Source organism: Lysobacter sp. H23M47 (assembly GCF_015209765.1).
GTDB classification, from domain to species: domain Bacteria; phylum Pseudomonadota; class Gammaproteobacteria; order Xanthomonadales; family Xanthomonadaceae; genus Novilysobacter; species Novilysobacter avium.
Genome location: NZ_CP063658.1, coordinates 2,395,996 through 2,453,666 on the forward strand (window position 1 = coordinate 2,395,996; position 57,671 = coordinate 2,453,666).

The 57,671-nt window shown below is 66.6% G+C and carries 50 protein-coding genes and 1 riboswitch (1 of these 51 running past the window's edge); of the genes, 29 read left to right on the plus strand and 21 right to left on the minus strand.

All coding sequences use genetic code 11. The features are described 5' to 3' along the window. Positions 1–6,448: the 5' portion of an Ig-like domain-containing protein gene (locus INQ43_RS10845; protein ID WP_194036459.1), read on the minus strand. The gene continues 4,166 nt to the left of window position 1, outside the view; only the first 6,448 of its 10,614 coding nucleotides appear in the window; its start codon is at positions 6,446–6,448; the stop codon falls past the left edge of the window. A gap of 283 nt (positions 6,449–6,731) precedes the next feature. Further along, complete coding sequence (locus INQ43_RS10850) at positions 6,732–7,445, minus strand: response regulator transcription factor (protein WP_228062500.1); 714 nt, start codon at positions 7,443–7,445, stop codon at positions 6,732–6,734. Between the two features lie 135 nt (positions 7,446–7,580). On the opposite strand from INQ43_RS10850, the gene hemN reads away from it, so the two are divergent. From hemN to INQ43_RS10885, 7 genes are all read left to right on the plus strand, one after another. Then, complete coding sequence (gene hemN, locus INQ43_RS10855) at positions 7,581–8,972, plus strand: oxygen-independent coproporphyrinogen III oxidase (protein WP_194036461.1); 1,392 nt, start codon at positions 7,581–7,583, stop codon at positions 8,970–8,972. A 58-nt stretch (positions 8,973–9,030) separates the two neighbouring features. After that, complete coding sequence (locus tag INQ43_RS10860) at positions 9,031–9,744, plus strand: helix-turn-helix domain-containing protein (protein ID WP_194037667.1); 714 nt, start codon at positions 9,031–9,033, stop codon at positions 9,742–9,744. Between the two features lie 300 nt (positions 9,745–10,044). Then, entirely contained in the window at positions 10,045–12,342 is a 2,298-nt protein-coding gene (locus INQ43_RS10865) for a nitric-oxide reductase large subunit (protein WP_228062501.1), read from the plus strand. 152 nt (positions 12,343–12,494) lie between these two features. Next, the gene (locus tag INQ43_RS10870; protein WP_194034273.1) at positions 12,495–13,727 is read left to right on the plus strand and encodes an NnrS family protein; all 1,233 of its coding nucleotides are present in this window, start codon (positions 12,495–12,497) and stop codon (positions 13,725–13,727) included. 19 nt (positions 13,728–13,746) lie between these two features. Beyond that, positions 13,747–14,148, plus strand: a complete 402-nt coding sequence (locus tag INQ43_RS10875; protein WP_194034274.1) for a SirB2 family protein — start codon at positions 13,747–13,749, stop codon at positions 14,146–14,148. Then, the gene (locus INQ43_RS10880; protein WP_228062502.1) at positions 14,132–16,147 is read left to right on the plus strand and encodes a pyridoxal-dependent decarboxylase; all 2,016 of its coding nucleotides are present in this window, start codon (positions 14,132–14,134) and stop codon (positions 16,145–16,147) included. The genes INQ43_RS10875 and INQ43_RS10880 overlap by 17 nt, the downstream gene beginning before the upstream one ends. Then, positions 16,144–17,295, plus strand: coding sequence for a PLP-dependent cysteine synthase family protein (locus INQ43_RS10885; RefSeq protein ID WP_305058209.1), 1,152 nt, complete (start codon positions 16,144–16,146; stop codon positions 17,293–17,295). Before INQ43_RS10880 ends, INQ43_RS10885 begins: the two co-directional genes overlap by 4 nt. 70 nt (positions 17,296–17,365) lie before the next feature. Here INQ43_RS10885 and INQ43_RS10890 read toward each other — a convergent pair whose 3' ends face one another. Genes INQ43_RS10890 through fabA form a run of 3 tightly spaced genes read right to left on the minus strand, consistent with a single transcriptional unit; the run spans position 17,366 to position 19,757 of the window. Further along, entirely contained in the window at positions 17,366–17,971 is a 606-nt protein-coding gene (locus tag INQ43_RS10890) for a DnrO protein (protein WP_194036462.1), read from the minus strand. 32 nt (positions 17,972–18,003) lie between these two features. Continuing rightward, entirely contained in the window at positions 18,004–19,200 is a 1,197-nt protein-coding gene (gene fabB / locus INQ43_RS10895) for a beta-ketoacyl-ACP synthase I (RefSeq protein WP_255518465.1), read from the minus strand. Between the two features lie 41 nt (positions 19,201–19,241). Next, positions 19,242–19,757: a 3-hydroxyacyl-[acyl-carrier-protein] dehydratase FabA gene (gene fabA / locus INQ43_RS10900; RefSeq protein ID WP_193984540.1), complete on the minus strand. Its 516-nt coding sequence runs from the start codon at positions 19,755–19,757 to the stop codon at positions 19,242–19,244. Positions 19,758–20,097: 340 nt separating this feature from the next. Here fabA and nirK point away from each other — a divergent pair, with 340 nt between their 5' ends. From nirK to INQ43_RS10965, 13 genes are all read left to right on the plus strand, one after another. Continuing rightward, the gene (gene nirK, locus INQ43_RS10905) at positions 20,098–21,621 is read left to right on the plus strand and encodes a copper-containing nitrite reductase (RefSeq protein WP_194036464.1); all 1,524 of its coding nucleotides are present in this window, start codon (positions 20,098–20,100) and stop codon (positions 21,619–21,621) included. Position 21,622: 1 nt separating this feature from the next. Further along, entirely contained in the window at positions 21,623–22,399 is a 777-nt protein-coding gene (locus INQ43_RS10910; RefSeq protein ID WP_228062503.1) for a formylglycine-generating enzyme family protein, read from the plus strand. Further along, positions 22,396–22,998: an SCO family protein gene (locus INQ43_RS10915; RefSeq protein ID WP_194036465.1), complete on the plus strand. Its 603-nt coding sequence runs from the start codon at positions 22,396–22,398 to the stop codon at positions 22,996–22,998. Before INQ43_RS10910 ends, INQ43_RS10915 begins: the two co-directional genes overlap by 4 nt. 498 nt (positions 22,999–23,496) lie before the next feature. Next, a complete protein-coding gene (gene ccoN / locus INQ43_RS10920; protein WP_043958081.1) occupies positions 23,497–24,876 on the plus strand; it encodes a cytochrome-c oxidase, cbb3-type subunit I in 1,380 nt (459 codons plus the stop codon). A 10-nt stretch (positions 24,877–24,886) separates the two neighbouring features. Beyond that, positions 24,887–25,501 carry a cytochrome-c oxidase, cbb3-type subunit II gene (ccoO, locus tag INQ43_RS10925; RefSeq protein WP_194034279.1) on the plus strand — a complete coding sequence of 205 codons (615 nt, stop codon included), beginning with the start codon at positions 24,887–24,889 and terminating at the stop codon, positions 25,499–25,501. Between the two features lie 3 nt (positions 25,502–25,504). Beyond that, complete coding sequence (locus tag INQ43_RS10930) at positions 25,505–25,678, plus strand: cbb3-type cytochrome c oxidase subunit 3 (protein ID WP_084227624.1); 174 nt, start codon at positions 25,505–25,507, stop codon at positions 25,676–25,678. Beyond that, positions 25,675–26,604, plus strand: a complete 930-nt coding sequence (gene ccoP / locus INQ43_RS10935) for a cytochrome-c oxidase, cbb3-type subunit III (RefSeq protein ID WP_194036466.1) — start codon at positions 25,675–25,677, stop codon at positions 26,602–26,604. Before INQ43_RS10930 ends, ccoP begins: the two co-directional genes overlap by 4 nt. A 23-nt stretch (positions 26,605–26,627) precedes the next feature. Next, on the plus strand, positions 26,628–26,900 hold the full coding sequence (locus INQ43_RS10940; RefSeq protein ID WP_194035872.1) for a hypothetical protein: 273 nt from the start codon (positions 26,628–26,630) through the stop codon (positions 26,898–26,900). A 22-nt stretch (positions 26,901–26,922) separates the two neighbouring features. Continuing rightward, the gene (locus tag INQ43_RS10945; protein ID WP_194034281.1) at positions 26,923–28,488 is read left to right on the plus strand and encodes a 4Fe-4S dicluster domain-containing protein; all 1,566 of its coding nucleotides are present in this window, start codon (positions 26,923–26,925) and stop codon (positions 28,486–28,488) included. Then, positions 28,485–29,030 carry a FixH family protein gene (locus INQ43_RS10950; RefSeq protein WP_194036467.1) on the plus strand — a complete coding sequence of 182 codons (546 nt, stop codon included), beginning with the start codon at positions 28,485–28,487 and terminating at the stop codon, positions 29,028–29,030. The genes INQ43_RS10945 and INQ43_RS10950 overlap by 4 nt, the downstream gene beginning before the upstream one ends. Before the next feature lie 21 nt (positions 29,031–29,051). After that, a complete protein-coding gene (locus tag INQ43_RS10955; protein ID WP_194036468.1) occupies positions 29,052–31,505 on the plus strand; it encodes a heavy metal translocating P-type ATPase in 2,454 nt (817 codons plus the stop codon). Next, positions 31,502–31,774 carry a cbb3-type cytochrome oxidase assembly protein CcoS gene (gene ccoS, locus INQ43_RS10960; RefSeq protein ID WP_194036469.1) on the plus strand — a complete coding sequence of 91 codons (273 nt, stop codon included), beginning with the start codon at positions 31,502–31,504 and terminating at the stop codon, positions 31,772–31,774. The genes INQ43_RS10955 and ccoS overlap by 4 nt, the downstream gene beginning before the upstream one ends. Positions 31,775–31,776: 2 nt before the next feature. Further along, positions 31,777–32,505, plus strand: coding sequence for a sulfite exporter TauE/SafE family protein (locus INQ43_RS10965; RefSeq protein WP_194036470.1), 729 nt, complete (start codon positions 31,777–31,779; stop codon positions 32,503–32,505). A 55-nt stretch (positions 32,506–32,560) separates the two neighbouring features. Here the strand turns inward: INQ43_RS10965 and INQ43_RS10970 are convergent, their stop codons facing one another. After that, entirely contained in the window at positions 32,561–33,337 is a 777-nt protein-coding gene (locus INQ43_RS10970) for a helix-turn-helix domain-containing protein (protein WP_194036471.1), read from the minus strand. A gap of 104 nt (positions 33,338–33,441) precedes the next feature. On the opposite strand from INQ43_RS10970, the gene queD reads away from it, so the two are divergent. The 7 genes from queD to INQ43_RS11005 all read left to right on the plus strand — a co-directional run bounded on the left by queD (position 33,442) and on the right by INQ43_RS11005 (position 39,712). Next, positions 33,442–33,795 (plus strand): 6-carboxytetrahydropterin synthase QueD, encoded by a 354-nt coding sequence (gene queD, locus INQ43_RS10975; protein WP_194036472.1) that lies wholly within the window; start codon positions 33,442–33,444, stop codon positions 33,793–33,795. Positions 33,796–33,938: 143 nt separating this feature from the next. Then, positions 33,939–34,376, plus strand: a complete 438-nt coding sequence (locus INQ43_RS10980; protein WP_194036473.1) for a phasin family protein — start codon at positions 33,939–33,941, stop codon at positions 34,374–34,376. Positions 34,377–34,461: 85 nt separating this feature from the next. Then, entirely contained in the window at positions 34,462–34,944 is a 483-nt protein-coding gene (locus INQ43_RS10985) for a GAF domain-containing protein (RefSeq protein WP_194036474.1), read from the plus strand. Continuing rightward, positions 34,941–35,294, plus strand: coding sequence for a TfoX/Sxy family protein (locus tag INQ43_RS10990; protein WP_228062504.1), 354 nt, complete (start codon positions 34,941–34,943; stop codon positions 35,292–35,294). The genes INQ43_RS10985 and INQ43_RS10990 overlap by 4 nt, the downstream gene beginning before the upstream one ends. Before the next feature lie 18 nt (positions 35,295–35,312). Beyond that, positions 35,313–35,558: riboswitch (cobalamin riboswitch) on the plus strand. 131 nt (positions 35,559–35,689) lie between these two features. Beyond that, on the plus strand, positions 35,690–37,573 hold the full coding sequence (gene btuB, locus INQ43_RS10995) for a TonB-dependent vitamin B12 receptor (protein ID WP_194036475.1): 1,884 nt from the start codon (positions 35,690–35,692) through the stop codon (positions 37,571–37,573). A gap of 241 nt (positions 37,574–37,814) precedes the next feature. Continuing rightward, positions 37,815–38,240, plus strand: a complete 426-nt coding sequence (locus INQ43_RS11000; RefSeq protein WP_194036476.1) for a hypothetical protein — start codon at positions 37,815–37,817, stop codon at positions 38,238–38,240. A 2-nt stretch (positions 38,241–38,242) separates the two neighbouring features. Continuing rightward, a complete protein-coding gene (locus tag INQ43_RS11005) occupies positions 38,243–39,712 on the plus strand; it encodes an ATPase domain-containing protein (RefSeq protein ID WP_194036477.1) in 1,470 nt (489 codons plus the stop codon). Between the two features lie 28 nt (positions 39,713–39,740). Here INQ43_RS11005 and INQ43_RS11010 read toward each other — a convergent pair whose 3' ends face one another. From INQ43_RS11010 to glmU, 3 genes are all read right to left on the minus strand, one after another. Beyond that, positions 39,741–40,493 carry a TerC family protein gene (locus INQ43_RS11010; RefSeq protein ID WP_194036478.1) on the minus strand — a complete coding sequence of 251 codons (753 nt, stop codon included), beginning with the start codon at positions 40,491–40,493 and terminating at the stop codon, positions 39,741–39,743. 242 nt (positions 40,494–40,735) lie between these two features. After that, positions 40,736–42,565 (minus strand): glutamine--fructose-6-phosphate transaminase (isomerizing), encoded by a 1,830-nt coding sequence (gene glmS, locus INQ43_RS11015; protein WP_194036479.1) that lies wholly within the window; start codon positions 42,563–42,565, stop codon positions 40,736–40,738. A 161-nt stretch (positions 42,566–42,726) separates the two neighbouring features. After that, positions 42,727–44,100, minus strand: coding sequence for a bifunctional UDP-N-acetylglucosamine diphosphorylase/glucosamine-1-phosphate N-acetyltransferase GlmU (gene glmU / locus INQ43_RS11020; protein ID WP_194036480.1), 1,374 nt, complete (start codon positions 44,098–44,100; stop codon positions 42,727–42,729). 339 nt (positions 44,101–44,439) lie between these two features. Here glmU and INQ43_RS11025 point away from each other — a divergent pair, with 339 nt between their 5' ends. Further along, complete coding sequence (locus INQ43_RS11025) at positions 44,440–44,823, plus strand: GtrA family protein (protein WP_194036481.1); 384 nt, start codon at positions 44,440–44,442, stop codon at positions 44,821–44,823. A gap of 94 nt (positions 44,824–44,917) precedes the next feature. Here INQ43_RS11025 and INQ43_RS11030 read toward each other — a convergent pair whose 3' ends face one another. The 12 genes from INQ43_RS11030 to INQ43_RS11085 form a co-directional block, all read right to left on the minus strand. Beyond that, positions 44,918–45,343 carry a F0F1 ATP synthase subunit epsilon gene (locus INQ43_RS11030; RefSeq protein WP_194034296.1) on the minus strand — a complete coding sequence of 142 codons (426 nt, stop codon included), beginning with the start codon at positions 45,341–45,343 and terminating at the stop codon, positions 44,918–44,920. 23 nt (positions 45,344–45,366) lie between these two features. Then, the gene (gene atpD / locus INQ43_RS11035; RefSeq protein WP_194036482.1) at positions 45,367–46,776 is read right to left on the minus strand and encodes a F0F1 ATP synthase subunit beta; all 1,410 of its coding nucleotides are present in this window, start codon (positions 46,774–46,776) and stop codon (positions 45,367–45,369) included. Between the two features lie 96 nt (positions 46,777–46,872). After that, positions 46,873–47,736, minus strand: coding sequence for a F0F1 ATP synthase subunit gamma (gene atpG / locus INQ43_RS11040; protein WP_193984606.1), 864 nt, complete (start codon positions 47,734–47,736; stop codon positions 46,873–46,875). 13 nt (positions 47,737–47,749) lie between these two features. Beyond that, positions 47,750–49,297: a F0F1 ATP synthase subunit alpha gene (gene atpA, locus INQ43_RS11045; protein WP_194034299.1), complete on the minus strand. Its 1,548-nt coding sequence runs from the start codon at positions 49,295–49,297 to the stop codon at positions 47,750–47,752. 66 nt (positions 49,298–49,363) lie between these two features. Next, positions 49,364–49,891 (minus strand): F0F1 ATP synthase subunit delta, encoded by a 528-nt coding sequence (locus INQ43_RS11050; RefSeq protein WP_194036483.1) that lies wholly within the window; start codon positions 49,889–49,891, stop codon positions 49,364–49,366. A gap of 28 nt (positions 49,892–49,919) precedes the next feature. Beyond that, positions 49,920–50,390: a F0F1 ATP synthase subunit B gene (locus INQ43_RS11055; protein ID WP_043957968.1), complete on the minus strand. Its 471-nt coding sequence runs from the start codon at positions 50,388–50,390 to the stop codon at positions 49,920–49,922. Positions 50,391–50,472: 82 nt separating this feature from the next. Continuing rightward, positions 50,473–50,742, minus strand: coding sequence for a F0F1 ATP synthase subunit C (atpE, locus tag INQ43_RS11060; protein WP_193984612.1), 270 nt, complete (start codon positions 50,740–50,742; stop codon positions 50,473–50,475). 84 nt (positions 50,743–50,826) lie between these two features. Continuing rightward, positions 50,827–51,657, minus strand: a complete 831-nt coding sequence (gene atpB, locus INQ43_RS11065) for a F0F1 ATP synthase subunit A (protein WP_194034303.1) — start codon at positions 51,655–51,657, stop codon at positions 50,827–50,829. Continuing rightward, on the minus strand, positions 51,650–52,141 hold the full coding sequence (locus tag INQ43_RS11070; protein ID WP_194036484.1) for a hypothetical protein: 492 nt from the start codon (positions 52,139–52,141) through the stop codon (positions 51,650–51,652). The genes atpB and INQ43_RS11070 overlap by 8 nt, the downstream gene beginning before the upstream one ends. Positions 52,142–52,323: 182 nt before the next feature. Then, complete coding sequence (lpdA, locus tag INQ43_RS11075) at positions 52,324–54,279, minus strand: dihydrolipoyl dehydrogenase (RefSeq protein ID WP_194036485.1); 1,956 nt, start codon at positions 54,277–54,279, stop codon at positions 52,324–52,326. A 108-nt stretch (positions 54,280–54,387) separates the two neighbouring features. Continuing rightward, positions 54,388–55,029 carry a hypothetical protein gene (locus tag INQ43_RS11080; RefSeq protein ID WP_194036486.1) on the minus strand — a complete coding sequence of 214 codons (642 nt, stop codon included), beginning with the start codon at positions 55,027–55,029 and terminating at the stop codon, positions 54,388–54,390. Continuing rightward, positions 55,029–56,519 (minus strand): dihydrolipoyllysine-residue acetyltransferase, encoded by a 1,491-nt coding sequence (locus tag INQ43_RS11085; protein WP_194036487.1) that lies wholly within the window; start codon positions 56,517–56,519, stop codon positions 55,029–55,031. The genes INQ43_RS11080 and INQ43_RS11085 overlap by 1 nt, the downstream gene beginning before the upstream one ends. A 446-nt stretch (positions 56,520–56,965) precedes the next feature. Here INQ43_RS11085 and INQ43_RS11090 point away from each other — a divergent pair, with 446 nt between their 5' ends. Beyond that, positions 56,966–57,616, plus strand: coding sequence for an OmpW family outer membrane protein (locus INQ43_RS11090; protein ID WP_194036488.1), 651 nt, complete (start codon positions 56,966–56,968; stop codon positions 57,614–57,616). The last annotated feature ends 55 nt before the right edge of the window (positions 57,617–57,671 follow it).

Below are 57,671 nucleotides of genomic sequence, written 5' to 3' on the forward strand. Positions count from 1 at the left end.
GGGCGACGGCCAGCAGCGGATCGGTCACAACCAGGTCGTCGATCGTCACGTTGCCGGTGTTGGTCACCAGGAAGCTGTAGCTGATCGTGTCGCCCACGGCGTTGCCGTTGGCGCTGCCCGTCTTCAACAGGCTCAGCGACGCAGCGGGGGTGATGGGGGTGGTGACCGTCGACGGGGGGCTGTCGATCGGGTCATCGCCCGGGGTCTTGCCGCCGGCGGTGGCGGTGTTGACCACCTCACCGGCATCCACATCGGCCTGGGTCAGGGTGTAATCGGCGGTGCAGGTCGTGCTTGCACCCGGAGCCAGCGTCGTCACCGGGCAGGTGATCGCACCGGCCAGCAGCGGATCGGTCACGACCAGGTCCGTGATCGTGACGTTGCCGGTGTTGGTCACCAGGAAGCTGTAGGTAATGGTCTCGCCCACGGCGTTGCCGTTGGCCACACCAGTCTTCACCAGTGCCAGCGACGCGGCCGGGGTGATGGGGGTGGTGACCGTGGAGGGCGGGCTGTCGATCGGGTCGTCGCCCGGGGTCTTGCCACCGGCGGTCGCGGTGTTCTCGACCTCACCGGCATCGACATCGGCCTGGGTCAGGGTGTAATCGGCCGTGCAGGTCGTGCTCGCACCCGGAGCCAGCGTCGTCACCGGACAGGTGATCGGACCGGGCAGCAGCGGGTCGGTCACGACCAGGTCGTCGATTGTTACGTTGCCGGTGTTGGTCACCTCAAAGCTGTAGGTAATGGTCTCGCCCACGGCGTTGCCGTTGGCCACACCAGTCTTCACCAGTGCCAGCGACGCGGCCGGGGTGATGGGGGTGGTGACCGTCGACGGGGGGCTGTCGATCGGGTCATCGCCCGGGGTCTTGCCGCCGGCGGTGGCGGTGTTGACCACCTCACCGGCATCCACATCGGCCTGGGTCAGGGTGTAATCGGCGGTGCAGGTCGTGCTTGCACCCGGAGCCAGCGTCGTCACCGGGCAGGTGATCGCACCGGCCAGCAGCGGATCGGTCACGACCAGGTCCGTGATCGTGACGTTGCCGGTGTTGGTCACCAGGAAGCTGTAGGTAATGGTCTCGCCCACGGCGTTGCCGTTGGCAGAGCCGGTCTTCACCAGGCTCAGCGACGCGGCCGGGGTGATCGGGATGGTGACCGTGGAGGGCGGGCTATCGATCGGGTCATCGCCCGGGGTCTTGCCACCGGCGGTCGCGGTGTTGACCACCTCACCGGCATCCACATCGGCCTGGGTCAGGGTGTAATCGGCGGTGCAGGTCGTGCTTGCACCCGGAGCCAGCGTGGTCACCGGGCAGTTGATCGGACCGGCAAGCAGCGGATCGGTCACGACCAGATCGTCGATCGTCACGTTGCCGGTGTTGGTGACCAGGAAGCTGTAGGCAATCGTGTCGCCCACGGCGTTGCCGTTGGCCACACCAGTCTTCACCAGTGCCAGCGACGCGGCCGGGGTGATGGGGGTGGTGACCGTCGACGGGGGGCTGTCGATCGGGTCATCGCCCGGGGTCTTGCCGCCGGCGGTGGCGGTGTTGACCACCTCACCGGCATCCACATCGGCCTGGGTCAGGGTGTAATCGGCGGTGCAGGTCGTGCTTGCACCCGGAGCCAGCGTCGTCACCGGGCAGGTGATCGCACCGGCCAGCAGCGGATCGGTCACGACCAGGTCCGTGATCGTGACGTTGCCGGTGTTGGTCACCAGGAAGCTGTAGGTAATGGTCTCGCCCACGGCGTTGCCGTTGGCCACACCAGTCTTCACCAGTGCCAGCGACGCGGCCGGGGTGATGGGGGTGGTGACCGTGGAGGGCGGGCTGTCGATCGGGTCGTCGCCCGGGGTCTTGCCACCGGCGGTCGCGGTGTTCTCGACCTCACCGGCATCGACATCGGCCTGGGTCAGGGTGTAATCGGCCGTGCAGGTCGTGCTCGCACCCGGAGCCAGCGTCGTCACCGGACAGGTGATCGGACCGGGCAGCAGCGGGTCGGTCACGACCAGGTCGTCGATTGTTACGTTGCCGGTGTTGGTCACCTCAAAGCTGTAGGTAATGGTCTCGCCCACGGCGTTGCCGTTGGCCACACCAGTCTTCACCAGTGCCAGCGACGCGGCCGGGGTGATCGGGGTGGTGACCGTGGAGGGCGGGCTGTCGATCGGGTCATCGCCCGGGGTCTTGCCGCCAGCGGTCGCGGTGTTCTCGACCTCACCGGCATCCACATCGGCCTGGGTCAGGGTGTAATCGGCGGTGCAGGTCGTGCTCGCACCCGGGGCCAGCGTCGTCACCGGGCAGTTGATCGGACCGGCAAGCAGCGGATCGGTCACGACCAGATCGTCGATCGTCACGTTGCCGGTGTTGGTCACCAGGAAGCTGTAGGTAATGGTCTCGCCCACGGCGTTGCCGTTGGCAGAGCCGGTCTTCACCAGGCTCAGCGACGCGGCCGGGGTGATCGGGATGGTGACCGTGGAGGGCGGGCTATCGATCGGGTCATCGCCCGGGGTCTTGCCACCGGCGGTCGCGGTGTTGACCACCTCACCGGCATCCACATCGGCCTGGGTCAGGGTGTAATCGGCGGTGCAGGTCGTGCTTGCACCCGGAGCCAGCGTGGTCACCGGGCAGTTGATCGGACCGGCAAGCAGCGGATCGGTCACGACCAGATCGTCGATCGTCACGTTGCCGGTGTTGGTGACCAGGAAGCTGTAGGTAATGGTCTCGCCCACGGCGTTGCCGTTGGCAGAGCCGGTCTTCACCAGCGACAGCGACGGGACGCCAACAATCGGCGTGGTCGTGGTCGACGGCGGGCTGTCGATCGGGTCATCGGCCGGGGTCTTGCCGCCGGCAGTGGCGGTATTGATCACCTCGCCGGCATCGATATCGGCCTGGGTCAGGGTGTAATCGGCCGTGCAGGTCGTGCTTGCACCCGGGGCCAGCGTGGTCACCGGGCAGTTGATCGGACCGGCCAGCAGCGGATCGGTCACGACCAGGTCCGTGATCGTGACGTTGCCGGTGTTGGTCACCAGGAAGCTGTACGCAATCGTGTCGCCCACGGCGTTGCCGTTGGCGCTGCCGGTCTTCACCAGGCTCAGCGACGGGACGCCAACAATCGGCGTGGTCGTGGTCGACGGCGGGCTGTCGATCGGGTCATCGCCCGGGGTCTTGCCGCCGGTGGTCGCGGTGTTCTCGACCTCACCGGCATCCACATCGGCCTGGGTCAGGGTGTAATCGGCGGTGCAGGTCGTGCTTGCACCCGGGGCCAGCGTGGTCACCGGGCAGTTGATCGGACCGGCAAGCAGCGGATCGGTCACGACCAGATCGTCGATCGTCACGTTGCCGGTGTTGGTCACCTCAAAGCTGTAGGTAATGGTCTCGCCCACGGCGTTGCCGTTGGCAGAGCCGGTCTTCACCAGGCTCAGCGACGCGGCCGGGGTGATCGGGGTGGTGACCGTCGAAGGGGGGCTATCGATCGGGTCATCGCCCGGGGTCTTGCCGCCGGCGGTGGCGGTGTTGACCACCTCACCGGCATCCACATCAGCCTGGGTCAAGGTGTAGTCGGCCGTGCAGGTCGTGCTTGCACCCGGAGCCAGCGTCGTCACCGGGCAGGTGATCGCACCGGCCAGCAGCGGATCGGTCACGACCAGGTCCGTGATCGTGACGTTGCCGGTGTTGGTCACCAGGAAGCTGTACGCAATCGTGTCGCCCACGGCGTTGCCGTTGGCGCTACCGGTCTTCACCAGACTGAGCGACGCAGCCGGGGTGATGGGGGTGGTGACGGTCGACGGCGGGCTGTCGATCGGGTCATCGGCCGGGGTCTTGCCGCCGGCAGTGGCGGTATTGATCACCTCGCCGGCATCCACATCGGCCTGGGTCAAGGTGTAATCGGCCGTACAGGTGGTGCTTGCACCCGGGGCCAGCGTGGTCACCGGGCAGGTGATCGGACCGGCAAGCAGCGGATCGGTCACGACCAGATCGTCAATCGTCACGTTGCCGGTGTTGGTCACTAGGAAGCTGTAGCTGATCGTGTCGCCCACGGCGTTGCCGTTGGCCACACCAGTCTTCACCAGGCTCAGCGACGCGGCCGGGGTGATGGGGGTGGTGACCGTCGACGGGGGGCTGTCGATCGGGTCATCGCCCGGGGTCTTGCCGCCGGCGGTCGCGGTGTTGACCACCTCACCGGCATCCACATCGGCCTGGGTCAGGGTGTAATCGGCGTTGCAGGTGGTGCTTGCACCCGGGGCCAGCGTGGTCACCGGGCAGTTGATCGGACCGGCAAGCAGCGGATCGGTCACGACCAGATCGTCGATCGTCACGTTGCCGGTGTTGGTCACCAGGAAGCTGTAGCTGATCGTCTCGCCCACGACGTTGCCGTTGGCAGAGCCGATCTTCACCAGTTCCAGTTCGCCGGCGCCGGTTACAACAGTTGGATCCTCGGGATTACAACGACCCTCGACTGGGCAGGCCGGGTCGCCGCCACCGCTTACGCTGGCAGCATTCACGACGCTGGGAAGCGCCGATTCACCCACCGAGACCGTCAAGGTGATCGGCGGCGCGGGATCGCCCGCAGCAATGATGCTGGCCGTGGTGCAGGTCACCATCTGCCCAGCAGCCGAGCAGGACCAGTCCGTGCCGGTGCCGGAAACAAAACCCAAACCGGCCGGCAGCGTGTCTACGACCGTGATAGCACCACTGGTCGGGCCGTCGCCATTGTTGGTCAGTTGGAGGGTGTAGGCGCCGTTCGTACCGACACTGAAGTTGCCGGTGTGCGATTTGGTGAGGGTCAGCTGCGGTAGCTTGGGCTGGATCGTTGTGGGTGCGCTGGCGCAACTGGTGGTGGTGATATTGCACAGCGCCCCGGGAGCCGACGGGGGGTTGCCACTACCGCCAGGATTGGTGGCGGCGTAGTTGGTAATGGAACCCGCCGATTCAGGAGCGGTCACCGTCAGGGTAAATGCGCGCGACGCGTTCGAAGCAATCGCGCCCCCGGCCAGGGTGCAAGTAAGCAGTGCACCCGGGGCACTGGGGAAGGTGCCGCAGGACGCACCCGACGCGGACGTCGCAATGACGCCAGGCGGAAGCTGATCACGAACCACCACATTGTTCGAGGTGGCTGTTGCACTGTTGTTGACGACGGTAAGCGTGTAATCAAAGCTTTCGCCGGCAACGGCCGTCGCAGGACCGGTTTTGTCCACCCGCACGTTGGTCTGGGTGTTTGTCCAGCTGCTGGTGTTGTTGGCCGGGTTGAGATCGCTGACGGTGATGCTGGCCGTGTTCGTGATGCTGGCGACGTTCGCCGGCGTCGCTGTGACGGTGTAGGTCAGATAGGACCCTGAGGTCGGCGCGGTGCCCGGGTTGCCTGCCGATGCGTTGACCGGCAGCGCGCCGGTGACCACCGAATAGGCATTGCCGACATTGCTTGCTGGTGGCCCGCAGACCGCAGATCCGCTGGCCGCACAGCTCCAGCTGATATTGCTGAGACTGGCCGGCAAGGTGTCACTGAACATCACCTCGGTCGTTGCCACCGGACCGTAGTTCCACACCTTGATCGAGTAATTGAACGGCGTGTTGGCGACGTAGGTGTCGGGACCGGTCTTCTCGATGCCCAGATCGGTCGGGATGTTGGCGCAGTTGGCGTAAGAGGCGGGATCCTGCGGATCCATCAGCTGCGTGGCCGGGATGATCTGGGTGACGTTTCCGGGCGTGGTCCAGCGCAGGCGCAGGTGGTTGTTTCCGCCCTGGTTGTTCCAATAGACGCGAGCCACGTAGCAGGAGTTCGCTTGCGTTATCTGGAAATTGCCCGGCAGGTTGGCGTAGGTCGTGTCGTTGGCCGTCCAGGATCCCAAGTCGCCGACCGGAACGTTGTAGTTGAAACTACGGTAGTTGGCTGCGTTGCCCGCGCTGAAGGTCGTCGAGAACCCGACCCGCACTTCGTCGTCATGCGCGACTGAGAATCTGTAGGTGCCGGGCGTCGGGAAACGGATGACCGCATAGGCCACGCGCCCCTGGATCCAGCGACGGCACGAGTCCGTGCTGGTGTTTCCCGGACGACACAACTGATCAGCGCTATTGGGCCAATCGAAAGTCGCTGAAGTACCGCTGGAGGCGATGTTCGCCGGAGTGGCGCCGGCGAATTCGACCAGGTTCTGCAGCTGCTGCGGCGATTCGTTCGGCGTGCCGTTCGGCAGGTCGTTGACATAGAACGGAACCTGTGGATTCGCAGGCACGTTTCCGTTGCCGCGATAGTCGTCGTAGCGCACGGTCGCCAAAGCGCTGGCCGAGAAGAGAACCAGGAACAGCGCGAAAAGCGACAGCGCCCAGGACCTGCGGGCGTTGTCACCAGCGATGCCGGAAACCGTCACGGTGCCGGTGTTCGCCAAAGGTACCGATCCCGCCAACGTCGACGCCGACGCCGACGCCGATACCTTGACCGCCGCCGCTCTCCCGAAAAGTTCTTGCCCCATCACGCTCTCATCCTGATTCGTCATTATCTGGCGCACACAGGCACGCCGGATCCGGTGAGCTGATGAGCCCGCCGGACAACTGGTCAACTAGGGTGATGGCCGTCGCGGACACGACGGTCGATCCTTCAAAACGCCGCAGAACGCGACGTCAGCCCCCCGGTTCGGGGAGGATTGTAGTGACACCTGTCACAGAAAACACTTGCTATTCTTCACAAAAAACAAACCGCTGTGATGCAGCGCAATATTGAGATATCTGAGGAAATAAAAACGCGAAATCCGCGCCTCAGGAGGCTAAAACGTACCCCACGCCGCGAATCGTATGGATCGGCAGCTCCTGTCCCGGGGCGGCTGCGCTGGCTTTGCGCCGCAGCCGGAAGATCAACATCTCCAAGCGCTCCTCCTCGAAGTCGCTGACCTTCTCGACCAGCCGGGCCAGTATCCGCTTGCGCGGCACCACCTCCCCGGCGGTGTCCAGCAGCAATGCCAGCAACTCGCGCTCGGCGACCGACAATTTCACCATTGCGCCGTTTGGCGGGAGCACGCGCCACCGGTCCAGATCGAACGTCCAGCCATCGGCGCGCTGCTTCTGACCAGGCACGTGAACATCCACAGGGTTGCCCTCCACCCGTCGTCCGATACTGCGCAGCGTTGCCACGAGCACGGCCACATCTACCGGTTTGGCGAGATAGGCGTCCGCGCCGCCCTCAAGACCGCGGACCTTGTCGTCGGCTGACGCACGTCCGGTCAGCAGGACCAGCCCCGCCCGGGTCAGACTGCGCAGGTGTCGGACGATGCTGAATCCGTCTTCGTCCGGCAAGCCGACGTCGAGCACGAAAAACGCAAATTCCCGCGTCAGCATGCTGCGGTACATTTCGAGCGCACTGCCCGCCGCGGCGACGTTGAAACCGGCCTCGCGCAGCGCCGGGACAAGAATTTCATCGCGAAGTTCGCGGTCGTCCTCGACCACCATTACCCAGGCCCCGTCACCCCGCTCCATCGATCCTCCGATCCTGTTAGGCAGCTCCCGCGTTCCACCTTAAGCCATTGGCTGCATGCATCCTGGGAACGCCGACACAGATCCATTTGATCCCGATCAAGGCGGACGGCCAGGGCGGTGGATAGCCTGAGCGTCATGTCCAGCCCCCTCCAATTCGACGCTTCGCTGCTCAAGCGCTACGACCGGCCCGGCCCGCGGTACACCTCGTACCCGACGGCACCGCAATTCTCTGGCGAGTTCGGCGAGGAAGCACTGCGCGACGCCATCCTGGCGAGCAATGGCGACCCGATCCCGCGGCGGCTGTCGCTGTATGTGCACGTGCCATTCTGCATGAGCCCGTGCTTCTACTGCGGCTGCAACCGGATCATCACCCGCGACCTGGCGCGCGGGGAGACCTACCTGGTGCGCCTGTACCGCGAAATCGCGATGACGGCGGCGATGTTCGACCGCGACCGCGAGGTCATCCAGCTGCACTTCGGCGGCGGCACGCCGAACTTCCTCTCCCCGGCGCAGCTGGGCGAGGTGGTGGACTCGCTGCGCAGCCATTTCCATTTTTCCGACTCGCCCAAGCGCGACCTCTCGATCGAGCTGGACCCGCGGTTCGTCAAGCCCGCCGACATCGCCGAACTGGCCGCGATCGGCTTCAACCGCGCGAGTCTGGGCGTGCAGGACTTCGACCCGGCCGTGCAGCAGGCCGTCAACCGGATCCAGTCGGTCGAGGAGACCGTCGCGATCATCGATGCCTGTCGTCAGAGCGGCATGCGCTCGGTCAACGTGGATTTGATCTACGGCCTGCCCAAGCAGTCGCTGGAAGGCTTCTCCAAGACCCTCGACACGGTCATCAAAGTGCGTCCGGACCGGCTGGCGGTGTACAGCTACGCCCACCTGCCCGACCTGTTCAAGGCCCAGGGCCAGATCAACGCCCAGGACCTGCCTTCGCCGGAGGTCAAGCTGGGGCTGCTGCAGCTGGCCATCGAGAAGCTCACCGATGCCGGCTATTCCTATGTCGGCATGGACCATTTCGCGCTGCCCGAGGATGACCTGGCGACCGCGCAGGACCGCGGCGGGCTGCACCGCAACTTCATGGGCTACACCACCCATTCCGATACCGACCTGATTGGGCTGGGCGTCAGCGCCATCAGCCATATCGGCGACAGCTTCAGCCAGAACCCGCGTGACCTGCCGAGCTGGCAGATTGCCTTGGACGAGGGCCGGCTGCCGGTGTTCCGCGGCATGCGCCTGAGCGAGGACGACCAGCTGCGCGCCGACGTTATCCAACGCCTGATGTGCCAGGGCGAAATCCCGATCGACGCGCTGGAACGGCGCTACCTGATCGACTTCCACGACTACTTCGCCGACGCGATCGCCCAGCTGCAGCCACTGGTCGCCGACGGGCTGGTCAAGGTGGAGCCGTCCCGCATCACCGCAACGTCGCGCGGACGCCTGTTGCTGCGTAACATAGCGATGTGCTTCGACCACTACCTGACCCGACCGACCGCCTCGCCCCGCTTCTCCCGCGCCATCTAGACGCGGCGTGGAGGCGCGCGTGAGCCCGACCGCGTTCCCGCGGCAGGACGCGACCACGATGGCGGACGACGGCGATGAGCTGACGTTCTGCTCGACCTGCGCGTTCTCCCAGGCCTGCCTGGCCGAGGGCATGGACAAGCGCTCGCTGATGGACCTGCACGTGCTCGTCGAGCACGTCGGTCCGTTCCACGCCGGCGAGCACATCTTCCGCGAAGGCGACCCCTTCGAGGCGATCGCCGCGGTCCGCGCCGGCACGGTCAAGACCTACATGATCGACCGCGACGGCCGCGAGCACGTGCTGGGTTTCCACCTGCCCGGCGAGGTCATCGGCCTGGACGCGATCGACGGCGAGACCTACCCCTGCAACGCGGTCGCGCTGGATACGGCGATGCTGTGCCGGTTCTCGTTCCCCAAGATCGCGGTGCTGGCGACCAAACTGCCGGGTCTGCAGCGCCACCTGTTCCGGCTGCTCAGCCGCGACATCGGCCGCGCCGCGCTGCTCGCCGGCGACTGGTCGGCCGACCAGCGCATGGCCGCCTTCCTGATCGGCCTGTCCCGACGGCTGGCGGCACGCGGCTTCTCCGCCAACCGCTTCCAGCTGACGATGGCGCGCACCGACATTGCCAATTACCTGCGCCTGGCGCCGGAGACGGTGAGCCGGGTGCTGCGCCGCTTCCAGAAAGACGGTTTGCTGCTGGTCGACCGCCGTGAAGTGGAACTGCTTGACCGCGACCAGCTGGCCGCCCTCGCCGATCCCGTTCTGCACCGTTGACGCACCGCTTCCACGCGTGCGCTTCCCCAGGTGATTAACGCACGCCGGTCGCACTATGCGGCCGGCGGGGTTGCGCATGCCCGAAGCACCCGGCACCGTTGGTGGCGGGAGCGAGGGTTTCGCCATAGCCCTTACGCCTGGTCCTAGCGCGATTTATCCCGGCTCGACAGTCTGCCTGCAGCGGCTTACGGAGACCTGATGGAAGCGTCCATGGTCCCGCGGGTTGGGTGCTTGATCCAGGTCAACGAGACCTGAACCCCGACTGGCCAATATGGCGGCCATTATCCGGGAGAAGCATTGATGGAACCAAAAAGCGTGCAGATAACGAGGCGACTATGGCTGGGCCTGGGGGCCCTGCTCATCGTCAGTTTCGGCATCATGTTGTGGATCGGCAAGGACCTGTATCAGACCGCGCCGCCGATGCCCGAGCAGGTGGTCACCGAAAGTGGCGAGGTGCTCTACACCAGGGCTGACATCGAGGCCGGACGACGCGTCTGGCAGGAGATGGGTGGCCAGCAGAGCGGCTCGATCTGGGGCCACGGTGCGCTCGTCGCTCCCGACTGGTCGGCTGAGTGGCTGCACAAGGAAGTCGTGGCGATGCTCGACATCCGCTCGCGGATCGAGTTCGGCATGCCCTACGAGCAGCTCAACGAGAGCGAGCAGGCCAAGCTGCACGCGGAGATCAAGCCCGAGATCCGGGCCAACACCTACGATCCCCAGACCGGCTCCATCGTGGTCAGCGACGAGCGCGCGCAGGCGATCTCGCAGGTCGCCGCCCACTACATGAGCGTGTTCTCCAACGATCCGGCCACGCAGGAACTGCGCGAGGCCTATGCGATCCGCGAGAACCCGGTGCCCGATGAGAACAGCCGCCGCCTGATGACCGGCTTCTTCTTCTGGGCCTCGTGGGCGACCGCCACCAACCGTCCCGACGACGTCAAGTCCTACACCAACAATTTCCCGCACGAACCGCTGGTAGGCAACACGCCGACCGCCAGCAGCTTCATGTGGTCGATGTTCTCGATCCTGTTCATGATCGCCGGCATCGGTTTGCTGTCGTGGCACTACGCCGCGTATCACGGCAAGGAAAAGCCGCTGGCACCACCCGCCCAGGATCCGGCGCGGGCGATCGTCGTGACCCCGTCCATGCGTGCCACCGCCAAGTACTTCTGGTTGGTGATGGCCCTGTTCCTGGTGCAGATCCTGATGGGCGCGACCACCGCGCACTACCAGGTCGAGGGCCAGGAGGCCTACGGGTTCGCCCTCTCCGAGTGGCTGCCGTATGCGGTTACCCGCAGCTGGCACACGCAGCTGGCGATCCTGTGGATTGCGACCGCGTGGCTGGCCACCGGCCTGTACCTGGGGCCGGCGATTTCCGGGCATGAGCCGAAATACCAGAAATTCGGCGTCAACTTCCTCTTCATCAGCCTGATCATCATTGTCGTGGGCGCGTTTGCCGGCCAGTGGATGGCGGTGATGGGCAAGCTGGGCAAGATCCCGAACTTCTGGTTTGGCCACCAGGGCTGGGAATACGTCGACATCGGCCGTTTCTGGCAGATCTACCTGTTCATCGGACTGATGCTGTGGCTGACCCTCGTCGGTCGCGCCCTGTGGCCGGCGATGCGGGCCAAGAACCAGACCTCCTCGATCGCGGGCCTGTTGTTCCTGTCCACCGTCGCCATCGGCATCCTGTATGCCGCCGGCCTGATGTGGAAGGAAAACACCCACATCTCGATCGTCACCTACTGGAAGTTCTGGATCGTCCACCTCTGGGTGGAGGGCTTCTTCGAGGTGTTCGCCGTCGCGGTGATCAGCTTCATCTTCGTCAAGCTCGGCCTGGTGCGCGGGCGCTCGGCGACGATCAACGTGCTGTTCGCGACCATCGTGTTCATGGCCGGCGGCGTGCTGGGCATGTTCCACCACCTGTACTTCGCCGGCGTCACCACCGGGGTGATCGCGCTGGGCGCGAGCATTTCCGCGCTGGAAGTGGTGCCACTGGCCTTGATCGGCCTGGAGGCGCACGAGACCTGGAAGAGCAGCCGCGCCACGCCATGGATGCAGCAGTACAAGTGGCCGATCATGTTCTTCCTGGCGGTGAGCTTCTGGAACCTGATCGGTGCGGGCCTGCTGGGCTTCCTGATCAACACCCCGCTGGCGCTGTTCTACATGCAGGGCACCAACCTGACCGCCGCCCACGGCCATACCGCGCTGTTTGGCGTGTACGGCATGCTCGGCATCGGCCTGATGCTGTACTGCCTGCGTGGCCTCAAGCCGGACCTGGTCTGGCGCGAGGGACTGCTGCGCAGCGGCTTCTGGGCGCTCAACATCGGCCTGCTGCTGATGATGACGCTGACCCTGCTGCCGATGGGCGTTCTGCAGCTGGAAGCCAACCTGGAGAACGGTTACTGGTACGCACGTTCGGCCGAGTTCATGACCCGTCCGATCATCGATGTGCTGGTCTGGCTGCGGGTACCGGGCGATACGATCTTCGCCGCCGGTGCCTTCATGATTGCGCTGTTCGTGCTCTCGCTGTGGCTGGGGCCAAGGCGGGCGCGCAAAACGGTCAGCGGTCGACTGGAGACCGAGTCGAGCCTCTGACCGGCCCGACTGCTGACAATGGAAGGGGCGGCGCAAGCCGCCTTTTTCATGCGCGCGGTTTCGTGCGCGTGCTTGTATCTGCGCGCTCATGCACGCGGCCCGGCTGACCCAGGTCAATAACGCCAGCACCCATCAAAGGCACACTGACGCCCATGGACAATCATCCCGAACCCAGGCCCGCTGCGCTCTCGCCGGGCCGACTTGCCATCGCACCGCACCGCCTGATGTTCTTCATCGGCTCGATGAACCTGCTGATCGCCATGGCGTGGTGGGCAGCATGGCTGGTGGGGACCCGCTGGCCCGCTGTGGCCATACCCCATGCCCAGCTGCACACCGGGTGGGTGCACGCCTTCGTGATGCAGTACCAGGTGCTGCCGAGCTTCTTCTTCGGCTTCCTGCTGACCACCTTCCCGAAATGGCTGGGCCTGCCGGACATCGACCGCTGGCGCTACGTGCCGGTCGGGTTGGGGATCTTTGGCGGCCAGATCGCGACCCTGCTGGGTGCGCTGGGCTGGGAGGCCGGAATCATCGTCGGGGTCCTGATGACCGCCGCGGGCTGGCTCGCCGGCCTGACGGTGATGGCGCCGCTGCTGTGGCGCGAGAGCGGCACCACCTGGCATGCGCGTTCGTGCTTCGCCGCGCTGTGCCTGGGCTTCCTCGGCGTGCTGGCGTGGGGTGCCTACGTCCTGGGCGCCTCGCCGGTCTGGGTTTTCGCCAGCATCAAGATCGGCAGCTTCGGGCTGCTGCTGCCGGTGTATTTCACCGTGGCCCACCGGATGTTCCCGTTCTTCGCCAGCCGGGTCGTGCCCGGTTACCAGCCGTGGCGGCCGATGTGGCTGCTGGCCGCGGCCTGGCCGCTGTTTATCGGCCACCTGCTGCTGGAGCTGTTTCATTTCTACGGCTGGCTGTGGCTGGTCGACCTGCCCCTGCTGGCGTTGACCGCGACGATGGTGTGGCGCTGGTGGCCACGCGGAAAGAATCCGGGCCTGCTGTCGGTGTTGTTTGTCGGCCTGTCGTGGTTGCCGCTGGCATTCGCACTGTATTCCGCCCAGAGCATCAGCTATGCCATGACAGGCGTGTACTGGCTCGGTCGAGGCCCGGCGCATGCGCTGTTCATCGGCTTCTTCGGCAGCATCCTCATCGCGATGGTGACCCGGGTGACCGAGGGTCACGCCGGGCGGCCGTTGACGATGTATCCGGTGGCCTGGTTCGCCTTCGTCGCAATCCAGATGGTGGCGGTGATCCGGGTAGCGGCAGAGGTATTTCCCGACAGCACCGCGTGGCAGGCGGTCGCCGCGGTGGGCTGGCTGGTCGCCTTCCTGCCCTGGGTCGCCCATGTGGGGCGGATCTACCTGGCCCCGCGCTCCGACGGCCGTCCGGGCTGAGTCACGCACAGGAAACCCCATGATCGAGTTCTACCCGCAAATCAAAAGCATCCACATCGCCATGGCGATCACCAGCGGGCTGATTTTTGCCCTGCGCGGCGCCGGCGTGCTGGCCGGCATGCGCTGGCCGCACTGGCTGCCGGTGCGCTGGACCAGCTACACCGTCGATACCGCGTTGCTTACCGCCGCGCTGATGCTGCTGACCATGCTGCCAGGCGCGATGTTCGCCAACGGCTGGTTGACGGTGAAACTGCTGCTGCTCGTCGTCTACATCGTGCTGGGCGTGTTCGCCATCAAGCGCGGCCGCACCCGCCTGGCCAAGGCGGGCTTCTACGTCGCGGCCCTGCTCACGTTCGGCATGGTCTATTCGATTGCGCGCGCGCACAGCCCCTGGGGGTTCCTCAATGCCTTCCTCGGTTGAGCGCGCCGCTGCCGCGGTTTCCGGCAACGCCCTGGCCATCGCCGCCGGCACGCCCGGGGTCGCCGATCCGGACCGGCCGATGCTCGATGCGCTGTTCCTGGGCCCCTACGGCGAGAACGACACCCTGCTGGAAAAGCTCGTGGTGGAGTTCCTGCGCGACCACGTCTACTGGCGGCGCAACTTCCACCCCGAGGACCCGCCGGCGATCCCGACCCACGCTGCCCAGCATCCCGACTACAAGGCGTTCGAGTCGCGCCTGCGCCGCGAACTGCACCAGCTCTCCGCCTCGCTGAAGCGCTCGGTGCCCTTCCACAGTCCACGCTACATCGGGCACATGGCCTCCGACCTGCTGCTGCCGGGACTGGTCGCGCAGATCCTCACCCTGCCCTACAACCCCAACAATGTCAGCGAGGACGCGGCCCCCGTCACCATCGATCTGGAAGTCCAGGTCGGGCTGCAGCTGGCGCGGATGCTCGGCTACCCCGATGACACCGACCGCCCCGACTGCGCGTTCGGCCATCTGACCTCCGGCGGCACCGTGGCCAACTACCAGGCGCTGCGCCTGGCGCTGGCATTGAAGGCGTTTCCGGTCGCCCTGCGTGCCGCGGAGGTGCCCGGGCTTGCGCTGCCGACCGATGACTGGGAGGCGTTCAACCTCGGTCCAGATGCAGGCATCGAACTGCTCGGCCAGTGGCAGCTCTGGCTGGCCGGACAACCCGCGCGCGATCGCCGGCGGTGGCGCGATGCGGTGCAGACCCAGCGCCTGGAGCATCTGGGGATGGTGGAGTTCTTCGCCCGCCACCGCGACCTCAAGGTGCCGCTGGTACTGGCGCCGATCACCGCCCACTACTCCTGGAGCAAGGGCCTGAAGCTGCTCGGCCTGGGCCGTGAACAACTGCGCCTGTTGCCGGAAAAAGGCATGCGTCTGGATGCGCAGGCGCTGGAGCAGACGCTCGAGCAGTGCCGGCGCGAGCGCCAGCCGGTGCTGATGACCGTCGCCGTGCTGGGCACCACCGAGTACGGCACCGTGGACCCGGTGGATGCGGTGGTCGACCTGCGCGATCAGTTCCAGACCCAGGGGCTGGGCTTCAGCGTGCACATCGACGCCGCCTGGGGCGGCTACCTGGCGACCCTGTTCCGTAACCCCGACGGCAGCCTGCGCGGCATCGACGAGGTCCGCGCCGGCTTCGCCCATTTCCCGCAGCCCGAAGTGCATGCCGCCTTTGCCGCACTGGGCCGCACCGACTCGGTCACCGTCGATCCGCACAAGCTGGGCTACCTGCCTTACGGTGCCGGTGCGTTCATCTGCCGCGACCACCGCGCCACGGCGCTGCTGGCGGAGGCCGCCGACTACGTCTTCCACGACACCCGCGCCACCGACTACCTCAGCCGCTATCGCCGACTTGGCCAGTTTGTCCCGGAAGGCTCCAAATCCGGCGCGGCCGCGGCGGCGGTGTATGTCACCCACAAGGTGCTGCCGCTGGACCACGCCAACTTCGGTCGCCTGCCGCGGCAGACCGTGCTTGCCGCCGAAGCCTTCCACGCCCGCGCCGAACGCCTCGCCTTCGAACTGGACGGCATGGCCCACATCACGGTGCCCTTCGCGCCCGACAGCAACCTGGTCTGCGTGGCCATCAACCCGACCGGCAACGCGGACCTGGCACAGGCCAACGCCTTCGTCCGCAGCCTGCACGATGAGTTGCGTGCCGACGCCAGACAGCCCCTGCAGCTCAAGCAGTTCTTCGGCTCGATGACGACCCTGCGCCCGGAGGCCCTCGGCGAGACGGAGATGAACCGGATCCTGACCCGGTTGCAGCTGGACCCTGCGACACTGGTCGATGACGACGAGGACACCGATGCCGATCGGCTGGTGATCCTGCGTCACACCCTGATGAACCCGTATCTGATCGATCACGAGAACGGCATCAGCTACATCGACCTGTATCTGGCACACCTGGGCCGAAGGATCCGGGCGTTGCTGGGGAGCCCAAGCCCATGAGTCCCGACGCATTCCACCCACGCAATGATTTCCGCCCTGCCGGCGCGGCCACGCCGCCGGCCACGGTCTGCGACAGCGCGACGATGCGCAGCTGGACCGCGCGGGCCCTGTTGTGCCTGCGCCAGGAAGCCGCGCGCTCGGCCGACACCCACCTGTTGCGGCTGGAGTTTCCCGGCTTCCCGGGCATCGAGTTCTACTTCAAGGACGAGGCGGCGCATCCGACCGGCAGCCTCAAGCACCGGCTCGCCCGCTCGCTGTACCTGTATGCGCTGTGCAATGGCCGGCTCAGCCCCGGCCAGCCGGTGGTGGACGCGTCCTCAGGCAGCACTGCGATCTCGGAGGCATGGTTCGCGCGGATGCTAGGCCTGCCGTTCACCGCGGTGATGCCGACCGCGACCGCACCGCGCAAGATCGCCGACGTGCATGCGCTGGGCGGGCACTGCGATCTGGTCGATGACCCCGCGCAAGTCCACGAGCGCGCCGCGTGGCATGCCGCCAACGGCGCCTGCCACCTGGACCAGTTCGGCCTCGCGGAGCGCGCGACGGACTGGCGCGGCAACAACAACATTGCCGAGTCGATCATCGGCCAGCTGGCCTGCGAGCCGCACCCGCAGCCGGCGTGGATCGTCTGCGGCGTCGGCACCGGCGGCACCTCGGCAACGATCGGGCGCTACATCCGCTACCGCGCGCTGGAGACCGGCCTGTGCGTGGCGGAACCGGCCGGCAGCGCCTTCGTGCACGGCTGGCGCACGCGCGACCGCAGCGCGATCGCCAGCCAGCCGACCGCCGTCGAGGGCATCGGCCGGCCGAAGGTCGAGCCGGGCTTTCTGTTCGAGGTGGTGGATGAGGTCATCGAAGTGACTGACGCCGCCTCGGTCGCAGCGATGCACCTGCTGGAAGAGCAACTGGGCCGGCGCTGTGGAGGTTCTTCAGGAACCAACCTCGTGGCCTGCCTGGAACTGGCCGCGCGGATGCGCGCCGCCGGCGAGCACGGCAGCATTGTCAGCCTGCTGTGCGACCCCGGCGAGCGCTACGACCAGACCCTGTACGACCCCGCCTGGCTGGCCGAGAACGGGATCGACCCGGCACCTGCACAGGCCGCGCTGCGGGCCACGCTCGCCACGGGTGAGTGGCACCCGCCAGCCTGACAGCGCTCGACGATGGGTCCGCCGACCCGGCGAAGAGGCGGACCCGGGAGCACCCACCGGATCCGCGTCTTCAGTCGTTGCCCAGGTCGGACTCTTCGGCTTCTTCCGACGCCGCGAAACCGGGGTCATCGAACAGTTTCGGATAGTCCGCCAAGGCGGCGCTCATATCAGCCACCGGCGCCGGATCGGCCGGATTGGCGTGCAGCGCCTCCGCGCCGGCCATCAATCGGGCGAGTACACCGTGCAACGCAATGTCAGGCTCGGCCTCGAGCTTGCAGTTGGCGAACATGTACGCTGCGGCCTCGTCCACCTGCGTCGCCAGTTGGTCGACCTGGGTGTCGTTCAGGTGTCCCATCTGGTGGTGATGCAGGCCGGCCATTGCCTCGCGCATGCGGCGCATGCCTTCCATCAGCGGCGCGTCGGGCTTCCACTTGACGTGATCGGCGGGAATGGGCATTACCGCCGCATCGGCATGATGGTCTGCGTGGGCGTGGGCGTCTTGATCGTGGGTGGCGTGGTCGTGGCTGGCGTGCTTATCAGACTCCGCTGCAGACTTGGACTGCTCATGCTGGGCGTGACCGTGCGTGCTGTGCTGTGCCTGCGCCACCGGCGCGAATGCCATGCCGAGACCGATCGCGGTAGCGACAGCAAGGGCCAAACTGGTCTGTGTCTTCATCCGATCCATCTCCTTGAAAAACGGGGGCGCAATCAGACCCGCGCGAACACGAGGCTGGCGTTGGTACCGCCGAAACCGAAGCTGTTGGACATCACCGTGTCCAGCGTCGCATCGCGGCTTTGCTGCACGATCGGGAAGCCTTCCACGCGCGGGTCCAGGTAGTCGATGTTGGCCGAGCCGGCCATGAAGCCCTCGCGCATCATCAGCAGGCAGTAGATCGCCTCATGCACGCTGGCGGCGCCAAGCGAGTGGCCGCTGAGCGCCTTGGTCGACGAAAGCGGCGGCACGTCGTCACCGAACACGGTGCGGATCGACTGCAGCTCGACCACGTCGCCGACCGGCGTGGAGGTGCCGTGGGTGTTGAGGTAGTCCACCTTGCCGACCGGGGTGCCGTGGATGCCGGCCATGGCCATCTGCATGCAGCGCACGGCCCCTTCGCCCGACGGGGCGACCATGTCGACGCCATCGGAGGTCACGCCGTAGCCAACCAGCTCGGCAATGATGTTCGCGCCGCGGGCGACCGCGTGCTCGTACTCCTCCAGCACCAGCATGCCGCCACCGCCGGCGATGACGAAGCCATCGCGGTCCGCGTCGTAGGGACGCGAGGCCTTTTCCGGAGTGTCGTTGCGCTTGGTCGACAGTGCGCCCATCGCATCGAACTGCGAAGTCATGCCCCAATGCAGTTCCTCGCCGCCGCCGGCAATGATGATGTCCTGCGCGCCGTGGCGGATCAGGTCCGCCCCGGCGCCGATGCAGTGCGCGGAGGTCGCGCAGGCAGCGGAGATCGAATAGCTCAGGCCGCGGATGCCGAATGCGGTCGACAGCGTCGCCGACACGGTCGAACCCATCGTGCGCGGCACCATGTACGGGCCGACCTTGCGCACGCCGCGGTTGCGCAGCAGGTCGCCGGTCTCGATCTGCCACTGCGGCGATCCGCCACCGGACCCGGCGATCAGCCCGGTGCGCACGTCGCGGACCTGTTCGTCGGTGAGGCCGGCATCGGCGATCGCATCGCGCATCGCGACGTAGGCGAAGCCGGCCGCGTCGCCCATGAAGCGCTTCACCTTGCGGTCGATCTCCTCGGTGAGATCGATCTGCGGCTCGCCGGCGACCTGGCTGCGCAGGCCCAGTTCGGCGTACTCGGGGATGAAGCGGATACCCGGGCTGCTGCTGCGCAACGCCGCGGTCACGCTGGCCTGGTCGTTGCCCAGGCAGGACACGATGCCCATGCCCGTCACCACCACGCGCCTGTTTGCCCCACCGCCCATGCTCAGAACCCCTCCGTCGAGGTGAACAGCCCCACCCGCAGGTCCGAGGCCACGTAGATCTCGCGTCCGTCGACCAGGGTGCGGCCGTCGGCGATCACCAGTTCCAGCTTGCCGCGCATGACCCGGCGGATGTCCAGTTCATAGGTCACCAGCTTCGCATCGGGCAGCACCTGGCCGCTGAACTTCACCTGGCCCACGCCCAGCGCGCGACCGCGGCCGGGCGCGCCCAGCCACGGCAGGTAGAACCCGCACAGCTGCCACATCGCGTCCAGCCCAAGGCAGCCGGGCATGACCGGATCGCCCTCGAAGTGGCACGGGAAGAACCACAGGTCGGGGCGGATATCCAGCTCGGCGCGGACGAAGCCCTTGCCGTACTTGCCACCCTCGGTGCTGATCTCGGTGATGCGATCGAACATGAGCATCGGCGGCGCCGGCAGTCGCGCGTTGCCGGGGCCGAACATCTCGCCGCGGGCGCAGGACAGAAGCTGCTCGCGATCAAAGGAAGAAGGTCGATTCATGTAGTCACACAGCGCAGGGGAAACCTTGGATTCTGCCGGTTTGGCGAAAGAAATGTGTTGACTGCGGTCAATCCGCGGATACGTACGCAACCGTACTGTTTGATCGTACGCTGCCAGTCCGCGACGGCAAGCGTCCCGCCGACAAAAGCGGCCTGACCTGATCCCGGTCAAGACCGGTTCGAAAATACGCCAACAGCAGGGCGAAATTTGATCCTGATCAAATTCGCCGTCACGGTAGCTGCAACCCTTGTCCCAAATCCAGCGCGCGCCCGGTACAACCCTGCAAGGGTCCCGACGCCGCTACCGGCATCACCCATCAAACCACCACAGAGAGCCCCGGATGAAGCGCAAGAACGTCTACTTGATACCGCTGCTGGCGGCACTGGCACTGGCATTGCCCGCCTGTGACCGCTCCAGCCCCTCGTCCGACACGCCGGCGGCCGGCGCCAGCCAGGACAGGATCGTCGGCTCGCGCAAGGGCGACTTCGGTCCGCCGCAGGGCGAGCCGGTCAACGCCATCCTGACCAGCCCGCCGATGGTGCCGCCGGCCACCGGGCGTACCGCGCCGGCCAAGGTGATCGTCGAGCTGGACGTGATCGAGAAGGTCATGCCGATCTCCGAGGGCGTGGACTACACCTTCTGGACCTTCGGCGGCACCGTGCCGGGCAGCTTCATCCGCGTGCGCCAGGGCGATACGGTCGAGTTCCACCTGCGCAACATGCCCGACAGCAAGATGCCCCACAACATCGACCTGCACGGCGTGACCGGTCCGGGCGGCGGCGCCGCATCCAGCTTCACCGCACCCGGCCACCGCACCCAGTTCACCTTCAAGGCGCTCAACGCCGGCCTGTTCGTGTACCACTGCGCAACCGCGCCGGTTGGCATGCATATCGCCAACGGCATGTACGGCATGATCCTGGTCGAGCCACCGGAGGGCCTGCCCGAGGTCGACCGCGAGTACTACGTGATGCAGGGCGATTTCTACACCACCGGCAAGTACCGCGAGAAGGGCCTGCAGCCCTTCGACATGGAAAAGGCCATCGACGAGAACCCGACCTACGTCCTGTTCAACGGCTCGGAAGGCTCCACCACCGGTGACAACTCCCTGACCGCGAAGGTGGGCGAGACCGTGCGCATGTACGTCGGCAACGGCGGCCCCAACCTGGTGTCGAGCTTCCACGTTATCGGCGAGATCTTCGACAAGGTCTGGTACGAGGGCGGCACCAACTACCAGGAAAACGTGCAGACCACGCTGATCCCGGCGGGTGGCGCGGCGATGATGGAATTCCACCTGGAAGTCCCCGGCAGCTACGTGCTGGTCGACCACAGCATCTTCCGCGCGTTCAACAAGGGCGCGCTGGCGATCCTCAAGGCCGACGGTCCGGAGAACAAGGCGATCTACTCGGGTCTGGAAGTCGACGAGATGTACCTCGGTGACCGCGCCGGCGACAGCCTGGGTGCGGTGGCGGTGGCGGCCAAGGCCCAGGCCAGTGGCGAGCTGACCGTCGAGGAGCAGATGGCGGCGGGCAAGGAACTGTTCATGGGCACCTGCTCGACCTGCCACCAGGGCAACGGCGAGGGCATGGCCGGCGTGTTCCCGCCCATCGCGGCGTCGGACTACATCAAGGCCGATCCGAAATCGCTGCCGCGGGTGATCCTGCACGGCCTGCAGGGCAAGGTCACCGTCAACGGCGAGGACTACGACTCGATCATGCCGCCGATGAACCAGCTCACCGACGACGAGGTGGCCAACATCTCCACCTACGTGCTCAACAGCTGGAACAATCCGGGCGGCAAGATCAGCAAGGAAGAGGTTGCCGAAATCCGCAAGCAGAAGCCGGCCAACGCCTCGGCGGGCCACTGACGTGATCCGCGTGATCGCCGCCGCGGTACTGGTGGCAAGCCCCTTCGCCGGCGCGCTCGCCGGCGAAGGGAGCTACCTGCCGATACCCGCCGGCCGGTTTGCCAGTGCACTCAACTACGAAGACGCGCCCGGCAAACAGCCGGTCGCGGCTTACTCGATGATGCGCACCCCCGTCACCAACGCCGATTACCTGGCTTTCGTGAAAACGAACCCGAAGTGGCGGCGCGACCGGGTCCCGACCGTCATGGCCGAGAAGCGCTACCTGTCGCATTGGGCCGGTCCACTCGAACTGGGCGATACCGCCAAGCCGGACCAGCCCGTGGTGCAAGTCAGCTGGTTCGCCGCCGATGCCTATTGCGCCGCCCAGGGCGCGCGCCTGCCGACCTGGACGGAATGGGAGTACGCCGCGGCCGCCGATGAGACCCGGCGCGACGCCCGCAGCGACCGCATCTGGCGCGAACGCATCCTGCGCTGGTACTCGCGTCCGTCCAACACCGCCCTGCCCCGCGCCGGCCTGCAACCGGCCAACGTCTACGGCGTGCAGGACCTGCACGGGCTGGTCTGGGAGTGGACGGAGGACTTCTCATCGATGCTGATGGACGCCGACAACCGCAACCAGGGCGACCCGGACAACGCACGCTTCTGCGGCGCCGGCGCGCTGTCCATGAACGACCGTGACAACTACGCGGTACTGATGCGCGTGGCGATGCTGTCCTCGCTCAGCGCCGAGGCGACCACCGCCAACCTGGGTTTCCGCTGCGTCAAGGACACACCATGAAATCACTTGCCCTTTCCATCGCCATGGCCGTGCTGGCCGGCGGCACGGTGGCGATCCCGGCTTCGGCCATCGCCGCCTCCCCCGCGGCGCAGAAGGTTCCCTTGCCGGGCAATTCGGTCTACCAGTTGGATGTGCAACTGACCGACCAGGCCGGCCGCACCAGCGCGTGGCGCGACAGGCGCGGCAAGCCCCAACTGGTGTCGATGTTCTACACCTCCTGCCAGTACATCTGCCCGTTGATCATCGACAGTGGCAAGGCGGTGCAGAAGCAGCTCAGCGACGCGGAGCGCGCTCGGCTCGGCATCACCCTGATCAGCATGGACCCGGCCCGGGACACACCGCAGGCGCTCGCCAAGGTCGCCACCCAGCGCAAACTCGATCCCGCGCAGTGGACCCTGGCCAGTCCGGCGCCCGATGACGTCCGCTCGGTGGCCGGCGTGCTCAACATCCGCTATCGCGCGTTGGCCGACGGCGAGTTCAACCACACCAGCGCCCTGGTCCTGCTCGACGGCGAGGGCCGCATCCTGGCGCGTACCGAGAAGATGGGCAGCAAGCCCGATCCGGAGTTCGTCGAGGCAGTGCGCAAGGCGCTGAAGTAAGCCGCCAGCCCGGCTGATTGAAGGCGGACCCGCCAGATCCGGCACAGCGTCCCGCTGCGCCGGCGTCGGGCATGGCTGCGTTTCACTGACGCGATCATCTACAATGTCCGTACCTGCCCGCATGCAGTGCTGGTCTCCAGCGGCGGCAGGACGGCGGGCAGCCGACGCGCCCAGCCGGTCCATCACGAGCGGCGCTTTGTCCGTTCGCCCGTGTTGATACCGGTGCGCGCCAGGACCAGCCACGGAATCACCGGGAAGTGGTCGGCGCCGGCATCCCGCTGGCAAGCCATTACCACCCACCGCACCCCACCAGATTGATCCAGATCAAGTACCCGTCAAGTTGTATTCGGGAAAATAGGTGCTAACGCAAATGAAGGTCCATTCATGACTGTGCATCAGGATGCCGTGGCAAGGCCGGGCGCTCCCGGCGTACCCGAGGCCGCAGCGCCTCGCGGCTACTACAACGACAAGGTCGTTCACCAGTTCGTGGTGGCGACGATGTTCTGGGGCATCGTGGGCATGGCGGTCGGCGTGTTCATCGCCGCCCAGCTGTACTGGCCGGCGCTGAACTTCGACACCCCGTGGCTCAGCTACGGCCGCCTGCGGCCGCTGCACACCAACGGGGTGATCTTCGCCTTCGGCGGCTCGGTGCTGTTTGCCACCAGCCTGTACGTGGTCCAGCGCACCTGCCATGTTCGCCTGCTGTCGGACAAACTCGCCAGCTTCGTCTTCTGGGGCTGGCAGCTGGCCATGGTCAGCGCGGTGATCACCCTGCCGCTGGGAATCACCCAGAGCAAGGAATACGCCGAGCTGGAATGGCCGATCGACATCCTGATCGCCGTCGTCTGGGTGGCCTATGGGTGGTTGTTCTTCGGCACCATCGCCAAGCGCAAGGTAAAGCATATCTACGTCGCCAACTGGTTCTACGGCGCGTACATCATCGGCGTGTGCATGCTGCACATCGTCAACAACCTGGCGATGCCGGCCGGCCTGTTCAAGTCCTACTCGCTCTACACCGGCGCCGTGGATGCGATGGCGCAGTGGTGGTACGGGCACAACGCGGTGGCGTTCCTGCTGACGGTTGGCTACCTGGCGATGATGTATTACTTCGTGCCCAAGCAGGCCCAGCGCCCGATCTACTCCTACCGGCTGTCGATCGTCCACTTCTGGGCGCTGATCTCGGTCTACATGTGGGCCGGCCCGCACCATCTGCACTACACCGCGCTGCCCGACTGGGCGCAGTCGGTGGGCATGGTGTTCTCGGTGATCCTGCTGGCACCCAGTTGGGGCGGCGCGATGAACGGCATCCTGACCCTGTCGGGTGTGTGGCACAAACTGCGCACCGACCCGATCCTGAAGTTCCTCATCGTCGCCATCAGCTTCTACATGATCGCGACGTTTGAAGGTCCGTTGCTGTCGATCAAGACCGTCAACTCGCTCAGCCACTACACCGACTGGACCGTGGGCCACGTCCACGCCGGTACCCTGGGCTGGGTGGCGATGATCTCGTTTGGCTCGCTGTACTCCCTCTACCCGCGCCTGATCGGCGCCAAGGAGATGTACTCGATCAAGTGGATCGACGCGCACTTCTGGCTGCACACGATCGGGGTGGTGTTCTACATCGCCTCGATGTGGATCGCCGGAATCACCCAGGGCCTGATGTGGCGCGCGACCAACGCCGACGGCACGCTGACCTACAGCTTCGTCGAGTCGCTCGCTGTCACCTATCCGTACTACCTGGGCCGCCTGCTGGGCGGGGTGATGGTGCTGGCAGGCATCTGCCTGATGTCTTGGAACATGTGGCGCACGCGTCAGAACGTGCTCGCACCCGCCGCACACCCGGTCCTGCCGCCGCACGCGGCAGCGGCAAAGGGCTGAGGACGAAAAAATGGCTTTTGGACACGAGAAGATCGAGAAGAACGTCGGCCTGCTGGCAGTGCTGGTGGCCGTCGCGGTGTCGCTGGGTGGACTGGCGGAGATCGTGCCGCTGATGTACCAGGCCGAGGCGATCAAGCCACTGCCCGGCGTCAAGCCCTACCCGGCGCTGCAGCTGGCCGGGCGCGACGTGTATGTCCGCGAGGGCTGCTACAACTGCCACTCGCAGATGATCCGCACGCTGCGCTTCGAGACCGAGCGCTACGGCCACTATTCGCTGGCCGGGGAGTCGGTGTACGACCGTCCGTTCCAGTGGGGCTCCAAGCGCACCGGGCCTGACCTGGCCCGGATCGGTGGCCGTTACTCCGACGACTGGCATCGCGTGCACATGGTCGACCCGCGCGCGCTGGTGCCCGAATCGAACATGCCGGCCTTCCCGTGGCTGGCAAAGAACGAGGTCAGCGGCGAGAAGATCACCCGTCACATGAAGGCGCTGCAGCGGCTGGGCGACCCCTACACCGACGAGGAGGTCGCCAGCGCCGCCGAGGACGTGGCCGGGAAGACCGAACTGGACGCCGTCGTCGCCTATCTGCAGGGCCTCGGCCTGCACGCGCCGCGCGGAGGTTGAGTCATGCTTTCTGGATTCATCACCCTATTCCTGATGCTGGTTTTCATCGGCATCTGGGTCTGGGCCTGGCGCCCGGAGAACAAGGCGTCATTTGACGAGACCGCCCGTCTGGCACTCGAAGACGAACCGGGCGAGATCGCCAACGCCGCCAACGACGCAAGGAAACAGGACGCATGAGCACCAGCTGGTCGTGGTATGTCATTGCCCTGGCGGCACTCAACCTGCTCGGGATCACCTGGCTGCTGTGGTGGACCTCCAAGCGCCGCCCCGGGGATCCCAAGCCCGAGGAGACCAGTCATTACTGGGACGAGGACATCACCGAGTACAACAAGCCGATGCCGCGCTGGTGGATCCAGGGCTTCTACATCAGCATCGCGTTCGGTTTTGCCTACTTCTTCTGGTACGGCGGCCTGGGCAAGTACCCCGGCTACAGCGGCTGGACCTCGAAAACCGAGCACGCGCAGGACAAGGCGGTCTGGGACGAGACCCTGGCCGAGACCTTCCGTCCCTACGAGGGTCAGCCGATCAACCAGCTTGCCGGTGATCCGGTCGCGCTGAACCTGGGCCGATCGATCTTTGCCAACACCTGCGCGACCTGCCACGGCTCGTCCGCCCAGGGGGCCATCGGCTACCCGAACCTGACCGATGACATCTGGCATTGGGGTGGCGAACCGGAAACGATCCTGGAGACCATTCTTGACGGCCGTGAAGGCGTCATGCCCGAGTGGGGCAAGGTACTGACCGGCATGGGTGGAGAGAACGCAATCGACTACGTGATCGCCTATGTGCGCACGCTTGGCGCTGATCAGGCATCCCGCAGCGACTTCATGGCCGCGCGTGGCAAGAAGCTGTATGACGGTGTCTGCGTGGCCTGCCACGGGGTCGAGGGCAAGGGCAACCAGGCGCTGGGCGCTCCCGACCTGACCGACGATTACTGGATGTACGGCGACAGCAAGGAAAGCCTCTACGAGACGATTGCGAACGGGCGCCATGGCGTGATGCCGGCGCACCGTGACCTTTTGGGCGAGACGCGCACGCGTCTGGTCGCGGCCTACGTCTGGTCGCTGTCCAACACGCCGGCGGACAGCAAGGCGACCCAATGAGCCAGTACGCCCGGCCCACTGCAATGGACCACCCGCCCCGTCCGATGGCGCAGCGGGTGGGGGCGATCCTCTGGCCGAGTTTTTTTGCCGCCGGGGTCGCCACGATGGTCTTCTTCGCCCTCGTCGATCCCTTGCAACTGCGCGACATGACCTTCCCGGAGGTGTCCATCACTCCGGGGCTGGGTTACACGATCGGCTTCTTCATGTTCTGGCTGGCGACGGCGTCGTCGAGCCTCTTCACCTGGCTGCTGCTGCGGCCCGCAAGCCGGTTCAACCAATCGTTACCCCCGAAGTAACCATCAATACAGGCAGTCTGCGGTGAGCAAGAAAATCGACATCGACCTCCTTGACGACGGCAGCGGAAGCTCCGTCTACGTCAAGGAGCGGAAGGTCTATCCGCGCGATGTCACTGGCCGGTTCGATCGCCTGCGCAAGGTGGCGGTGTTCTGGTTGCTGGGCATGTACTACGTGTTCCCCTGGCTGCAATGGGACGGCCACCAGGCGGTCCTGTTCGACCTGCCGGCGCGCAAGTTCCACGTGTTCGGACTGACCTTCTGGCCGCAGGATTTCACCTTCCTGGCGATGCTGCTGATCATCCTGGCGATGGTGCTGTTCTTCGTCACTGCACTGGCCGGACGCATCTGGTGCGGTTACGCCTGTCCGCAAACGGTGTGGACCGAGGTGTTCCTGTGGATGGAGCGCTGGACGGAGGGCGACCGCGCCAAGCGGATGAAGCTCGACGCCGGGCCGTGGAACGGCAACAAGATCCTGCGCAAGGGCAGCAAGCACTTTCTGTGGATCGTGTTCGCGCTGTGGACCGGCTTTACCTTCGTTGGTTTCTTCACCCCGATCGTCAGCCTTGGCCAGCGCATCTGGCCGTTCGACTGGAACGGCTGGGAAACCTTCTGGGTGTTCTTCTACGCCCTCGCCACGCTCGGCAACGCCGGTTTCCTGCGCGAGCAGGTGTGCCGCTACATGTGCCCGTACGCGCGCTTCCAGAGCGCGATGTTCGACCGTGACACCCTGATCATCGCGTACGACCCGATGCGCGGCGAGCCGCGCGGTCCGCGCCGCCGCGGCCTGGGCGACGTGGTCTCGCGCGGCCGCGGCTTGCTGGACAAAGTGCTGGCCTACGAGCTGGTGTTCCGCGCCAGCCACCACGACGCCGCCGGCAACGCCATGGAGGTGGCGCGCGCCGACGCCGGGCTGCCGAACGACGCCGAATTCGGCGCCAGCCTGGAGGTCCCCCTGCCACGCCCTGACCCCGAGCTTGCCGGCGACTGCATCGACTGCACGCTCTGCGTCCAGGTCTGCCCGACCGGGATCGACATCCGCAACGGCCTGCAGTACGACTGCATCGCCTGCGGTGCCTGCGTGGACGTGTGCGATGAGGTCATGGACAAGATGGGCTACCCGCGTGGCCTGATCCGTTACTCCACCCAGAACGCGATCGACGGCAAGCCGACCCGCGTCCTGCGCCCGCGCGTGTTCGTCTACGCGGCACTCCTGCTGGTGCTGATCGGCGCTTGGGCCTGGGGCATCGCCGCGCGCAGCCCGCTGATCGTGGACGTGCTGCGCGATCGCAACGCGCTGTACCGCGTCACCGCCGACGGCATCGACAACGGCTACACCCTGAAGCTGGTGAACAAGACCGACCTGGAGCAGGACTACCGCATCACCCTGGACGCCAAGACGCCCGGGATCGAGCTGCGCGACGCCGGTACCAACGTGCACGTGCAGGCTGCCCAGGTCGCATCGGTGCCGGTGGAAGTCACCGCGCCGGCCAGCGTGCAGGGCCGCCACGAGGTGCGCTTCATCATCGAGTCGGCCGACGGCAGCATCCGCCAGGTCGCGGACAGCAGCTTCTTTGGACCTACCCCATGACCGATCCGACCCCGGAAAAGCGCGGCAGTACGCCCGACCCCAACGACAAGCCGGAATCGCCCTGGCGCATGCCGATCGTCTGGCTGGTGATCGCGCTGCCAGCGGCGGTGGTGATCGCCAGCATCGGCCTGATCTTCATCGCCGGTGGCGACGGCAACGACGTGGTCCGCGACGATGTCCAGCGCACCGCGCAGATCCAGACCGCCGACCTCGGGGCGGATGCGGTCGCCAGCGAGCAGAAGCTCAGCGCGATCGTGCGTACCGACGCGGAGGGCGGGTTCATTGAGGTGCTTCCGGTCAGTGGAACGTTCGACCACAAGGCGCCGCTGCGGCTGACCCTCGCCCACCCGTCCGACTCGGCCCGCGACACGGTGTTGCTGCTCGCCCCGGGCGAGCTGGGCTGGCGCGTGGACGCCGAGCTGGACGACAGCCACGACTGGAAGGTCGAGCTGGGGCCGGAGGACTCGCATTGGCGCCTGAGAGGGCGTCTTCCCAAGGGCCAGCAGGCCACCAACCTGCGGCCTTCGTTGCAGGCCCAGTAGGTCCGTGCAATGGCTGCGGCCATGAGCGCAGGCGTCACCACGCGCAACGATTCGCTGCTCGCGGATACCGACGGGTGCTACCACTGCGGCGAAGCGCTCCCCGCATCGCCGGCGCGCGTCGAACTGGATGGCTCATCGCGCCTGTTCTGCTGCGACGGTTGCGCCGCAGCCGCGCAGTGGATCCGCGAAGCGGACCTGGGCGACTACTACCAGCTGCGCAGCCAGCACGCCGGCCGGGTCGATGCCGATCCCGTCGATCTTGCCGTTTGGGACCGCGACGAACTGCTGGCCGAACACGCCCACGACATCCCCGGCGGCCGCGAGATCACCCTGCTCACCGACGGCATGCGCTGCGCGGCCTGCGCGTGGCTGATCGACCGCGTGCTGGCACGCGAGGCCGGCGTGCTGGAGGCCGGCGCGAACGCGGTCACCGGCCGCATCCGGGTGGCCTGGGATCCGGCGCAAACCGCGCTGTCGGCACCCCTGCAGCGGCTGGTGGCGCTGGGTTACCGGCCCTATCTGGCCAGTGGCGAGGCGCGTGAGCGCGCCCATCGCCGGCAGCGCAACCGCGACCTGATCCGCATCGGCGTCGCTGGCCTGGGCTCGATGCAGGCGATGATGCTCGCCGGCTCGCTGTACCTGGACACGACCGGCTCGATGCCGATCCCGACCCGTGACTTTTTCCGCTGGCTGACCTTCCTGGTCTCCACGCCGGTGGTGTTCTACGCGGGCTGGCCATTCATCAGCGGGGCCTGGCGCGAGCTGCGCCACCGCCAGCTCGGCATGGACACGCTGATCGCCGGCTCGACCCTGCTGGCGTATTTTGCCAGCGTGGTCGGCACCGTCCGCGGCAGCGAGCACGTCTGGTACGACGCCGCGGTGATGTTCGTGTTCCTGCTCTCGATCGCACGAATGCTGGAGCAGCGGGCGCGCAACATCGCCAGCGCCCAGGTCGATGCGCTGGCCCGTGCGCGTCCGGCCTTCGCGACGCGTGAACTGGCCGATGGCAGCCGGGAGTCGATCCCGTTGCCGGCATTGGTGATCGGCGACATCGCGTGCGTGGCGGTGGGCGAGGTCGTTGCCGCCGACGGACGCCTGCTGGATGCCCATGCGCGCTTCGAGGAAGCGCTGCTCACCGGCGAGTCCAGCCCGGTCGACAAGTCCGCGGGCGATCCGGTGTACGCCGGCACCGTCTGCCGCGAACAGCCGGCCCGGCTGGCGGTCACCGAAACCGGCAGCGCTACCCGCCTCTCGCAACTGGCCCGACTGGTCGAACAGGCGCAGGCACAGCGCCCAGCGTTGGCCCGCACCGCCGAGCGTATCGCCCACTATTTCGTCAGTGGTCTGTTGCTGGCAACGGTCGCGGTGTACTTCGGCTGGCGCGCCTACGACCCGTCGCGCGCCTTCGAGGTCACCCTGGCGCTGCTGGTGATCAGCTGCCCGTGCGCGTTGTCCCTTGCCGTGCCCGCGGCGCTGGCGGCGGCGCACGGCGCGCTCGCCCGGCTTGGCGTGCTGGCGGTGCGCGAGAATGCCCTGGACCGGCTGGGCGACGCCACCGACATCGTGTTCGACAAGACCGGCACCCTCAGCGACGGCAAGCCCGCGCTGGCGGCGGTGGAGGTGTCGAGCGATCTGGATCGCAGCCAGGTGCTGCGCATCGCCGCGGCGCTGGAGCGCGACAGTGGCCATCCGATCGCGCGGGCGTTTGCGCGCGTGGAGGACGCTCCCCTGGCCCGCGATGTCCGCGCCGTTCCGGGCCAGGGCATCGAGGGTGTGGTCGACGGCCGGTTGTGGCGTCTGGGGCAGGCGGGTTTTGCGGCCGGTGCCAGCGACGACGGTTGGCTCTGGCTGGGTGACGGGGCGCGGGCAGTGGCCCGTTTCCAGCTGGCCGAATCGGAGCGCGCCGATGCACGCGTCGCGGTGGCGTCGCTGCGTGAATTGGGACTGTCGGTCCACCTGTCCAGCGGCGACGCCGCCCGCGCGGTGGAGCGCTTCGCCCACCAGGTTGGCATCGAGGACGCGCATGCGCGGCAGAGCCCGGAGGACAAGCTCGCCTACGCCCGCGCGTTGCAGGCCCAGGGACGCATCGTGGCGATGATCGGCGACGGCCTCAACGACGCGCCCGTGCTCGCCGGCGCGGATGTCTCGCTGGCGATTGGGGAAGGCGCCGCGCTGGCCCAACGCGCCGCCGACCTGGTCCTGACCGGCTCCTCGCTGTCACGCATCCCGGAGGCCATTTCGGTGGCCCGGCGGACGCGACGGATCATCCACCAGAACATCGGCTGGGCAATAGGCTACAACGTGCTCGCCCTGCCGCTGGCGGCTGCGGGCATGGTCACGCCCTGGATCGCCGCGCTGGGCATGGCGGTGTCCTCCCTGATCGTGACCGCAAACGCACTGCGCCTGACCCGCGCGCCGGCCGCCGCGCCGACGCTGCCCCGCTCGCGACTGACGGCCGCGGAGGGTCGATCATGAATATCCTGCTGTTCCTGATTCCCGTCAGCATGCTCGGCCTGGGTCTCGCGCTGTGGGCCTTCATATGGGCGGTCAAGCGCGGTCAGTTCGAGGACATGGATACCCCTGCGCTGGATATCCTGCGTGAGGACGAGCACGACCGCCCGGTGCTTGATCCGCGGGCCAGCAAGGTTGATCCGCCCGGCGCGGAGACCTCGCCTGCCGCGCCAGCGCCGGCGACCGGTCACGGCGCCGAAGTGGATGCACGCCCGCAGGGCCGGAACGACTGACGATGCCGCTGGACTGGCTGACGCTGGGCGCCGCCCTCCTGACCGGGCTGATGGGCGGCGTGCATTGCGCCGCGATGTGCGGTGGCATCGCCACGGGCTTCTCGGCGATGGGACCGCGGGCGAGCTGGAAATACGCGGTCGAACCGAACCTGGGCCGCGTCCTCGGCTACACCCTGGCCGGTGCGCTGGTCGGTGGCTTCGGCCACGGCATCCTGGATCTGGCGCGGCTGGACTGGCTCGCGATGGCGCTACGCGCCGGGGTTGGCCTGGTGCTGGTGGTGGTGGCCATCCGCCTGCTGGATCGCAAGGGGCGCCTGGCATTCCTGTCAGGCCCGGGCACCGGCAAGTTATGGGCGACGTTGCGGCCCCTGCAGCGCCGCCTTTTGCCGGCCAACACCAGTGCCAAGCGGATCGGCCTGGGCATGCTGTGGGGCTGGATGCCGTGCGGCCTGAGCACCACCATGCTCGCCGCGGCATGGCTGCAGGCCGACGCGCGCAACGGCGCGCTGACGATGGCCGCCTTCGGCCTGGGCACACTGCCGCTGATGGTCTCGCTGACCTGGTCGGGCGCGCGCCTGGGCCAGCGTCTACAGCGCGGTGGATGGCGCCTGGGCGCCGGCCTGCTCGTGCTTGCCGCCGGCCTGCTCACCATCGCCTCGCCCTGGTTGATGCAGGTGCCGGCGCTGCACGGACTGCTGAGCGCGCTGGGCTGCCTGCCGCGCACCGTGTAGCTATCCGGGACAACGCCCACGCGCAATGCCCGCGCGACGGGGTGGTGCAGTCGATTCAGCCCGTCGCGCCGCGCTTCACCGCACACGGCAGCTCCCCACCCTGCGCCAGTCGCTGCAGCTCCACGGCGTCGAGGATTTCCACCTTGCGCCCGACCACGGCAATCACGCCATCGTCCTGCAGCCGGCTGAAGCCACGGCTGACCGTTTCCAGCGCCAGTCCGAGGAAGTGGGCGATGTCCTCGCGGCTCATCGGCAGCCGGAACTGGGTGGCCGATTCGCCGATGTTGCGCAGCCGCTCGCACAGGCCGACCAGGAACAGCGCAATGCGCTCGTTGGCCTGGCGCCTGACCAGCATCTGCAGATGATCCTGATCACGCGCCATGCTGTGGCCGATGACCCGCATCAACTGCTGCTGCAGACCTGGCACCTGGGCAGCCACGGCAGTCAACTGCTCGAACGGCACCTCGCACACATTGGCCGCGGTCAGGGCCACCGCGTCGCAGCGGTGGACCCCCTCGCCCAGCGCATCCAGACCGATCAGCTCGCCGGCGATATGGAAGCCGACGACCTGCGCATCGCCCTCCGCGCTGGTGCTGACGGTCTTGAAGGCCCCATTGCGGGCGACGTACACCGCGCCGAGCCGGTCGCCGGCGCGGAACAGCAGTTCGCCGCGCCCGACGGGGCGCCGGCGTTTCACGATTTCGTCCAGTTGCTGCAGGTCGGTGGCACCGATTCCTGCCGGCAGACAGAGCTGTCGCAGTGAACACTGGGCGCAACCGTGGCGCAGCGAGGCCAGGTCGATGACCGGCGTCGGCTTGGATTGGGTTTCCATGTCCCTCCATCTTGCCACCACACCACGCTGGCGACGAATCGCCAGGGCTGCTGATTCAGCTCGTGGCACCGGGCGCGCCACGCCGTGCCGATACAATGGGGACCATGAACATCTTCAAGAGTTTCACCCTCGAGGCGGCGCACCGCCTGCCCAACGTGCCGGAAGGCCACAAGTGCGCGCGCCTGCACGGCCACTCGTTCCGTATCGAGGTCCACGTGGAAGGCGAGCCCGGGGAGCACACCGGCTGGATCATGGATTTCTCCGACATCAAGGCCGCGTTCCAGCCGCTCTATGACCAGCTTGACCACCACTACCTCAACGAGGTGCCGGGGCTGGAGAACCCGACCAGCGAGCGTCTTGCGCTGTGGATCTGGGACCGCCTGAAGCCGGCACTGCCCTTGCTCAGTGAAGTGGTCGTGAATGAGACCTGCACCTCGGGCTGTCGTTACCGCGGCTGACCGCTCCTGCGTGTTCGCCGACACCCGCTGAAACCCTTGCTGAACGGACCTGAACGCTATATGTTGCATCGCACCATAAGGCGCGATATGCTGCAACGCACAAATCGACAAACCTCTTGTCGAGATCAGCAGGAGAGTCCGTCATGTACACCCAGTTCAACGAGCAGTTTGCCGCCGCTACCCGCGAATTCGCCGATGCTGCCGCCCAGGTCAATCGCCTGGCGATCGAGAGCACCGAGTCGATCTTCGCCCTGCAGCTGGCCGCCATCCAGGACCGCGCCAACGCCACGTTCGCCTTCCTCGGCGAAGCCGCCGAAGTGCGTGATGCCGATGGCATGAAGAACATCTGGCCCAAGGGCGTGCAGGTTGCGCGCGAGAACCTCGAGCGCGGCGTCGCCGTCACCCAGAAGGTGATGGAGCACAGCAGCAAGGCCAACGAGCAGATCGCCGACATCAGCAAGTCGCAGCTTGCCTCGGCCGCCAAGACCGCCCAGTCCAGCGCCGAGCAGGTCGCCAATGCGGTCAACGAGAAGACCCAGTCGTTCGCCAAGAACGCGAGCAAGGCATCCAAGGCCAAGTAAGACTGGCCTCTTTTCCGCCCCGGCGGGAAGACAGACCCGGAAGCGCAAGCCTCCGGGTTTTTTATTGTCAGCTAGACTGGCGGCCATGTTCACAGCCACCACGCTTTCCGGCAGCAAGCCGGAGCAATACGCCGAACTGGCGTCGCAGGCGCGATCCCTGCTCGCCGGCGAACGCGACCGTATTGCCAACGCCGCCAACCTGTCCGCGCTGGTCTATCACGCGCTGCCCGCGCTGAACTGGGTCGGGTTCTATTTCCATGACGGGAACGAACTCGTGGTCGGGCCGTTCCAGGGCCAGCCGGCATGCGTTCGCATTCCGCTGAACAAGGGCGTTTGCGGCGCCGCGGCAAGCACCCGGCAGACCCAGCGCGTTGCCGACGTCGACGCCTTCCCCGGTCATATCGCCTGCGACTCCGCGTCGCGCTCCGAGGTCGTCGTTCCGCTGGTCGCGGGTGGCGAGTTGATTGGCGTGTTCGATATCGACAGCCCCGAACTCAACCGCTTCGACGCCGATGACCAGCACGGGCTGGAGACGCTCGCCGCCGTGTTCGTGGACTCGCTGGCTTGAAGGACAAGCTGCGCAACATCGGGCCCAAATCCGCTGCGTGGCTGCACCAGGTCGGCTTGCGCACGCGCGGGGACCTGGTGGAAGCCGGCCCCGTCGAGGCCTTCATGCGGGTCAAGCGCGCCGGCTTCCGGCCCACGCTCAACCTGCTTTATTCGATCGAAGGCGCGCTCCAGGATTGCCACTGGCAGGACGTGTCCCAGGAGCGTCGCAGCGAACTGGTGGCTGCCGCGGAAGCCGCCATCGACGAGCTGCCACCGCCGCGCCATGCGCCCCCCGCAGGACCGGTCACCACCACCGTGCTGACCGCCGACACCGTCGCGCCGCGCCCGGACGATCACGAATCCGACTGAGTGCCGGCTCGATGGCGTACAATGCGCCCGCTTCGAGGTGACCTCACGGCGTCATGCCAACGGGTTGAAACGGGAAGCCGGTGACGTCGCCAAAGCGGCCATGCCGGCACTGCCCCCGCAACGGTAAGCGAGGGGATCGGCCACATTGGCAGGTCCCGTCACGGCTCACCGCCACTGTGCTCCGGCATGGGAAGGCGCCGTGGTTGGTGTCGTGGTTCTGACGCCCCGCAAGTCCGGAGACCGGCCACGAAGTCGACTGGTTGCGATGCGGAGGGCATGGCGGCGGCGAGATTGCGCCCTGCGCCCGCCTGCTGCCCGGTTCCCGCGTTGCGACTCCCGCAATGCAACGCATCGCCACCCCGGGGACGGAGGGGCATGCGCAAGGAGAACCACCCATGCGATCCACCCCCACCCCGCTTGCCGCAGCCGTTGCGGCCGGCCTGGCCGTAGCGGCATTTGCCACCGCCGCCAACGCAGCACCCTCGCCCGGACCGCTGATGCAGGCGACCGACCTGGACCAGGTCGTGGTCACCGCGACCCGCACTGCAAATCCGGTTGCCGATGTCCTGGCACCGGTGGAAGTCATCGACCGCGAGGCCATTGAACGCAGCCAGGCCAAATCAGTTCCCGACCTGCTGCGCGGCCGCGCGGGCATCTCGATCTCCAACCAGGGCGGCGCGGGCAAACTCACCAGCCTGTTCCTGCGCGGCGCCGATTCGGACCACACCGTGGTGCTGGTGGATGGCGTGCGCATCGGCTCCTCGACGTCGGGACTTGCGGCATGGCAGAACCTGCCGATCGAGCTGATCGAGCGCATCGAGATCGTGCGTGGGCCGCGCTCCAGCCTGTACGGCGCCGACGCGATCGGCGGCGTCATCCAGATCTTTACCCGCCGCGACGGCGACGGCGGCTTCGCCCCACGCATGCACGTGGGTGGCGGCAGCAACGGCGCCCACGAGTTCGGTACCGGATTTGGCGGGCGTACCGAACGCAGCTGGTTCGGCGCGGACTACGCCTTCCAGCGCACCGAGGGTTTCAATGCCTGCGACCCCGCGCCCAGCCCGTTCGGTGGCTGCGGCCTTGCGGCGCCCGAGCCTGACAAGGACGGCTACATCCAGAATGCGATCTCGCTGCGCGGCGGCTACGACTTCAACGACGCCTGGCAGCTGCAACTGCACGCCATGCGCAGCGAAGGGGAGAACGAGTACGACGGCGACTACACCAACTACGCCGAGACCGTGCAGCAGGTCGTCGGCGGCAACCTGTCGTGGCAGGCCAGCGAGCGCGCGAAGCTGAGCCTGACCGCCGGCCGCAACGTCGACTCCTCCGACCAGTACAAGGACGAGGCCTTCATGGGCGGCTTCAGCACCGATCGCGACAGCGCGACGCTGCAGGCCGACCTGACCCTCGCCCCCGCCCACGTGCTCACGCTGGGCGCGGACTGGTCGCGTGACCAGGTCTCCGGCGACACTGCCTACGAGGTCGATTCGCGGTCAAACCGCGCCGCCTTCGCCCACGTCCAGTCCCGCCTCGGCGCACATCGCCTGGAGGCCAGCGTGCGCCGCGATGACAATGACCAGTTCGGCGGCCACACCACCGGCGGCCTGGGCTGGGGCATGGACATCGCCGGCGGTTGGCGCATCAAGGCTGGCTGGGGCACCGCGTTCAAGGCGCCCAACTTCCTCGATCTCTACTACCCCTACTTCGGCAACCCCGACCTGGTGCCCGAGGAGTCGGAGACCGCCGAGATCGGCCTGGGCTGGAGCGGGCACGGCTGGAACGTGGACCTGGATGCGTTCCACACCAGGGTCGACAACCTGATCGCGTTCGACGGCGCCATCGGTCTGCCCGGCAACGTGGACCGCGCGCGCATGCGTGGCGCCGAGCTGGGCGTCCGCGGCGAGGTCGCCGAGTGGAAGGTCGATGCCAGCTTCAGCGTCGTCGATACCGAGAACCGCAGCGGCGGCTTCCAGGACGGCAACGAGTTGCCGCGCCGTGCCGGCAAGAGCGCGCGCGCATCGCTGGACCGCGCATTCGGCGGCTTGCGCCTCGGCCTGACCGGCATCGCGGAAGCCTCGCGCCACGACGATGTCGCCAACACCGTGCCACTTCCCGGCTATGCCACCCTCGACCTGCGCGCCGAGTACGCGCTCACCAATGCGCTGAGCGTGCAGGCCAAACTGGCCAATGCGTTCGATCGCGACTACCGCACCGCCGCCTACTACCACCAGGCCGGTCGCGAATGGCACCTGACCCTGCGTTGGACGCCGCGCCAGTAAGTACCCAGGCGCTGCGACTCGAACGCTGCTGCGACAGTGGAACCGGCGGAATATCCCGCCGGCTTCTTTTTGTGGGCACCGACGGCGCTCGAGCCTTGGTTGCGCCGTGGGGATGCGGATGCCCTATGCTGCAGGTTCACAACGTGTCGGGCGCACCGCAACAGGCGTCGACGCGTTCAACAGGCGGCAACGCATGACGATCGATTAGCCGGTCGTCGCCAAGCCTGCCCGGCGGGATCAAGTGCCTCATTCCAATCCGTGGTTGTCGCAGACCTTATCCGCAAGGGTCGGGGAAAGTGCGGACCCGGCACGCGTTGCGGATGTCCTGATTTCGATACTGCGCGAGATCGAGGCCACAATGTCGCCGACACTGGATGCACACGGCGTATTGCTGCTGATCCGCCGCAGCTTTTACCTGACCCCCTCGCTACGCCCCATTCTGGCGCGCACCCCGGCAGGTCCACAGATGGATGCAGACGCACACTTCGACGCTCTGCGCGACATGCTCGCCCACCAAAGCCATGCCGACGCGCTCACCGTCGGCGAGGCGCTGCTGCAAACCTTCTACGACCTGATCGTCACCCTGGTGGGGCTCCCGCTCACCGAGCAATTGCTTCGTTCCGTGTGGGCGAATCACTCAAGCGACACCGACGTACCGGACAGATGACCATGAAGACCCAATCGCCCATCAAAGCCCTGGCAACGGGCGTGCCCGGCCTGGACGAAGTACTCGGCGGCGGCATACCCGAGTTCTCGTTCAACCTCATCGCCGGTGACCCGGGCAGTGGCAAGACCACGCTGGCGCACCAGATCATGTTTGCCCTGGCGACGCCCGAGCGCCCTGTGCTGTACCTGACCGTGCTGGGCGAGCCGCCACTGAAGATGCTGCGTTACCAGCAGCAGTTCGACTTCTTCCAAAGCGACGCCATCGGCCAATCGATCCACTTCATCAACCTCTCCGACGAGGTGCTGTCGAACGATCTGGACCACGTGCTGGACCGGATCGTGCTGGAGGTGGAAAAGTACAACCCCTCGCTTGTCTTCGTCGATTCGTTTCGCTCCGTCGCGCAGGTGGGCACGCTCACGGACGGATCGAGCAACAACCTGCAGCGGTTCATCCAGCAGCTCGGCATGTTGATGACGAGCTGGCAGGCGACCACCTTCCTGATCGGCGAGTATTCCATCGAGTCGGAAGCCAATCCCGTTTTCACCGTGGCCGACGGCATGATCTGCCTGCACCAGAGCGTGCAGCGCAATTCCATGGTGCGCAAGGTGGAAATCAGGAAGATGCGCGGGCACCCCTCGTTGCCCGGCCTCCATACGTTCCGCATTTCCGCGGCTGGGGTGAAGGTGTTCGCGCCCGCGCGCGCCCTGACACTAGCCGGCGACGTCGAGCGGCAGTTGCTGCAACCGCGCGCGCTCATGGGCGTACCGGGCCTGGACGAGATGATGGGCGGCGGCCTGCCCCGAGGGTATTCGTTGCTGGTTGCCGGACCGTCCGGATCGGGCAAGAGCATCCTGGCCGGCGCGTTCCTGGCCGAAGGCGCGCGCTGTGGGGAGGCCGGGGTAATCGCCGCGTTCGAGCAGCCTCCGCAGCGGTCGCGCGACCGCGTGCTGGCCGGGCTCATCGCCGGCGGCCAGGTCGGCGTCGTCGACAGCCGCGCGGCCGACCTGTCCATCGATGAGGTCGTCGGACTGTTGTTGAGTGAGGTTCGCCGCCTCGACGCCAAGCGGGTGGTGATCGATTCGCTGTCAGGCTTCGAGATGGCCCTCGCGCCCACCTTCCGCGCCGACTTCCGCGAAAATCTCGCCCGGATGGTGGCCGCGCTGGCCAGCGTCGGGGTCACTGTGCTGATGACCTCCGAACTGGAAGACCGCTACACCGATCTGCGCTTCAGCCCCTACGGCACTGCCTTCATGACCGACGCGATCATCGTGCAGCGCTATATGGAAGTGGAGAGCCGGCTGCTGCGGATGTTGGCGGTGGTCAAGGTTCGGGCCAGCGATCATTCCAATGAGTTGCGCGAGTACAGCATCGATGCCGACGGGCTGCGGATCGGCGAGATGCTCACCGGCCTGGAGGGCCTGCTGGGAGGTCGGCCCAGCGATGCAACCCGTCTCCGCGAGCTTGATGACTGAGGGCTGGCGTCGGGCGTTGCTGCGGCTGCTACGCGGGTTCCACGCCTGACGCCTCGGCCGCCTCGGGCGCCCGCTCCCGCCGCCGGATCCACAGGTTGACCAGCTCGACGAACACCGAGAACGCCATCGCCACATAGACGTAGCCCTTCGGGATGTGCAGCCCGAAGCCATCGGCTATCAGCACCAGGCCGATCATCAGCAGGAAGCTCAGCGCGAGCACTTTGACCGTCGGATGGCGCTCGACGAAGTCGCTGATCGGCCGCGCAAAGGCCAGCATGAAGACGATGGAAATCACGATGGCGGTCACCATTACCCAGCGCTGCTCGACCATGCCGACCGCGGTGATGATCGAGTCCAGCGAGAACACGATGTCCAGCACCATGATCTGCGCGAGCACGCCGCCGAACGTCGCTGTGGCAGCCGCCGCGGCGGTGACGTGGGCAGGCGGGCCGTCGACGCGCTGATGGATTTCGTGGGTAGCCTTGGCGATCAGGAAAAAGCCGCCGCCGATCAGGATCAGGTCGCGCCAGGAAAACGCGTGGCCGAATACGGTGAACAGTGGCGCGGTCAGGCCGATGATCCAGGCGATGGTGAACAGCAGCCCCAGCCGGGTCACCGCGGCCAGCAGGATCCCCAGCTTGCGCGCACGATCGCGTTGCTGCACCGGCAAGCGGCCGGCCAGGATCGAGATGAAGATGATGTTGTCGATGCCCAGGACGAGTTCCAGGGCGGTGAGGGTGGCGAGCGCGACCCACACTTCGGGATTGGCGAGCAGTTCCATCGGGTTATTCCTTCGCGTTGCCGACCGGCTGGCGGAATGCCAGCGTCTGGTCGGTCGCCACTGCAAAAGCCGTCAGGCGTCTTGCAGTGACTCGCGAAGGTCTTGCTCACATGCCGTGGTGGCCATGCCGCTGCGCCGGAGCCGGGGCTCGTATTGACGGGTACAGCGTGTGGGAGCTACTCCCCTTCGAGCGCGCAGACTAGCACGCGCTTTTACCCATTGAATAGCACTTTTAAGCGGTGCTATTCGACCGTGACGCTCTTGGCCAGGTTGCGCGGCTTGTCGACGTCGGTGCCGCGCACCAGGGCCACGTGGTAGGCCAGCAGCTGGACCGGAATGGTGTGGATGATCGGGCTCAGCACGCCGACGTGGCGCGCGGCGCGGATCACATGCACGCCCTCGCTGGGATGGAAGTTGCTGTCGGCATCTGTGAACACGAACAGCTGGCCACCGCGCGCGCGCACTTCCTGCATATTGGATTTGACCTTCTCCAGCAGGCTGTCGTTGGGCGCGATCACCACCACCGGCATCTCGTCGGTGACCAGCGCCAGTGGGCCGTGCTTGAGCTCACCCGCCGGGTAGGCCTCTGCGTGGATGTAGGAGATTTCCTTGAGCTTGAGCGCGCCCTCCAGCGCGATCGGGTAATGCACGCCGCGGCCGAGGAACAACGCGTGCTCCTTGGGCGCGAAGTGCTCCGACCAGGCGGTGATCTGCGGCTCCAGGTTGAGCGCGTGCTGGACGCTGCCAGGCAACCGGCGCAACGCGTCGATGTAGTCCGCCTCGCCGGCCTCGTCCAGGCGGCCCTGCAGCTTGGCCAGGGTCGCGGTCAGGGTGAACAGCGCCACCAGCTGGGTCGTGAAGGCCTTGGTCGAGGCCACCCCGATCTCGGCCCCGGCGCGGGTGTAGTAGACCAGCCGGCTGGCCCGAGGGATCGCGCTCTCGGGCACGTTGCAGATCGACAGAGTCCGCTCCTGGCCCAGCGACTTGGCATATTTCAACGCCTCCATCGTGTCCAGGGTCTCGCCCGACTGCGACAGCGTCACCACCAGCGTCGTCGGATTGGCCACGGCGTCGCGGTAGCGGTACTCGCTGGCGATCTCCACCGAGCAGGGCAGACCGGCGATGCCCTCGATCCAGTAGCGCGCGGTCATGCCGGCGTAGTAGCTGGTACCGCAGGCGAGGATCAGCACGCCTTCGATGCCCTCCAGCACCTCGGCCGCATCGGGCCCGAACAGCTCGGCGGAGAATTCGCCGGCATCGATCACGCCCTCGATGGTGTCGGCGACCGCACGCGGCTGCTCGTGGATCTCCTTCTGCATGAAGTGGCTGTAAGGGCCGAGCTCCAGCGAAGCCAGCGAGACGTCGGACTGGTGCATCGCGCGCTCGACGGGCTGGTTGTCCGCGCCAAACACGGTCACGCTGTCGCGGGTGATCTCGGCGGTGTCGCCCTCTTCCAGGAAGATGACGTTGCGGGTCGCCTGCAGGATCGCGGACACATCGCTGGCGATGAAGTTCTCGCCCTCGCCAACGCCGATCAGCAACGGGCAGCCCATGCGCGCGGCAATCAGCTTGCTTGGCTCCTTGCGGCTGACCACGGCCAGCGCATAGGCGCCGTGCAACTCGCGCACCGCCGCCTGCACCGCGGTCAGCAGGTCCGCGCCGTGGACCAGGAAGGAGTGGATCAGGTGGGCGATGACCTCGGTGTCGGTCTGCGATTCGAACTCGTAACCCATGGCCATCAGCTTCTCGCGCTGCTGGTCGTGGTTCTCGATGATGCCGTTGTGGACCAGCGCCACGCCGTGACTGACGTGGGGGTGTGCGTTGGCCTCGGTCACCCCCCCGTGAGTGGCCCAGCGCGTATGGCCGATGCCCAGCTGGGCCTGCAGGTCCTCGGCCAACGCGGCAGCCTCCATCTCGGAAACCCGGCCGGTGCGCCGGACGCGCCGCACGTCGTGGTCGTTGATCACGGCGATGCCGGCGGAGTCATAGCCGCGGTATTCCAGCCGCTTCAGTCCCTCGATCAGGACCGGGACCACATCGCGATCAGCGATCGCACCAACGATTCCACACATGACTCGGACTCCTGCAGGTAGCCGGACAGTTTAGCCGGGAAGGTCAACCGGTTTCGCCTGCCGCCTGGTTCCAGAACGGCCGCGAGCTTGAAACGAACGCGTTTTGCACGCGCTTACCAGACGCAGCGGAGCGCTGATGCACCTGCCCGGTGCGCCCGCCCTCAGTTTCCGGGCTTTTTCACCGGCCGCTGCCAGCCCTCGACCACCGACTGGCGCGAGCGGGCGACGCTCAAGCGGCCCTCCGGTGCGGGCCGGGTAATCACCGAACCCGCCGCGATCGTCGCATCCCTGCCGATGCTGACCGGCGCCACCAGCGAGCTGTTGGAACCAATGAAGGCGCCATCCTCGATCGTGGTGCGCGCCTTGTTGACCCCGTCGTAATTGCAGGTGATCGTGCCGGCGCCGATGTTTACCCCGCTACCGATCACCGCGTCGCCCAGATAGCTCAGGTGGTTGGCCTTGCTGCCGACCCCGATGTGGGTGTTCTTGATTTCAACAAAATTGCCGACGTGCGCGCCGTCTGCCAGCACCGTGCCGGGCCGCAGGCGTGCGTAGGGACCGATCACGGCCGCGCCCTCCACCACCACCCCGTCGAGGTCACAGTGCGCGCGCACCTCGGTTCCGGCACCCAGGGTGACATCGCGCAGGCGGCAGAACGGGCCGATCCGGACGCCGTCACCCAGGTCCACGCGGCCCTCAAGGACGACGTTGGCGTCGATCTCCACGTCGCGGCCGACGGTGACCTCGCCGCGGATGTCGACCCGTGCCGGGTCGGCCAGGCGCGCTCCGGCGACCGTCAGCGCCTTGGCCGCGCGCAGTTGGAAGGCCCGCTCGAGCTGGGCGAGCTGCCACGGGTCATTGGCGCCCTCGACCTCGACCGGATCGTCGACGTGGACCATCCCGGCCGGTGCGAACTCCGCTGCGGCAGAGGCGAAGATATCGGTCAGGTAGTACTCGCCCTGGGCGTTGTTGTTCTCCAGCCGCTCCAGCCAGCGTCGCAGCGGTTCGCCATCGGCCACCAGGATGCCGGTATTGACCGTGCGGATCGCGCGTTCCTGCTCGCTGGCATCCTTCTGCTCGATGATGCGCGCGACCATGCCCTGCGCATCGCGCAGTACGCGCCCGTAACCGGTGGGATCCTCCAGATCGGCGACCAGCACGCCCACGCGTCCGGTCGATGCCAGCAATCGCTGCAGCGTCTCCGCGGTGATAAGCGGCACGTCGCCATAGAGCACCAGCAAGCGCGCATCCTGGGGCACGTCCGGCATCGCCTGTTGCACCGCATGGCCGGTTCCCAGCCGCTCCACCTGTTCGGTCCACAGCAGGTCGGATTGACTGCTGAACGCGTCACGCACCTGCTCGCCGCCATGGCCGTAGACGATGTGCATACCGGCCGGCTGCAGGGCTCGCGCGGTCGCGATGACGTGGCCGAGCATCGGTCTGCCGGCGATCTTCTGCAGCACTTTGGGCAGTGCTGACTTCATACGCTTGCCTTCACCGGCGGCAAGGATGACGACGTGCAGGGGGGCTGGCATGCGGACTCCGGAAACTACCGATAAAAAACAGGATGAGCGCAGACGCGCCCGGGGAACTGATTCTCGCGGAGTGATTCTAGATCGTTCGTGAAAGCTCGGGGAAATCCAGGACTCGACAGGTCCACCGGTCGTTGGGTTTCAACTGCCAATTGACGATTCCCGGCTTCTGGCCATCTGCTAGGATTCCGCGGTGCCCCGATCCGCTGCCGCCGCGCGCCGTCAAATGCTTGCTCAAGCGCTGATTTGGGCAGCCGAGGGCGCGTTTGCTTTCGGCCTCGAATTAGCCGTGAACGAGCTTCAGGGGTGGGCCATTCCGCGTCAATGCGTGGCACCGGCACCATGAGCCTGTCGCGACAAGGACAGCACTACTTCGCCATCGGACTGGGCCAGTGGCTGCTGGACTGGGCGGTGATGGTCGCGCTGAGCCATTACGGGCTGTCGGTCGAGCTGGCGAACATCGCCGGTCGCGTCAGTGGCGCGCTGATAGGGTTCTGGTTGAACGGCTGGATCACCTTTGCCGGCGACGACACCGTGCTTGGCAGGCGCCAGTTATTCCGCTTCCTGCTGATGTGGACGCTGACCACGGCGATCAGCACGTGGGCGATGGGCGGGATCAACCACTTCGCCGGCCTGAAATGGGCCTGGCTGGCGAAACCGGCGGTGGAAATCGCCCTGGGCGGCATCGGTTTCGTCCTGTCGCGCCACTGGGTATACCGCCGCTGACGCGCCCGCCTCGACAGCACAGAGATGGAAAGCGCAGATACGACAACGCCGGCGCGGGGCCGGCGTCGTCGGTGCCGCGTGTGCGCAGCGTACGTCAGTGCTTCATGTTCCGGCGCAGACGTTCCAGCGCCTGCAACTGCACGGTCACCTCGGCCAGGCGCGCCTGTGCCTCGGCCACTTCCATCGGCTCGGCACGGCGGGCCAGGATGCGCTCGGCCTCTTCCTTGGCGGCGCGCACCGCGGCCTCGTCGATGTCCTGGGCGCGGATCGCGGTGTCGGCCAGGATGGTCACCACCTGCGGCTGTACCTCGAGGATGCCGCCGGTGACGGCGAAGTCGAGCTGGTCGCCATTGGGCAGGGTCACCACGATCTTGCCCGGCTTCAGGCGGGTGATCAGCGGGGCGTGCTTGGGCGCGATGCCCAGCTCGCCCATCTCGCCGGTCGCCACCAGCATGGTGGCGTCGCCGCGGAAGATTTCCTCTTCGGCGCTGACGATGTCGCAACGGAAGGTGCTAGCCATAGAATTCTCTGCCTGGAGTCGGATCAGGCGGCTTCGCCGGTGATCTTCTTGCCCTTCTCGACCGCGTCCTCGATGCTGCCGACCATGTAGAACGCCTGCTCGGGCAGGTGGTCGTACTCGCCGTCCACGATGCCCTTGAAGCCGCGGATGGTGTCCTTCAGCGGCACGTACTTGCCCGGCGAGCCGGTGAACACCTCGGCCACGTGGAAGGGCTGGCTGAAGAAGCGCTCAATCTTGCGCGCCCGCGACACGGCCTGCTTGTCCTCTTCCGACAGCTCGTCCATGCCCAGGATCGCGATGATGTCCTTGAGCTCCTTGTACTTCTGCAGCGTGGCCTGGACCTTGCGGGCGGTGTCGTAGTGCTCGTGGCCGATCACGTTGGGATCCAGCAGGCGCGAGGTCGAATCCAGCGGATCGACCGCCGGGTAGATGCCCAGCGAGGCGATGTCACGCGACAGCACGACGGTGGCGTCCAGATGGGCGAAGGTGGTCGCCGGCGATGGATCGGTCAGGTCGTCCGCGGGAACGTACACGGCCTGCACGGAGGTGATCGAGCCGGTCTTGGTGGAGGTGATGCGCTCCTGCAGGACGCCCATTTCCTCGGCCAGGGTCGGCTGGTAACCCACCGCCGACGGCATGCGCCCGAGCAGAGCGGACACCTCGGTACCGGCCAGGGTGTAGCGGTAGATGTTGTCGACGAAGAACAGCACGTCGCGGCCCTTGCCGCTCTCGTCCTTCTCGTCGCGGAAGTACTCGGCCATGGTCAGGCCGGTCAGCGCGACGCGCAGGCGGTTGCCCGGCGGCTCGTTCATCTGGCCGTACACCATCGCGACCTTGTCGAGGACGTTGGAGTCCTTCATCTCGTGGTAGAAGTCGTTGCCCTCGCGGGTACGCTCGCCCACGCCGGCGAACACCGACAGGCCTTCGTGCGCCTTGGCGATGTTGTTGATCAGCTCCATCATGTTGACGGTCTTGCCCACGCCGGCGCCGCCGAACAGGCCGACCTTGCCGCCCTTAGCGAACGGGCACATCAGGTCGATGACCTTGATGCCGGTTTCCAGCAGCGCGTTGGCCGCGGCCTGCTCTTCATAGCTCGGCGACTCGCGGTGGATTTCCCACTGCGCGGTGGCCTCGACCGGACCGGCCTCGTCGATCGGGCGACCCAGCACGTCCATGATGCGGCCCAGCGTGCCACGACCGACCGGCACCGAGATGCCCTTGCCGGTGTTGCTGGCCACCAGGTTGCGCTTGAGGCCGTCGGTGGAGCCCAGCGCGATCGTACGCACCACGCCGTCGCCCAGCTGCTGCTGCACTTCCAGCGTGATCTCGGTGTTGTCGACCTTCAGCGCGTCGTAAATGCGCGGGACCGCGTCGCGCGGAAACTCGACGTCGACGACGGCGCCGATGATCTGAACGATCTTGCCCTGGCTCATGATGTTTCCTCGTATCTCTGAAGCTGCTTGCGGATCGCACATCGCGGCCGCGGGATTGGGGTGTGGAGTTCCGGACGGAAGCCGGTGGTACCGCGGTCAGACCGCAGACGCGCCGCCGACAATCTCGGAAATTTCCTGGGTGATCGCGGCCTGGCGGGCCTTGTTGTAGACCAGCTGCAGGTCACCGATCAGGTTGTTGGCGTTGTCGGAGGCGGACTTCATCGCGACCATGCGTGCGGCATGCTCGGACGCCACGTTTTCCAGTACCGCCTGGTACACCAGCGACTCGATGTAGCGCGTCATCACGTGGTCCAGGACGGTTTCGGCGTCCGGCTCGTAGATGTAGTCCCAGTCGTGGCGCGACATCGCCTCCTCGGACGGCGGCAGCGGCAGCAACTGGTCGAACGCGGCGCGCTGGACCATGGTGTTGATGAAATCGTTGTAGCAGATGAACACGCGGTCGATGTTGCCGGCGCTGTAACCGTCCAGCACGACCTTGATCACGCCGATCAGCTGCTCCACCCGGGGCTGGTCGCCCAGGTGGGTCACGGTGGCGAGCATGTTGACCTTGATCCGGCGGAAGAACACCGAGGCCTTCTGGCCGATGGTGACCACGTCGACCTCGACGCCCTGCTGCTGCCACTTGTGGATCTCGCCCAGCAGCTTGCGGAACAGGTTGTTGTTGAGCCCGCCGGCCAGGCCACGGTCGGAGGACACGATGACGTAGGCCACGCGCTTGGGATCGGCGCGCTCGATCATGTACGGATGCTGGTAGTCGGAGTTGGCCTGGGCCAGGTGTCCGATGACCTGCCTCATCACCCGCGCATACGGGCGCGAGACCTTCATCCGCTCCTGCGCCTTGCGGATCTTGGAAGCCGAGACCATCTCGAGCGCGCGCGTCACCTTGCGGGTGTTCTGCACACTCTTGATCTTGGTTTTGATTTCACGTCCGCCTGCCATCGTCTTTTCCGCCTTACCAGGTGCCGGTCTGCTTGAACTCTGCGATGCCCTGCTTGAACGCCGCCTCGATCTCGTCGTTCCACGCGCCGCTGCTGTTGATCTTGCTGATCAGCTCGCCCTGGGTGTTGGCGAAGTGCGCGTGCAGGCCTTCCTCGAACGCGAGGATCTTGGCCACGGCCACGTCGTCGAGGAAGCCCTCGTTGACCGCGTAGATCGACAGCGCCTGGTCGGCGATCGACATCGGGCTGTACTGCTTCTGCTTCATCAGCTCGGTCACGCGCTGGCCGCGCTCGAGCTGCTTGCGGGTCGCCTCGTCCAGGTCGGACGCGAACTGGGCAAACGCCGCCAGCTCGCGGTACTGCGCCAGCGAGATACGGATGCCGCCCGACAGCTTCTTGATGATCTTGGTCTGCGCCGAACCACCCACGCGCGACACCGAGATGCCCGCGTTCACCGCAGGCCGGATGCCGGCGTTGAACAGGTCGGTTTCCAGGAAGATCTGGCCGTCGGTGATGGAGATCACGTTGGTCGGCACGAACGCGGACACGTCGCCGGCCTGGGTCTCGATGATCGGCAGCGCGGTCAGCGAGCCGGTCCTGCCGGTCACCTCGCCGTTGGTGAACTTCTCCACATAGTCCGCGGACACGCGCGCGGCGCGCTCCAGCAGGCGGGAGTGCAGGTAGAACACGTCGCCCGGATACGCTTCGCGGCCCGGCGGGCGGCGCAGCAGCAGGGAGATCTGGCGGTAGGCCACGGCCTGCTTGGACAGATCGTCATAGACGATCAGCGCATCCTCGCCGCGGTCCATGAAGTACTCGCCCATGGTGCAGCCGGCGTAGGCGCTGATGTACTGCATCGCCGCCGACTCGGACGCGGTCGCGGCAACCACGATGGTATGGGCCAGCGCGCCGTTCTCTTCCAGCTTGCGCACGATGTTCGCAACGGTCGAGGCCTTCTGGCCGATCGCCACGTACACGCACTTGATGCCGGTGTTCTTCTGGTTGATCACCGCATCGATCGCCATCGCGGTCTTGCCGGTCTGGCGGTCACCGATGATCAGCTCGCGCTGGCCACGGCCGATCGGGATCATCGCATCGACGGACTTGTAGCCCGTCTGGACCGGCTGATCGACCGACTGGCGCCAGATCACGCCGGGAGCGACGCGCTCCACCGGGGCGGTCAGCTTGGCGTCGATCGGGCCCTTGCCGTCGATCGGCTCGCCCAGCGCGTTGACCACGCGGCCCAGCAGCTCATTGCCGATCGGCACTTCCAGGATGCGGCCGGTGGTCTTGGCCACGTCGCCTTCGCGCAGGTTCTCGTAGCCGCCCAGCACCACGGCACCGACCGAGTCGCGCTCCAGGTTCAGGGCCAGCGCGAAGATGCTGTTGGGCAATTCGATCATCTCGCCCTGCATCACGTCGGCCAGGCCGTGGATGCGCACGATGCCGTCGGCCACCGAGGTCACGGTGCCTTCGTTGCGCGACTCTGCGGACAGCTTGACCTTCTCGATGCGGGTCTTGATCAGTTCACTGATTTCGGACGGGTTGAGCGTGGTTTGCATGGGTGTTTCCCTGGTACCCGGCGCGGACGCCGGAAGTAGATGATTCGGATCGTCGATTGGAGCCGGTCAGCCGGCCAGCGCCGACTGCATGCGCGAGAGCTTGCTCTTCAGCGAGCCGTCGATGACCACGTCGCCGGCATCGATCACCGCGCCACCGATCAGCGACTCGTCGATCGCGGTTTCCAGCTCAACCTCGCGGCCGAAGCGGCGCTTGAGGCCAACGCGGATCGACTCCAGCTCGGCGGCCGGCATTTCGCTGGCGGAGGTGACGCGCGCCTTGACCACGTGCTCGGCTTCCGCGCGCAACTGCTCGAACATGCCGGCGATCTCCGCCAGCAACGGCAGGCGGCGGTTGGACGCCAGCAGCTCGATGAAGCGGCCGAAATCCTCGCCGGCACCGTCGACGGCCAGCAGCGACGCGGCCTCGGTGGTCGACAGCTGCGGATGCTTCAGCAGCGCCTCCACCTTCGGATCGGCGGCGACGCGGGCGGCAAGCGCAAGCGCCTGCGACCAGCTGGCCACCTGGCCGGCCCCGCTGGCCGCTGCGAACGCGGCGCGGGCGTAGGGTCGGGCGAGGGTCATGGTCTGGCTCATTGCTCAGGGCATCCGGTCGTTGGCTGGATCAAAGCTGGGCGGCGAGTTCATCGAGCAGCGCCTTGTGGGCGTTGGCGTCGATTTCCCGGCGCAGCAGCTTCTCGGCACCGCTGACGGCCAGCGCGGACACCTGCTTGCGCAGATCCTCGCGGGCACGGTTCTGCGATGCGACGATTTCGGCATCGGCCATAGCCTTCTGGCGGGTGGCTTCCACCATGGCGTCGGTCTTGGCCTGCTCGATGATCTGGTTCGCGCGCTGGTGCGCCTGGTCGATCACTTCGTTGGCCTTGGTCCGCGCTTCGCGCATCGCGGCGTCCACGCTCTGCTGGGCCTGGGCCAGGTCGTGCTGGCTGCGCTCGGCAGCCGCCAGTCCGTCGGCGATCTTCTTCTGGCGTTCTTCAATCGCCCGGTTCATGGGCGGCCAGATGAACTTCATGGTGAACCAGATGAGCAACGCGAACGAGATCATCTGACCAAAGAAGGTCATGTTGATATTCATGACAGCTCCGTATGCGGGCTGCGGGCGCGGGCGCCCGGGAAGCGCGCCCGGAACTCCGGGCACGCGGATTCAAGCAGGTCGATCAACCGGCGTTCAGTGCGGCAAGCAGCGGGTTGCCGAAGGCGAACAGCAGGCCTACGGCCAACGCGATGATGAACGCGGCGTCGATCAGGCCGGCCAGCAGGAACATGCGGCCCTGCAGCATCGGCACCAGCTCGGGCTGGCGCGCCGCCGACTCGAGGAACTTGGCGCCCATGATGGCGATGCCGAGGCACGCGCCGATCGAGCCCAGACCGACCATCATGCCGATCGCGATCGCGGTCAGGCCCTGCACACTGGCGATAAATTCCATGGTTTTCTCCTACTGAAACGTTTGGTTTGGATTGGCGGAAGGATGAAGCGGTGAAAAGCGGTGCAACGTGGAGCGATGACGCGATCAGTGACTCTCGTAGGCGCCAGCGATGTAGACGACCGAGAGGATCATGAAAATGAAGGCCTGCAGCAGCACGATCAGGATGTGGAAGATCGCCCAGGCGAGGTTGAAGATCACGCCGGGAACGAACATCAACAGCCCGCCGCCCAGCAGTCCGGCGATGAGCATGAACACCAGCTCGCCACCGTACATGTTGCCGAACAGTCGCATGGCCAGTGACACCGGCTTGACGCAGTACTCGATGATGTTGAGGCCCAGGTTGGCCGGCATCAGCACTGCGCGGGTCACCGGGTTCTCGGCCGCGAACGGCGAGGTCAGCAATTCCTTGCCGAAGCCGAAGCCGCCCTTGGCCTTGAGCGAGTGGTAGAGGATCAGGAAGAACACGACGACGGACATGGCCGCGGTGGTATTCAGATCCGCGGTCGGGACCCAGCGGAAGAACGTGTGCGCGGCGACGTCAGCGCCGGCGACGGCTTGGATCGCCACCCCGGGCGTGTCCAGCGGCAGCAGGTCCATGCCGTTCATCAGCACGACCCACATGAAGATCGTGATCGCCAGCGGCGTGATCGAGCTGCGGTCGCCGTGGAAGTTGTCCTTCACCTGGTTGTCGACGAACTCCATCGCCATCTCGACAAAGGCCTGGCCTTTGGAGGGCACCCCGGAGGTCGCCTTGCGCGCGTAGAAGCCGAACCATCCGATGAATATCAGGCCGCACACCAGCGACACGACCCACGTGTCGATGTGGAAGGCAAAGCCGCCCAGATCGATCGTGTTCTGCTGCAGGTGGTGCTGGATGTATTCGTTCAGGCCGCCAGAGCCGGTCTGTTCACTCACGAAGGACACCTTCTCGATTCAGGATTTGAGCCAGCACGTAGGCCAGCATGGTTGCCACGACCGCTACCAGCATCGGCAGCGGCGGCAACTGGAACCCCGCCAGACCAACCGCGAGGACTGCAAACACCACCAACCACTTCACCAGCACACCGGCGAGCATCAGGCCGAGGACCGAGCCTGCCGGCTTGACACCCCCGCCCAGCGCCACCAGCGCCGCCAGACCTCCACCGGCGACCAGAGCGGAACCGCCCACCAATGCCGCCAGTGCGGACTGCGCACCGTGGGCAAGGAAGGCCAACGCGGTCAACGCTGTTGCGCCCGCCTGAAAGGCGATCGCGCGAAACGCCAACCGGCGGCCTGCGGACATTGGATCGTGCACGCTCGGCTCGTCGGTTTTGGAGGGCGGGCAGATAAACGCCCAATGAAGCCGCCGAATTATAGGTTGCGCGGACGTCGGCGGCAACTGCCGGGTCCTGTTCAGCATCCGTCAGCTGAACCGACCCGAAGCGGGGCGCCATTATTTGCGCGTCCGGGGAACCTTGCGATGCGCCACAGGTCAATATCCTCGACACCCCGTCGCCCCTCTCTCCTCGTCAAGGCAAACGGCAGCGGCGGGTCCGGAGCCCCGGCCTGATCCGCCGGGGCTTCCTCTTGTCCGCGCGGCGCTCAGGCCTTCTTTTTCGGCGCGTAGAGGTCGGTGATGGTGCCGTCGAACATCTCCGCCGCCATGGCGACCGATTCCGACAGGGTCGGGTGGGGATGGATGGTGTGGGCGATGTCGCCGACCTCGCAGCCCATCTCGATCGCCAGCGCGATCTCGGCGATGAGTTCGCCCGCGTGCACGCCGACGATGCCGCCGCCGATGACCTGGCCGCTGGCCTCGTCGAACAGCAGCTTGGTGAAGCCGTCGGTGCGGCCGATGCCGATCGCCCGGCCCGAGGCCGCCCACGGGAACTTGCCCACCCCCACCTTGAGGCCTCGCGCCTTGGCCTCGTTCTCGGTGACGCCGACCCAGGCGATTTCCGGATCGGTGTAGGCGACCGACGGGATCACCCGCGCGACCCACTCCTTCTGGGCACCCGAGGCGACTTCTGCGGCCAGCTTGGCCTCGTGGGTGGCCTTGTGGGCGAGCATCGGATTGCCGACCAGATCGCCGATGGCGAAGATGTGCGACGCGGTGGTGCGCATCTGCCGATCAACCGGAATGAAGCCACGCTCGGTGACCTTGACGCCGGCTTTCTCCGCGTCCAGCTTGCCGCCGTTGGGCGCGCGGCCTACCGCGACCAGCACGCGATCGAACACCTGCGCATCCGGTGCCTTGCCGCCGTCCTGAGCCGACTCGAAGCTGACCTTGAGGCCCTTCTTCTGCGCGTCCACGCCGGCGGCCTTGACCTGCAGGTGGATTTCCACGCCCTGCTTCTTCAGCCGGTCCGCCAGCGGCTTGACCAGATCCTTGTCGGTGCCGGGCATCAACTGGTCCATGAACTCGACTACGGTGACCGCGCTGCCCAAGGCGCTGTAGACGGTCGCCATCTCCAACCCGATGATGCCGCCGCCCACGACCAGCAGCTGCTTTGGCACATCGGCCAGTTCCAGCGCGTCAGTGGAATCCATTACCCGCGGGTCGTCCCAGGGGAAGCCGGGCAGTTTGACGGCCTGGCTACCGGCGGCGATCACGCACTGGCGGAAGGCCACCAGCTGGGTTTTGCCGTCATCGCCGGTGACTTCCAGCTCATTGGCAGAGAGGAAGCGGCCAACGCCGGTAATCACCTTGACCTTGCGCTGGCGGGCCATGCCACCCAGCCCCTTGGTGAGCTGGCCGACGACCTTGTTCTTGTAGTCGCGCAGCTTGTCGAGAGTGATCTTCGGCTTGCCGAACGCGATGCCCATCTCGTCGGCCTGGCTGGCGCCATCGATCACCGCTGCGGCATGCAGCAGCGCCTTGGAGGGGATGCAGCCGACGTTGAGGCAGACGCCACCCAGATCCGGATAGCGCTCGACCAGCACGGTATCCAGGCCGAGATCGGCAGCGCGAAACGCGGCCGTGTAGCCGCCGGGACCGGCGCCCAGCACCAGCATCGCGCACTCGACATCGGCCTTGCGTCCGCTCGCTGCTGCCGGCTGGGGGCCCTGGGCGGCGTGTTTGCCTGCGGCGTCATCGGTGCTCGCCGGACCGCGCCCACCCGATGGCGATTTGTCCGGTTTTTCGTCTCCGGCGTCAGCCTTGTCGTCGGCGTCCTTTTTGCTCGCAGCGTTGTCGCTTGTGGTCTTGTCGCTTGTGGTCTTGTCGCTTGTGGCCTTGGCAGCCTGGTCCTGTTTTGCGGGGGCGGCGGCGCCGGCCTCCTCGGCGTTTGCGGCCGGCTTGTCCCCCGTCGCCCCGGCGTCGGCGGTTTCGAGCACCGCGATCACCGCGCCGTCGGCGACCGTGTCGCCCACCTTGACGTGCAACTCGCTGATCACGCCGGCGGCGCTGGAGGGCACCTCCATGGTGGCCTTGTCCGATTCCAGCGTGACCAGGCCCTGGTCGACCTCCACGGTATCGCCCACCGCCACGAGGACCTCGATAACGGGTACGCCGTCGTAGTCGCCGATGTCGGGAACCTTGATCTCGATCTTTGCCATGCCTGTGCCTCCTGGGGTCGCGCACCTGCAGGGGTGCAGCGACGGTAGCGGGACCCGGGCGCCCGGCGGGCGGCCACGGTGTGGGATTTGCCCGGCGCTCGCCTCCGCTTAAGGGGCGGTGGCGAGCTGGGTGTCGAGTTGGTCGAGCAGCTTGACCAGCGCGCTCCAGCGCTTGGGCAGGTGCTTGTCCTTGGAGTCGGCCGCGTCAATGAGCACCTGCGCCTGACGGGCGAGCAGACGGCTGGGACCGCAGCTCGGCTCGGTGCCGCTGACGCGGCGGTCATTGACGGCGAACACCAGCAATTCGTTTTCCTGGAAGGCGGCGGCGCGGTCTTCGGGAACGACCGCGCTCAGCGCGCGTCCCCACGAGGCGACCACGCGCTCGGCCAGCGCTGCCGGCATGACGGACTCGCGCACCTTCGCCGGCTTGTCGACCTTGAGCGTGCGCTCGATGCCGCCGGGAATCGTGGTCATCGCGTCCACGCGCTCGGCGGCGACTGCGGAGCGAACCGTCCACGTCTGGCCATTGGCCGAGCGCACCAGCATCACGCCGGTCTCCTTGCCGCGCGGGGGCAACCGCACCAGGCTCAATACCGGCGTATCGCCGGCGGCAAACAGCGCTTCCACCGCGGTGCCGTGGTTGCGTGTGGCCGGCGGCCAGCCCTGCCCGAGATCGATCTGACACTCGCTCTTGGCCAGCGCCAAGGGCGAGACGGCCAGTAGCGCGGCCAGTGCGAGCGCGGCTCGCATCACAGCAGCACCCGCCGCATGTCCGCCAGCAACTGGGCAAGGTAGGTGGTGAATCGCGCGGCCGCAGCACCGTCGATGACGCGGTGGTCGTAGCTCAGCGAGAGCGGCAGCATCAGGCGCGGCTTGAACTTCTCGCCGTTCCAGACCGGCTGCATGGATGCGCGCGACACGCCCAGGATGGCCACTTCCGGCGCATTCACGATCGGGGTGAATTTGGTCCCGCCGATGCCGCCCAGCGAGCTGATGGTGAAGCAGCCACCGCTCATCTGCGCCGGCCCCAGCTTGCCCTCGCGCGCCTTGGCGGCCAGCTCGCCGGTTTCCATGGCGATCTCCATCACGCCCTTGGTGTCGCAATCGCGCACCACCGGCACCACCAGCCCGTTGGGCGTATCGGCCGCGAAGCCGATGTGGAAGTACTGCTTGAGGACAAGGTTCTCGCCGGTCGCATCCAGCGAGGCGTTGAAGTCGGGGAACTGCTTCAAGGCACTGACGCTGGCCTTCATCAGGAACGCCAGCATCGTCAGCTTGGTCGCGCCGCCCTTGGCGATGGCGCGCTCGTTTTCCATGTTGAGCTCGACGCGCAGCTTTTCCAGCCTGGTGATGTCGGCGTCTTCGAACTGGGTGACGTGCGGGATCATCGCCCAGTTGCGCGAGAGGTTCGCCCCGGAGATCTTCTCGATCCGGCTCAGTTCGCGGGTCTCGACCGGCCCGAACTTCGCGAAGTCGACCTTCGGCCACGGCAGCAGGCTCAGGCCGGCACCGCCGGCACCGGGGGCCGCCGCGGGGGCGCCACCCGACTGCATCGCCTGCTTGACGAACTTCTGCACGTCGTCCTTGTTGATCCGGCCGCCGCGCTGGCTGCCCTCGACCTGCATCAGGTCCACGCCGAGCTCGCGCGCGAACAGGCGCACGGCGGGGCTGGCGTAGGGCACCTTGCCCGGCAGCAGCTCGTCGGCGTCGAAGCTCACCGGCGGGGAATGCGGGCCGGCGGCATCATCAGCGGCGGCTGCTTCGCCGGAGGCATCGTCGCCAGCGCGGGCGATTTCACGCTGCGCCAGCTTGTTGGGAGTGCCGACGTGGTCAGGCTCCACGGCCGTGGCGGTTTCCGCAGTGCGTGTCTCCTCGGAGGCGGCAGCGGGCTGCGCGCGCGGCGGCTCGGCATCAGCCGTGCCCTTGGCCGCAGATCCGGAAGCAGGCGTGCCGTCTTCCTTTGCCGCGTCCTGCTCCGCGCCGGCGGACTCGCCTGCAGCTTCCGGCTCGATCATCGCGACCACGCTGCCTTCGGCGATCTCATCGCCCACGGCCACCTTCAGTTCGCGGATCACGCCGGCAAACGGGGAAGGAACCTCCATCGTCGCCTTGTCGGACTCCAGCGTGACCAGGCCCTGGTCCAGCTGCACCGTATCGCCGACCGCGACGAGCACCTCGATCACCGGCACGCCATCGTATCCGCCGATATCCGGGACGCGCGCTTCCTTCAACTCAGCCATGTGCGGCTCCGACTAGCACCAAAACCCTATTGTGGCCGCTGGCGGCGGGAGGCGCCAATAGTGCCGCCGTGTCGCCAGCGACTCTTTTCGGACTCGGCATCGACGTGGGCACAGGCCAGCGACCGCGGCGCGGCTGGCGGCTCGGGATCTGTTCAGCTGTCGGGTGCACTTTGACGACAAGACCGTTGCCTGCCCGCAACCACTCCGCGCGAGTGTCGCAAGTCACTGATTATCATCGCTATTCGTCGGTAAAATCGACGTCAACGCGCCTTTCACCCGTGCTCCGGCACGCGCGCGGCATCGTTCCGCCGTCGTCATTGGTGAAAGTTCCGCGGGACGGGTCGGCTCGCACAAGCCGCATTCATTTTCCGGTGGCTAGGGTGGCCACGCCTGCCGGGCAACCGGTCGGTTCCCCCACAAGTCAAAAGAAGCTTGGAGAGTTCCCCATGATCCGTTTCCGCCACCTCAGTCTTGCCCTGTTGGGCGCCCTGGCCATTGCCCCGGCCGCCTTCGCCCAGGACAGCAATGTCGATTCGACCAATGACGCCAAGCGTTTCGCCGTGGTGGGCGGCTTTGCCGTCAGCGAGCCGACCAGCGATCCCACCATTGCCGGCGCGAGCACGCAGTTCGACGGCGGCACCGCCGCGACCCTGAGCGCGAGCTGGTACTTCCACGAGAATTTCGCCGTCGAGGCCTGGGGCGCGGCGGACAAGTTCGACCACCGCGTGCGCGACGCCAACAACTACAAGATCGGCAGCGTTGAGTCGCAGCCGTATGCCCTGAGCGCCCAGTACCACTTCGGCAACAGCGAGCAGATCGTGCGTCCGTTCCTGGGCCTGGGTTACTACGAGAGCAACTTCGACAACGAGACGCCCGAGCCGACCGGCCCGCTCGCCGGCCAGCGCATCGGCGTGGAGACCGCCAAGGGTGCCATGGCGACCGCCGGCCTTGACGTGACCCTGAGCCCGAGCTGGTTCGCCCGCGCCGACCTGCGTTACCTGCACGGCGATTCCGACGTGAAGGTCAACGGCGACAAGGTCGGCAATGCCAAGCTGGACCCGGTCGTGGTCGGTCTGGGTCTGGGCGTGCGCTTCTAAGGCGTTCCCGGAAAAGACCGATCCATTCGTTATGGGTTGATCGTGCCGCTGCCGT

Bases quoted from the DNA above. Each gene is read 5' to 3' on its own strand.
- nirK (WP_194036464.1), top strand. From the start codon at position 20,098: ATGAAGCGCAAGAACGTCTACTTGATACCGCTGCTGGCGGCACTGGCA.
- atpA (WP_194034299.1), bottom strand. From the start codon at position 49,297: ATGCAAACCACGCTCAACCCGTCCGAAATCAGTGAACTGATCAAGACC.
- INQ43_RS10980 (WP_194036473.1), top strand. From the start codon at position 33,939: ATGTACACCCAGTTCAACGAGCAGTTTGCCGCCGCTACCCGCGAATTC.
- queD (WP_194036472.1), top strand. From the start codon at position 33,442: ATGAACATCTTCAAGAGTTTCACCCTCGAGGCGGCGCACCGCCTGCCC.
- INQ43_RS10890 (WP_194036462.1), bottom strand. From the start codon at position 17,971: ATGAAGACACAGACCAGTTTGGCCCTTGCTGTCGCTACCGCGATCGGT.
- INQ43_RS10985 (WP_194036474.1), top strand. From the start codon at position 34,462: ATGTTCACAGCCACCACGCTTTCCGGCAGCAAGCCGGAGCAATACGCC.
- INQ43_RS11080 (WP_194036486.1), bottom strand. From the start codon at position 55,029: ATGCGAGCCGCGCTCGCACTGGCCGCGCTACTGGCCGTCTCGCCCTTG.
- INQ43_RS10875 (WP_194034274.1), top strand. From the start codon at position 13,747: ATGATCGAGTTCTACCCGCAAATCAAAAGCATCCACATCGCCATGGCG.
- INQ43_RS11055 (WP_043957968.1), bottom strand. From the start codon at position 50,390: ATGAATATCAACATGACCTTCTTTGGTCAGATGATCTCGTTCGCGTTG.
- INQ43_RS11050 (WP_194036483.1), bottom strand. From the start codon at position 49,891: ATGAGCCAGACCATGACCCTCGCCCGACCCTACGCCCGCGCCGCGTTC.
- INQ43_RS10930 (WP_084227624.1), top strand. From the start codon at position 25,505: ATGCTTTCTGGATTCATCACCCTATTCCTGATGCTGGTTTTCATCGGC.
- fabA (WP_193984540.1), bottom strand. From the start codon at position 19,757: ATGAATCGACCTTCTTCCTTTGATCGCGAGCAGCTTCTGTCCTGCGCC.
- btuB (WP_194036475.1), top strand. From the start codon at position 35,690: ATGCGATCCACCCCCACCCCGCTTGCCGCAGCCGTTGCGGCCGGCCTG.
- INQ43_RS10950 (WP_194036467.1), top strand. From the start codon at position 28,485: ATGACCGATCCGACCCCGGAAAAGCGCGGCAGTACGCCCGACCCCAAC.
- INQ43_RS11085 (WP_194036487.1), bottom strand. From the start codon at position 56,519: ATGGCTGAGTTGAAGGAAGCGCGCGTCCCGGATATCGGCGGATACGAT.
- INQ43_RS10955 (WP_194036468.1), top strand. From the start codon at position 29,052: ATGAGCGCAGGCGTCACCACGCGCAACGATTCGCTGCTCGCGGATACC.
- INQ43_RS10865 (WP_228062501.1), top strand. From the start codon at position 10,045: ATGGAACCAAAAAGCGTGCAGATAACGAGGCGACTATGGCTGGGCCTG.
- ccoN (WP_043958081.1), top strand. From the start codon at position 23,497: ATGTTCTGGGGCATCGTGGGCATGGCGGTCGGCGTGTTCATCGCCGCC.
- INQ43_RS10850 (WP_228062500.1), bottom strand. From the start codon at position 7,445: ATGGAGCGGGGTGACGGGGCCTGGGTAATGGTGGTCGAGGACGACCGC.
- fabB (WP_255518465.1), bottom strand. From the start codon at position 19,200: ATGGGCATCGTGTCCTGCCTGGGCAACGACCAGGCCAGCGTGACCGCG.
- INQ43_RS11010 (WP_194036478.1), bottom strand. From the start codon at position 40,493: ATGGAACTGCTCGCCAATCCCGAAGTGTGGGTCGCGCTCGCCACCCTC.
- INQ43_RS11030 (WP_194034296.1), bottom strand. From the start codon at position 45,343: ATGGCTAGCACCTTCCGTTGCGACATCGTCAGCGCCGAAGAGGAAATC.
- INQ43_RS11005 (WP_194036477.1), top strand. From the start codon at position 38,243: ATGAAGACCCAATCGCCCATCAAAGCCCTGGCAACGGGCGTGCCCGGC.
- atpD (WP_194036482.1), bottom strand. From the start codon at position 46,776: ATGAGCCAGGGCAAGATCGTTCAGATCATCGGCGCCGTCGTCGACGTC.
- INQ43_RS11070 (WP_194036484.1), bottom strand. From the start codon at position 52,141: ATGCTGAACAGGACCCGGCAGTTGCCGCCGACGTCCGCGCAACCTATA.
- INQ43_RS10965 (WP_194036470.1), top strand. From the start codon at position 31,777: ATGCCGCTGGACTGGCTGACGCTGGGCGCCGCCCTCCTGACCGGGCTG.
- INQ43_RS11025 (WP_194036481.1), top strand. From the start codon at position 44,440: ATGAGCCTGTCGCGACAAGGACAGCACTACTTCGCCATCGGACTGGGC.
- atpG (WP_193984606.1), bottom strand. From the start codon at position 47,736: ATGGCAGGCGGACGTGAAATCAAAACCAAGATCAAGAGTGTGCAGAAC.
- ccoS (WP_194036469.1), top strand. From the start codon at position 31,502: ATGAATATCCTGCTGTTCCTGATTCCCGTCAGCATGCTCGGCCTGGGT.
- lpdA (WP_194036485.1), bottom strand. From the start codon at position 54,279: ATGGCAAAGATCGAGATCAAGGTTCCCGACATCGGCGACTACGACGGC.
- ccoP (WP_194036466.1), top strand. From the start codon at position 25,675: ATGAGCACCAGCTGGTCGTGGTATGTCATTGCCCTGGCGGCACTCAAC.
- INQ43_RS10860 (WP_194037667.1), top strand. From the start codon at position 9,031: ATGGCGGACGACGGCGATGAGCTGACGTTCTGCTCGACCTGCGCGTTC.
- atpE (WP_193984612.1), bottom strand. From the start codon at position 50,742: ATGGAATTTATCGCCAGTGTGCAGGGCCTGACCGCGATCGCGATCGGC.
- glmU (WP_194036480.1), bottom strand. From the start codon at position 44,100: ATGCCAGCCCCCCTGCACGTCGTCATCCTTGCCGCCGGTGAAGGCAAG.
- INQ43_RS10885 (WP_305058209.1), top strand. From the start codon at position 16,144: ATGAGTCCCGACGCATTCCACCCACGCAATGATTTCCGCCCTGCCGGC.
- ccoO (WP_194034279.1), top strand. From the start codon at position 24,887: ATGGCTTTTGGACACGAGAAGATCGAGAAGAACGTCGGCCTGCTGGCA.
- hemN (WP_194036461.1), top strand. From the start codon at position 7,581: ATGTCCAGCCCCCTCCAATTCGACGCTTCGCTGCTCAAGCGCTACGAC.
- INQ43_RS10940 (WP_194035872.1), top strand. From the start codon at position 26,628: ATGGACCACCCGCCCCGTCCGATGGCGCAGCGGGTGGGGGCGATCCTC.
- INQ43_RS10970 (WP_194036471.1), bottom strand. From the start codon at position 33,337: ATGGAAACCCAATCCAAGCCGACGCCGGTCATCGACCTGGCCTCGCTG.
- INQ43_RS11090 (WP_194036488.1), top strand. From the start codon at position 56,966: ATGATCCGTTTCCGCCACCTCAGTCTTGCCCTGTTGGGCGCCCTGGCC.
- glmS (WP_194036479.1), bottom strand. From the start codon at position 42,565: ATGTGTGGAATCGTTGGTGCGATCGCTGATCGCGATGTGGTCCCGGTC.
- INQ43_RS10870 (WP_194034273.1), top strand. From the start codon at position 12,495: ATGGACAATCATCCCGAACCCAGGCCCGCTGCGCTCTCGCCGGGCCGA.
- INQ43_RS10880 (WP_228062502.1), top strand. From the start codon at position 14,132: ATGCCTTCCTCGGTTGAGCGCGCCGCTGCCGCGGTTTCCGGCAACGCC.
- INQ43_RS10915 (WP_194036465.1), top strand. From the start codon at position 22,396: ATGAAATCACTTGCCCTTTCCATCGCCATGGCCGTGCTGGCCGGCGGC.